We start from the raw sequence: 52,304 nt of genomic DNA, 5'->3' as shown, positions 1-52,304 counted from the left end.
AGCCCGGCGCAGTTCTCGTTCACTCATGGCCACCCAGCCCACCGCCGCCTCCACATCCCAAGCTCACCTTGGCGGAGGCTGACATTTCTGCTTTGCCTAAGGGTGACACTTTAGCTTTGCGCCTACACCCATAAGGTGCATAATGTAGATTATGTAAAATGCAGGCGTCATCAGCCGACCTCCAGCACCATCCCGTCGTACCCGGCCTCGACGCCTCGCGGCAGGTTTTCCCGCATCCAGTCCCAATCCAGGTCAGGTCCCATATGCGTCAGCACGGTCCTCGCCGCGCCGATCCGGCGCGACCAGGCCACCGCCTTCTCGACATGCGCGTGCACGGGATGCGGTGGCCGTTGAAAGCAGCCGACCATCCAATCCCGCACGCCCGCCAGGGCCTCGAACCCGGCCTCCGGCATCTCCACCACATCGGTCGAGTAGCCGAAGCCGCCGATGCGAAGCCCCAGCGTGTCCATCACCTTGTGGTCCTGTCGGAATAGCCGAACCTGGAAGCCGGCCATTTCCACCGTGTCGCCAGGCCGCACCGGTATCGCGTCCAGCGCCGGCCGGAAGAACCCGGGCGTCGCCCCGCGGAAAGCGTAGTCGAACCGCCGGGTCACCTCACCCAGTGTCTCCGCCGTGGCATAAAGCGGCAGTGCCCGGCCCATGATGCGGTTCATGATCCGCAACTCGTCCATACCCAGCACGTGGTCGGCATGGGGATGGGTCAGCAGCACTGCATCCACCCGGCCGATCCCGCTGGCCAGAAGCTGGGCCCGAAGGTCCGGCCCCGCATCGACGAGAAGAGTTGTACCATCAGGCGCCTGCACGGCGATGCTGGAGCGCGTCCTCCGGTTTCGCGGCTCCGCCGGATCACATGCTCCCCAGACGCCGCGGCCGTCCGGCCCACCCAGCAGCGGCACCCCGCTGGACCCACCGCAGCCCAGGACGGTGATTTTCAGCAAAGACAATGCTCTACCGGCATCTGGTGAATAGGCGCTCGAAGTTTGCCGTGGTGATCTCCACCGCCTTCGCCACCTCCCAGCCCCGCAGCTTTGCCAAGACGGCCGCCGTATGCGCCACCCAGGCCGGTTCGTTCCGCTTCCCGCGCTTGGGCACCGGCGCCAGATAGGGGCTGTCCGTCTCGACGAGGAGCCGGTCCTCGGGCAGGTCCGCCACGATGTCGCGCAGCTCCCCGCTCTTCGGGAAAGTCAGGATGCCGGAGAGCGACACGTATCCGCCATACGCCACCACCGTCTCGGCCAACTTCCGGGTGGAGGAAAAGCAGTGCAGCAGCGCCGGGAACCCTCCACCCGCCTCGCGCTCCTCCGTCAGGATCGTTGCGATGTCGTCATCCGCATCCCGCGCGTGGATGGCCAGCGGCAGGCCGGTCCTCTGGCAGGCCCGGATGTGCCGCCGGAAGCTCTCCCGCTGCACGTCGTGCGGCGAGGTGTCGTAGAAGTAGTCGAGGCCCGACTCGCCGATCCCGATGATCCGGGGATGGTCCGCCAGGGTGACGATCTCCTCCACCGTCGGAATCGGCGCCTCGGCGGCGTGCAGCGGATGAACCCCCACCGTCCCCCAGACCTGCGGGAAGCGCTCCGTCAGCGCCTTCACCGCCGTGGCCTGCGCCGCCGTCGTCCCGATCGTCACCAGCCGCCCGACCCCGGCCTCCAGCGCGCGGGCGACGATGCCCTCGATCTCCTCCTCGGAGTAGTAGTCCAGGTGGCAGTGGCTATCGACGAGCATTCACGCCGTCTCTTCGATCTTGCGGAACAGCGGCACGGGCGCCGGCAGCTCAGTTCCCTCGGCGAGCGGAGCCGAGAGGTCGGAGAGGGCCCTGGCCCCCTGCCCCACGCCAAGCTGGTCCAGCATCGCCCCCATCGTCCCGGGCATGAAGGGCTGGAGAACCGTCGCCAGGGTCCGCAGCGCCGTGTGCAGGCTCCGCAGAACCGCCGCCATCCGCTCCGGATCCGTCTTGCGCAGTGCCCAGGGCTTTTGCCCGTCGATCCAGGAATTCCCGAGCCGCACCACGACCCAGATCCGCTCCAGCGCCTCGCCGAAGGCTTGGCGGGAGATGGCCTCGTCCACCTGCCCCGGCAGCGCCTCCACAGGCCCGAGCAGTGCGCGGTCCGCATCGGTCGGCGGCGTCAGCGCGGGTAGCCGCCCCTCGCAATTCTTTACGATCAGCGAGAGGACGCGGTTCGCCAGGTTACCGAGGTCGTTCGCAAGCTCGCTGTTCAGCCGCCCGATCACCGCCCGGCGGGAGAAGTCGCCGTCGTTCCCGAAGGGCACCTCGCGCAGCAGGTAGTAGCGCAGCGGATCCAGCCCGAACTCCTCGGCCAGCAGCAGCGGGTCCAGCCCGTTCCCGAGGGACTTGGACATTTTCTGTCCCTCGATCGTCAGCCAGCCGTTCGCGTAGACACGCTTCGGCGGTTCCAGCCCCGCCGCCATCAGGAAGGCCGGCCAGTACACGCAGTGGAAGCGCGTGATCTCCTTGCCGACCATGTGGACGTTCGCCGGCCAGAAATCCCACTTCGCCAATGAGGTATCAGGATACCCCAGTGCCGTAATGTAGTTCGTCAGCGCGTCCAGCCACACATACATAACATGGGCATCATCCCCCGGCACCGGCACACCCCAGGTGAAGGAGGTGCGGGAAACCGAGAGGTCCTGCAGCCCCGCGCGCACGAACGCTGTGACCTCCCGCTGCGTGCTGATCGGCGCCATGAAGTCGGGATTGGCCTCGTAGAAGGCCAGCAGCCGGTCCGTCCATTCGGAGAGCCGGAAGAAGTAGGAGGGCTCGCGCGTCCACTCCACCGGCGCACCGGAGGCGATGGCCACCTTCTTGCCGTCGCGCTCCTCAATCTCGTCCTCACCGTAGAAGGCCTCATCGCGCACCGCGTACCAGCCCTCGTAATGGCCGAGATAGATCTGCCCGGCATCCGCCAGCTTCTTCCACAGCGCCTGGCAGGCCGCCTTGTGCCGCGCCTCCGTGGTGCGGATGAAGTCGTCGAAGGAGATGCCGATCTTCTCGGCCATGCCCCGGAAATCGGCCGCCAGGTCGTCGGTGAACTGCTGCGGCGAGACGCCCGCGGCGGCGGCGGCCTGCGCCACCTTCTGCCCGTGCTCGTCCGTGCCGGTCAGGAAGAACACCTCGTGCCCCGCCAGCCGCTTCCACCGCGCCAGCACATCGGCCGCGATGGAGGTGTAGGCGTGGCCGATATGCGGCTGGCCGTTCAGGTAGTAGATCGGCGTCGTCAGGAAGAACCGCTTCCCGTCGCCAGCCCAAGCCTCGCTCATCGTCGGATCCCGCGCCTCGATACCTGCCGGCGCGATCCGGCCCCCGCTAAACGGAGAGCCGCGAGAGACCGGTCAGCACCGCCTGCCTGCGGTCCAGGTTGAGCGCGTCGGTCTCGTCGGCCAGCCGGCCGAGCATGTCCCACAGCCCCGCCCACTCGGCAAGGCCGCGCCCGGCCAGCCAGGGCGCCATCTCCTCCCCGCGCGCCGCACGGCGCAGGGCGCCCGCGATCGTGTCCCGCAGCAGGGCGAAGAAGGTGTTGAAGGCACCGCCGTCCCGCCTGGAGGTCAGCCGGTCGGCCAGGGCGTGCAGCTCCCGCGCGTCCGGCCGCGGCAGGCGGGCCAGGAACCCCTCCACTTCCCGCGCCATGGCCAGCCCCTCTCCCTCCACCAGGGAGAGCGCCCGCCCCGGACTCCCTGCCGCTAGCCCGGCCAAGGCAGCCCGGTCATCACCGGACATGTCAGGCAGCCAGCGGGCCAGGACCGTGTCCATTGCCCCGGCCTGCAGCGGGAAGAGGTCCAGGCGGCGGATCCGGCTACGGATGGTCGGCAGCAGGCGGTCCGGCGCCGAGGCTGTCAGAACCAGCACGGCGCGCGGCGGCGGCTCCTCCAGCGTCTTGAGCAGGGCGTTCTGTGCCTGCTCATTCATCGCCTCCATCTCCTCGACCACCACGACTCGCCAACCACCCTCGGCCGGCGTCATGGCAAGGAAGCGCGTCAGCTCCCGCACCTCCTCCACGCGTATGATGACCTTCTTCCCCTTTTCCCCGGTATTCGGCGAAAGAGAGCGCAGGTCGGCATGCGCCCCCGCGGCAACCCGAGCGAAGAGCGGGTCGGCAGGCGGCACGAAGAGTGGCGCCTCCCCCGCCGGCAATCCGGGAGGCATTCCCGCGAGCATCCAACGGGCGTAGCGCCAGGCCAGCGTCGCCTTCCCCACCCCCTGCGGCCCGGTGAACATCCAGCCGTGGTGCATCCGGCCGGAGAGCGCCGACTCGCGCAGCGCCCCGGCGGTGTGGTCGTGCCCGTAAAGCGCGGGATTGGCGCGGGGCTCGGGCGGAAGGCTCAAGCCACCCCTCCCAGCCGTTCGCGCACGGCCTCCAGCGCAGCGGCCAGCACCGCGCCCGGGGGGGCGGCGGCATCCAGCACGGCGCAGCGCCCTGGCTCCTCCCCGGCGATGCCCAGGAACCCCGCCCGCACCCGCGCGTGAAAATCGGCGCCCTGCATCTCGTAGCGGTTGGCGTCGCCCCGGCTCAGGGCCCGCCCCATTCCGCGCTCGGGCGGCAGGTCCAGCACAAGGGTCAGCTCCGGCCGCAACGCCCCGAGGGACAGATCGCAGAGCCGTTCCCAGGTCTCGCGGGAAAGCCCTTGCCCCGCGCCCTGGTAGGCCAGGGTGCTGTCGGCAAAGCGGTCGCAGACCACCCAGATCCCCGCCTCGAGCGCGGGCGCGATGGTGCGCGCCACGTGCTCCCGCCGTGCCGCGAAGTGCAGCATGGCCTCCGCCACGGGATCCCACGGCCCCTGGCCGAGGATCAGCCCGCGCACCGCCTCCGCCCCCGGCGCGCCACCGGGTTCGCGGGTGCGCAGCACGGGCAGCCCGGCCCCGGCCAGCGCGCCCGCAAGAGCGCGGGAGAGGGTGGTCTTCCCCGCCCCCTCGCCGCCCTCCAGCGTGATGAACCGGCCCCGCCCAGGCGGCGCCTCAGGCGCCACTGATCATCCGCCCGAGCACCGCCGGGATGCGGGGGATCAGCCCCAGCTTCGCCACGTCCGCCCCGGCCAGCAGCGGCACCGTCATCGGCGGCACGCCGGCGCCGGAGACCTCCAGCTTGCCCAGTTCCTGCCCCTTGGCGACGGGCGCGGGCACGGGGCTGTCGTAGCGCACCTTCACCTGCAGGTTGCGCCGCCACTGGCGCGGCAGGGTCAGCAGCACGTCGCGCCCGCCCACCAGCGGCACCTTCAGCTGCTCCCCGAGATAGACCGGCGCTTCCTCGATCGTGTCGGAGGCGCGGAAGAGGGAGACGTTCTCGAATTCCCGGAACCCCCATTCCATCAGCCGCTCCGCCTCCTCCCGCCGGGAGGCCATGCTGGGCAGGCCGTTGATGACGAGGATCAGGCGCCGCTCGCCCCGCTTCACCGTGCCGACCAGCCCGTAGCCCGCCTCGTCGGTGTGCCCCGTCTTCATCCCGTCCGCCCCGGCCACGCGGCCGAGGAGCGGGTTGCGGTTCTCCTGGTTGATCTCGTTCCAGCGGAAGCTGCGCTGGCTGTAGATCGGGAAGTATTCCGGGAAGTCCTTGACGATGTGCGCAGCCAGCGACGCCAGGTCGCGGCAGGTCATCTTGTGCTCCGGGTCCGGCCAGCCCGTGGCGTTGCGGAAGGTGCTGTTCGTCAGTTCCAGCCGCTTGGCGTAGTCGTTCATCAGCTCCGCGAACTGGGCCTCGCTGCCCGAGATCCCCTCGGCCAGCACCACGCAGGCGTCGTTGCCGGACTGGATGATCACCCCATGGAGAAGGTCGTCCACCTTCACGGAGGAGTTGATCTGCACGAACATCTTGCTGCCGCCCATGCGCCAGGCGCGCTCGCTGACCGGCAGCTCCTGGTCCATCTTCAGCCGGCCCTGCTTCAGCAGGTCGAAGACGACATAGGCCGTCATCAGCTTGGACATGGAGGACGGCGTCATCCGCTCGTCCGCGCTTTTCTCCAGCAGGGTCGCGCCCGTGTCGGCGTCGATGATCAGCACCTGCCGGCCCAGCGTGTCCACCGGCCCCAGCGGGGTGGTGGCGGGCGTCCCCGCCGGCGCCGCCGGCGCGCGGGAGGCGCGCGAAGGTGCCCGCGCCTGCGCGTGCGCCTCGCTGCCAAAAAGCCCGATCGCGGTCACCGCCCCGATCACGTCCCGACGCTTCGGCATCCCCATGCCCCCCGTTCTCGCGGCGCCCAACCCGGCGCGGCAACCCCTGCTAGACCGCGATTTCCTAGAGGAAAAGCGGCCGGCCCTCATCCATTTTGTTAGGAACCGCCCGCGGGCAGCCTAATCGACCACGATCCGCGCCTCGGTCACGCCGCCCCGCAGCGCCCCGTCCAGCGCCCGATCCGCCTCGGCGGGGCTGGCGAAGGGCCCGAGCCGCACGCGCCACTCCTGCTGCCGCGCGGTGCCGGTGGCCTCCACCTGGGCCCCTCCCATCCGCGCGGCCTGCCGGGAGGCCGCCGTGCGGTTCGTGAAGCTGCTGCCCTGCACGAAGAGCCGGCCCGGCAAGGCCGGCCCCTGCACGACGCGCTCGTCCAGCACCACCGGCTCCGCCGCGCGCTCCGATGCGGCAGCCGCCTGCACCAGGGGCCCGCGCCCCTCGCGGACCCGATCCGCCTGCCGGGCGCCCGCGATTGGCGCCAGGGCTTCCCGTTCCACCGCCGCCGTCGGCGCCGCGGCGATGGCCGGCCGGCTCCCCTCCGGGGCTGGCAGCCCCGAGGCCAGCGCCCGCGAGAGATTCCCATCCACGGCAACCCGCACCTGCGCCGGTCGGCCTGGCGCGATGCCCAGGAGCTCCGCCGCGCGGCGGGAAAGCTCGATCACACGCCCCGGATCCGCCGGGCCGCGGTCGTTCACCCGCACCGCCAAGCTGCGCCCGTTCTCCAGGTTCGTCACGGTGACAATGGCGGGGAGCTGCAGCGTGCGGTGCGCCGCGTTCAGCGCTGCCGGGTCATAGATCTCCCCGTCGGCCGTGCGTCGCCCCGCACGGGCGTCCCCGGCCACGGTCGCCAGCCCTGTCTCCACTAGCCCGAAATCCTCGCGCGGATAGAACCAGAGATTCCCCAGCCGATAGGGCTCGCCCAGGGAATAGCGCGCCTCCGATGCGGGCGGGGAAGGCTCTTCCGGCTTCCAGCACCCGCCGAGGACCAGCAGGGCGAGAAGGGCGCCGGCGCGGGTCACGCCACCCGGTCGGAGAGCATGCCCACCGCCGTCGCGTAGTACACGCTGTTGTTGTAGCGCCGAATCACGCTCCAGTTCCGGTACACCAGGAAGGCCTGCGCATTGCCCTCCTTCGCGCCGGGCACGACGACCGCCGCCGTCATGTCCGAGGGCTGGATGGGGGTTCCGTCCGCATTGGTCAGCCCCTGCCGTGCCCAGTCCCGCAGCGGAAGCGAACGGTCAGGGGTGGCCGAGTAGGGATCGAAGCTCGCTGGCAGCACGACCTCCCGCCCCCAGCGCTCATCCATCCGCCACCCGAAGCGTGAAAGATAGTTGCCGATGGAGCCGAGCGCGTCCGCCTTGCTGTTCCAGATGTCCTTGCGCCCGTCCCCGTCGGCGTCCACGGCGTACTGCTCGTAGCTCTGCGGCATGAATTGCGGGTGCCCCATGGCACCGGACCAGGAGCCGCGCATCCCTTCCGGCGCGATGTTCCCGGCATCGATGATGCGCAGCGCGGCCATCAGCTGCGGCCGCATGGTGCGCTCCCGCCGCCCATCCCAGACGAGGGTGGCCAGGGCGTTCACCACGTTGAAGCTGCCCATGTTCGTGCCATAGCTCGTCTCCATCCCCCAGATGGCGACCATCACCCGGGCGGGCACGCGGAACCGGTCCTCCAGCGACTGCAGCAGCGCCCGGTTCTCGGCGAAGGCCCGGCGCCCGTTGTCGATCCGCGTCTGGGAGACGATCAGCTCCCGGTACCGCTCCCAGGTCATGGTCCCCTCGGGCTGGCGGCGGTCCAGCTCGATCACGCGGTCGATCGGCCGGATGTTGCCCAGCGCCCGCTGGATCGTGTTGTTCGAGATGCCCGCCCGGCGCGCATCCGCGCGCAAGCCATCCAGAAAGGCATCCCAGCCTATCTGCTGAGCCCGGGCCGGCACGGCCAGGGCAAGGAGGGGAAGGGCGAGGACGGACCGGCGGCCGGGGCGGTTCATGCGCGGCTAAGTGGCATTTCCGACCGCCCGGGGCAACGGCGGAGCCGCACTCCCGCGATGACGGAGCCGTGCCCAACGGAACAGGCCGTTCGCCGGCCCGGTTCCCTCCCGGGCCCTCCCGGTGTAACCGGAGGAGCGGCCCGGACAGGTGGCAGAGCGGTCGATTGCTCCGGTCTTGAAAACCGGCGTGGGGGCAACCCCACCGTGGGTTCGAATCCCACCCTGTCCGCCACTCCACATCCCGGGCTGGGCAGCCCCGCAGGGCATGGCGCGTTTCCCGGGGATGCCGAACGCCGTTCCCCACGCAAGAACCCAGCCCGCCCCGGCCCGGGACCGCCCGGAAAAGGCCCCCTTTGACTTCGACGAGGCCTTCCGCCGCCTGCGGATGATGCTCGCCGACCGGCCCAAGGCCGCGATGTTCGACCTGCGGGACCGCGGCCACGGCTCCCCGTTCGAGCAGCTCGTAGCCAGCCTCATCTCCGCCCGAACGCGGGACGAGACGACGATGCAGGTCTGCCTGCGGCTCTTCGAGACCGCCCGCACCCCGGCGACGATGATCGCGCTGGACGAGGATACCCTCATCGGCCTCCTCCACGGCGCAACCTTCCCGGAGCCCAAGGCGCGCGACATCCTCGCCCTGTCCCGCCGCATCCTGGAGGAGCACGGCGGCACCGTGCCGGACACGATGGAGGGCCTGACCGCCTTCCGCGGCGTCGGCCCGAAGATCGCCGCCCTCACCCTCGGCGTGGCCTTCGACCACCCGGTCATCGCCGTGGACATCCATGTCCACCGCATCGCCAACCGCTGGGGCATCATCGCCACCACCACGCCGGAGCGCAGCATGGCGGCGCTGGAGAAGGTCCTCCCCCGCCCCTACTGGATCGAGATCAACGAGCGCCTGGTTCCCTTCGGCAAGTTCGTCTGCACGGGGGAGCGCCCGCACTGCTCGACCTGCCTGCTGCTGGAGATGTGCCGCCAGGTCGGCGTCATGAGCGCGCGGTGAGTCGCTGCACCACGCGCCGTTGCGACATGGGCCGCCGTAACACTGGCCCGGCCCCTGCCCCGCGCGCTAAACACGCCCGGTGAACGCGCTCACCCCGCCCCGTGCCCGGCTGGCCATCGAGGTCGTCTTCGACCTCGTCTGCCCCTGGTGCTTCCTCGGCACGCGCCGCTTGCGCCGGGCCCTTCGCGCCCGGCCGGAGCTGGCGGTGGACCTGATCTGGCGGCCCTTCCTCCTCAACCCGGAGCAGCCGGCCGGCCGCGACCCCTTTGCCCGCCGCCCGGGCGGCGCGGACCGCACCCGCCGCCTTCACGCCACCCTGACCGAGATGGGCCGGGCCGAGGGCGTGCCCTTCCGCTTCGACCTGATCCACCGGACCCCGCCCTCCCTGGACGCGCACCGGCTGGTGCGCCTCGCCGCCCGGCGGGGCGTGGCCGAAGAAGTGGTGGACCGCCTCTTCCTCGCTCACTTCGCGGAGGGCGCGGACATCGCGGACCACGCGACCCTCGCCGGCATCGCCGCGCTGGCCGGGCTGGACCGCGCCGCCACCCGGCGCTTCCTGGCCGGCGATGCGGAGGTGGAGGTGGTGGGGGCGGAGAACCTCCGGGCGCACCGGCTAGGCATCAACGGCGTCCCCTGCTTCGTCATTGCGGGGCGCCACGCCATCGCCGGTGCGCAGGAGCCGGAGGTGCTCCAGCGGCTGCTCGACGTCGCCCTGGCCGAGGCCGCTTGAGCCCGCCCGGCCTCGGGCGCCGCGCCGCCCTGCTGGTCCCGCCCGCCCTCGCCGCCGGGGCCGCCGCCGCGCAGGAAGGCGCGGTGGACCTCCTCCTCGTGCTTGCCGTCGACGCGTCCGGCAGCATCGACGCGGACGAGTTCCGCCTTCAGCGCGAAGGCTGCGCCGAGGCCCTGGCCCATCCGGCCGTCCTCTCCGCTATCTCCTCCGGCCCCCGCGCCGCGATCGGCGTTGCCATGGTGGAATGGGGCGCCCCAGGCGGCGCCGCCACTGTGGTGGGCTGGCATCGCGTCTCCGGCAGCGGCGACGCCAGGGCGCTCGCGCGCGCCGTGATGGACGCGCCGCGTTCCCGCCAGTCCTGGAATGCCATCGGCGACGCGGTGGACCATGCCGCCGCCCTCATCGCCGCCGCGCCCTGGGCGGCGCGGGAGCGGGTCATAGACCTGTCCGGCGACGCCCCGGACATGCGGAGCATCAACCCGATCGAGGTCGCCCGGCAGGCGGCCGCCGCGCAGGGCATCGTGGTGAACGCCCTGGCCATAGAGGGCGGCCGGCCCGGGCTGACCCGGACCTACGATGAAACCGTGATTGCCGGCGACGGCGCCTTCGTCATGACCGCCGACAGCCGAGCCGACTTCGCGCGCGCCCTGCGCGCGAAGCTGGTCCGCGAGATCGCGTAGGGCGCGGCGGGCGCGGGCTTAGGCCGCCTTCGCCTCGCCCGCCACGCGCAGCAGCGCCTGCAGAATCTCGCGCGCCACCTTCACGCGCTGGGGCAGCTGCATCTCCCGCACCACCGCCAGCTTGTGGTCCGGCCGCAGCTTCACTGCCCCCTTCTGCGACACCACCCAGTTCGCCAGCCCGCCGGGGTTCACGAACTGGTTGCGCCGGAACGAGAGCACGATGCCCTTCGGCCCGGCATCTAACTTCTCCACCCCGGCCTCCCGGCACATGCGCTTGATGGAGACGACCTGCAGCAGGTTCTCCACCTCCTCCGGCACCGGGCCGAAGCGGTCGGCCATCTCGGCCGCCATCGCCTCGATCTCCGCCTCGCTCGCCAGCCCGCTGATGCGGCGGTAGAGGCCGAGGCGCACCGGCAGGTCGCGCACGTAGTCCTCGGGGATCAGCACGGGCAGGCCGAGGTTGATGTTCGGCGTCCACTCCCGGTCCGGCGCCTCGCCCTTCTGGCCCTTGCCCCGCTGGCGGTTGCGGATGTCCTGCACCGCGTCCTCCAGCATCTGCTGGTAGAGCTCTATGCCGACCTCCCGTACATGGCCGGACTGCTCGTCGCCCAGCAGGTTGCCGGCGCCGCGGATATCCAGGTCGTGGGAGGCCAGGGTGAAGCCGGCGCCGAGATTATCCAGCGTCTGCATCACCTCCAGCCGCTTCTGCGCGGCCGCCGAAAGGCGGTGCGACTGCGGCCAGGTGAAGTAAGCGTAGCCGCGCAGCTTCCCGCGCCCGACGCGCCCGCGCAGCTGATACAGCCCCGCCAGCCCGAACATATCGGCGCGGTGGATCAGCAGCGTGTTCACCGCCGGCATGTCCAGCCCGCTCTCCACGATATTAGTGGAGAGGAGGATGTCGTACTTGCCGTCGCCGAACTCGGTCATGACCTTCTCGAGCTCGGTGGCGGAGAGACGGCCATGCGCCTGGGCGATCCGCACCTCAGGCACGATCTCCGCGAGTCGGGTCGCGACCTTCGGCAGGTCCTCCAGGCGCGGCACCACGCAGAAAACCTGCCCGCCGCGGAAGCGCTCGCGCTGGATCGCCTCCCTGATCACCACGGAATCCCAGGGCATGATGAAGGTGCGCACCGCCAGGCGGTCCACCGGCGGCGTCGCGATCACGCTCATCTCCCGCACGCCGGAGAGGGCGAGCTGGAGCGTCCGCGGGATCGGCGTGGCCGTCAGCGTCAGCACGTGCACGTCGGCCTTGAGCGACTTCAGCCGCTCCTTGTGGGCCACGCCGAAGTGCTGCTCCTCGTCCACGATCACCAGGCCGAGGTCGGCGAACTCCACCCCCTTGGCCAGCAGGGCATGGGTGCCGACGACGATGTTGACGGTGCCGTCCTTCAGCCCCGCCTTCACCGCCGCCTGCTCCTTCGGCGTCACCATGCGGGAGAGCTGGGCCACCTTCACCGGCAGCCCCTCGAACCGGCGGGAGAAGTTGCGGAAGTGCTGGCGGGAGAGGAGCGTGGTGGGAACCACAACCGCCACCTGCGCGCCCGTCATCGCCACTACGAAGGCCGCGCGCAGCGCCACCTCCGTCTTGCCAAAGCCCACATCGCCGCAGATGAGGCGATCCATCGGCTTGCCGGCGGAAAGGTCCTCCAGGATGTCGGAGATGGCGCGGAGCTGATCCTCCGTCTCGGCGAAGGGGAAGCGCGCGCAGAACTCGTCCCAGGCACCCTCGGGCGGGGTGGCCATCACGCCCTCCCGCGTCTGGCGCTCGGCGGCGGTGCGGATCAGCTGCGCCGCCATGTCCTGGATGCGCGACTTCGCCTTCGCCTTCCGGTTCTGCCAGGAGACGCCGCCGAGCTTGTCGAGCGCGACTCCCGCGGCATCGCTGCCGAAGCGCGTCAGGACCTCGATGTTCTCCACGGGCAAGAAGAGCTTGTCCCCGCCATCGTAGATCAGCCGCAGGCAGTCATGCGGCGCGCCGCCGGCGTCCAGCGTCTGCAGCCCGTCGTAGCGCCCGATGCCGTGGTCGATATGGACGACGAGGTCGCCTTCCTCGATCTCGGTGGCGTCCGCGATGAACTGGTCCGCGCGCTTGCGCCGGCGGGGCGGGCGCGCGATGCGGTCGCCCAGCAGGTCCTGCTCGCCGGTGACGGAGATGCCCGGCTCGCCGTCGGCCCCCGGTGCCCCGATGAAGCCGCGCTCCAGCCCCCAGATCGCCAGCCCGGTCACGCCCGGCGGCAGCTTCTGCACCTCCGGCCAGTGCTCGACGAGTTGGCTGGGGATCTTGTGCTCCCGCAGCAGGTTGCCCAGCCGTTCCCGGGAACCGCGGGTCCAGCCGGCCAGCACCACCCGGCGCCCCTGCCCGGCCATGGCGCGGGCGTGCTCATGGAAGGCCTCGAACACATTGCCCCCGGCCTGCCGCACCTCGGTGAAGAGGCGACCCTGGCGGCCCCCGGCCTCGACCCCTTCCCCGCCCTCCGGCTTGCCGAATGGGTTGAACCGCAGGATCGGCCCGCCGGAGAGCATCCGGTCCCAACCCTTGCGATCCAGGTAGAGGCGGCGCGGCGGCGCGGGGCGGTAGGGCACCTCCCCCTCGCGCGGCGGCAGGCGGCGCGCCTCGTAGTGGTCCTCGATGGTTTCCAGCCGCGCATCCAGCGCGTCCTCCGCCTGGTGGTCCAGGCTGGTGGAGGCCGGGCCGAGATAGTCGATCAGGGTCTCCATGCTCTCGTGGAAGAGCCCGGCCCAGTGCTCCATCCCGGGGTGCCGCTGCCCCGCCGAGATGCTGACATAGAGCGGGTCGTCGCCGGCGGCCGGGCCGAAGAGGTCGCGGTACTCCGTGCGGAAGCGTGTAATCGAGTCCGGGTCGAGGAACACCTCGCCCATCGGCCGCAGCCACAGCTCATTGATGGCTTCACCCGAGCGCTGGGTGCCCGGGTCGAAGCGCCGCAGGCTCTCCACCTCGTCGCCGAACAGGTCCAGGCGCACCGGATCCGGCTCCCCGGCCGGGTAGAGGTCGATGATGCCGCCGCGCACGGCGTACTCACCCGGTTCCATCACCGTACCGGCGCGGCCGTAGCCGTTGGCCTCCAGGAAGGCTGTCAGCTTCTCCGGGTCGCAGCGGCCGCCCTTGGCGATCCGCAGGGTGGCGCCCTGGAACACCGCACGGGGCGGCACCTTCTGGACCAGGGCGTTCACCGTGGTCAGCAGGATGCGCGGGCGGGCTGGCGCCTCCATCAGCCGGGTCAGGGTCGCCACCCGCTCCGCCGTGATCTCCGGGTTCGGGGAGACCCGGTCGTAGGGAAGGCAGTCCCACGCCGGGAAGGTCAGGACCTCCACATCCGGGGCCAGGAAGGCCAGGGCCTCGGCCATGCGCTGCATCCGGGCGTCGTCCCGGCAGACATGCAAGACCCCGCCCGACTCCTCCGCCCGGCGGCGGGCGACGAGCAGGCCATCATAGCCCTCAGGGGCGCCGTAAACCTCGAGACCCGCCATTCAGATGTCCTGAGCCCCCTGATTCCGCATTCCATCCGGCAGCCCGGCGCCCGGGGCGGCGCTGGCCTCCATCAGCCGGAGCATCATGGGCGACTGCAGCTCGGCCGGAACTGGCCGGCGGCCCGTCAGCCAGTCCGTCAGATCCGCGTCCTGCAGCTCCAGCAGCTCCTCAACCTCGTCCAGCTCCTGATCGGAGAAGCTCGCGATGCGGTCGGCCACAAATCCCCCGATCAGCAGGTCCGTCTCCTTCGTCCCGCGGTGGCGGGCACGGAAGAGCAAACGCCGCCGGCGCGGGGAGAGTTCGTCCTGTTCGTGATCCATGGCGGAGGCCCGTTCGGCATTCGTTCGTGGCGTGCCATATAGCCGCCAGCGCGAATCATGCCAGCCCAAGACCCCCTCGCCCCCCTTCTTGCCCCGATCGAGAGCCTGCCCGAGGCCGCCGGGCGCGCGCGCCACCTGGCCGCCGCCGCCGGCCCGCGCGTGCTGGACCTGCTGCTCCATCTGCCCGAGCGCTACACGGACCGCAGCCGCGTCACCCGCTTGGCCGATGCGGCGGACGGCGACATCGCCACCGTCCCCCTCCTGGTCGAGGAGGTGATCGCGCCCCGGAACCCTTCCCAGCCCTGGGTTGTGAAGGCCACCAGCGAGCGTGCCCTGCTCGACCTCGTCTACTTCCTTCGCGCGAAGTGGGTCGGCCCCTGGCTGCACCGTGCCTTCCCGGAGGGCGCGGCCCGCACTGTCTCGGGCCGCGTGCGCCGCTACGGGGCCAAGTGGCAGATGGACGCGCCGGAATTCGTCTCGCCGCCGGATACCATCCCCGCCGTCCAGCCGGTCTGGCCACTGGTGAAGGGGCTGGGTCCGCGGGACGTGGCGAAGGCCATGGGAGGCGCCCTGGCCCGCCTGCCGGAACTGGCGGAATGGCAGGACGCCGCCCATCTCCGCCGGCGGCGTTGGCCCGGCTTCGCGGAAGCGCTGCGACTCCTGCAGGCCCCGGTCGCGGTGCCACCGCCCGAAATTGTCGACCGCTTGGCCTATGATGAGCTCCTGGCGGGCCAGATCGCCATCGGCCTGGTCCGCCGCGCCGTGCTGGAACGCCCGGGCCGCCCCCTGCTGGGCGACGGCACTCTTCGGGAGCGGGCAGTGGCCGCCTTCGGGCACGAGCCGACCGCGGCCCAGGCCCATGCCCTTGCGGAAATCGACGCCGACCTCGCCGCCCCCCGCCGGATGCTGCGCCTGCTTCAGGGCGACGTGGGGAGCGGCAAGACGCTGGTGGCGCTCATGGCCATGGTCCGCGCCGTTGAGGCCGGGGCCCAGGCCGCCATCATGGCGCCGACCGAGATCCTGGCCCGCCAGCACCTCCGCACCTTCCAGCGCCTGGCCGGGGCCGCCGGGGTGGAGTGCGCCCTGCTGGCAGGCAGCGTGAAGGGAAAGGAGCGCAGCCGGGTGCTGCGGCGCCTTGCCGACGGCTCCCTGCCGCTCGTCGTCGGGACCCACGCCCTGTTCCAGGAGGGGGTGCAGTTCCGCGACCTCGCCCTCGTGGTGGTGGACGAGCAGCACCGCTTCGGCGTCGCCCAGCGGCTGATGCTGACGGAGAAGGGCAGCGAGACGGACGTGCTGGTGATGACCGCCACCCCCATCCCGCGCACCCTTCTCCTCACCCAGTGGGGCGAGATGGCCGTCTCCCGCCTGGAGGGGCGCCCCGCCGGGCGCAAGCCCATCGTCACCCGCATCGTCTCCCGCGACCGGCGGGACGAGGTGCTGGCTGCCCTGCGCCGCGCCTTTGAGAAGGGGGACCGCGCCTACTGGGTGGTCCGCGCCATCGAGGAGGGCGAGGCGCACGACAACGTCGCCGCGGAAACCACCTTTGCCGGGCTGAAGGAAGTCTTCGGGGAGAAGGTCCGCCTGGCCCACGGCGCCCAGAGCCTGGAGGTGCGGGAGGCGGCGCTGGGCGACTTCGCCGCCGGCCGCGCGCAGCTCCTCGTGGCCACCACGGTGGTCGAGGTAGGCGTGGACGTGCCCGAGGCGACGATCATGATCATCGAGCAGGCCGAGCGCTTCGGCCTCTCCGCCCTGCATCAGCTCCGCGGCCGGGTCGGGCGGGGCAGCGCGCAGTCCTACTGCCTTCTTCTCCCCTCCGCCGATCTGGCGGAGGGCGAGAAGCGCCGCCTCTCCGTCATCCGCGACACGGAGGACGGCTTCCTCATCGCTGACGCGGACCTCGACCACCGCGGCGGCGGCGATGCGCTGGGTACGCGGCAGGCGGGGCAGATCGGCCGCCGCATCGCGGACCCGCAGCGCCATGGCGGGCTGGTGAGGGTGGCGCACCAGGAGGCGGAGCTGCTGCTGGAGAAGGACCCGGACCTGTCCCGGACGGAGCGGGGCCGAGCCGCGCGGTTGCTGCTGGGCATCTTCGACCACGATCCGAGCCTGAAGCCGCTGGCTGCCGGGTAATCTTCCGTGACGGTCGGGGGTCTTGCGCCCCTTCCCTGCCCGCCGTAACCCGGCCCCGCGGGGGCGTCCCGGTCCCCCGCCTTGGGGGACCTCACCGTGGATGCGCCGCATATCGAGATCGACCGCCTGACCAAGCGCTTCGGCGCCTTCACGGCGGTGGACGACCTCTCCTTCACCGTCCATCCCGGCGAGGTGCTGGGCTTTCTCGGCCCCAACGGCGCCGGCAAGTCCACCACCATGAAGATGCTCGCCGGCTTCGTGACGCCCAGCGCCGGTACCGCCCGCATCATGGGCGACGATGTGGCGGAACGCCCCGTCCAGGCCCGGCGCCACCTCGGCTACTTGCCGGAAGGCGCGCCCACTTATCCGGAGATGACCGTTACCGGCTTCCTCCTCTTCGCCGCCCGGGCCCGCGGCTATCGCGGGACGGAGGCGGGGGATCGCGTCCACAACGCCATGCGGATGACCCAACTGGAGGAGGTCCGCCTCCAGCCCATCGAAACGCTTTCCAAGGGCTTCAAGCGCCGCGTCGGCCTCGCCCAGGCCCTACTGCACGATCCGCCCGTTCTGGTGCTGGACGAGCCCACGGACGGGTTGGACCCCAACCAGAAGCACGAGGTCCGCAACCTCATCGCCCGGATGGCGCCGGAGAAGGCCATCCTCATCTCCACCCATATCCTTGAGGAGGTGGGCGCCATCTGCACCCGGGCCATCGTGATCGCCCGTGGCCGCATCGTGGCGGACGCCACCCCGGCGGCGCTGGCCGCCCGTGGGCCGGACCTCGACACCGTCTTCCGCGAACTCACCCAGGAGGCCGCGTGATGGGCGCCGTGATAACCGTCGCGCGGCGGGAGCTGGCCTCCTATTTCGCCACCCCCGTCGCCTACGTCTTCATCGTAATCTTCCTGGTGATGTCGGGCGCCCTCACCTTCACGCTCGGCAACTTCTTCGCGCGCGGCACGGCGGACCTGCAGCCCTTCTTCGCCTTCGTGCCCTGGCTGTTCCTCTTCCTCGTGCCCGCGATCACCATGCGCCTCTGGGCGGAGGAGAGGCGGCTCGGCACGATCGAGCTGCTGCTGACCCTCCCCATCGCGCAGTGGCAGGCCGTGCTCGGCAAGTTCCTCGCGGCATGGGCCTTCTGCGCCATCGCACTGGTCCTCACCTTCCCGCTGGTGGTCACCGTCAACGTGCTGGGGAACCCGGACAACGGCGTCATCGCCGCGGGCTACCTGGGCTGCCTGCTCGTGGCGGGCGCCTACCTCGCCATCGGCTCCGCCATCTCGGCGCTGACGAAGAACCAGGTCATCGCCTTCGTCCTCGGCGTCGCGGCCTGCTTCCTCTTCGCCGCCGCCGGCTCGCCCATCGTCACGGAGTTCCTCTCGCGCAACCTGCCCTGGATGGCGGAGGCGGCGCGCGGCATCTCCGTGACGGACCGGCTCGGCGCCTTCTCCCGTGGGGTGGTCGCGCTGCGCGACATCCTCTTCTTCGCCAGCTTCATCGGCGTCTGGCTCTTTGCCAACGCCATCGCCGTAGACCTGCGCAAGGCGGACTGATCCCGTGAGCGACCTCTCCACCACCCCCGTGGGCGCCCCGAAGCCGCACGGCCGCGGCACAGCCATCGCTCTCGGCACCCTGGCCGCCGCCGCGGTGCTGGCCATCGGCGTGAACGTGCTGGCGGACCGTTATCTCTCTACGGCCCGCATCGACCTGACGGAGCAGCGCCTCTACACCCTGTCGGACGGCACGCGGCGGGAACTGGCGAACCTCAAGGACCCGATCACTCTCCGCCTCTTCTACTCCCGGCGCCTCGGCGCCGCCGTGCCCGTCTTCGGCGCCTACTCGGACCGCGTCCATGAGATGCTGCGGGAGTACGCCTCGCTCTCCGGCGGCAAGATCCGGCTGGAGATGCTGGACCCCGAGCCCTTCTCCGAGACGGAGGACCGCGCGCTGGCGCTGGGTCTGCAGGCGGCGCCGCTCGATAACGAGGGCGAGCAGGTCTATTTCGGCCTCTCCGGCACCAACCTGCTGGACGACGAGCGCAGCATCCCCTTCTTCCAGCCGGATCGCGAGCGCTTCCTCGAGTACGACCTCACCCGCCTGGTCCACGAGCTGTCGAACCCCACCCGTCCCGTCCTCGGCGTCATCTCCTCCCTGCCGCTGAACGGCGATCCGCGGGCGATGATGATGCGCGTCCCCGGCGCCGGGCAGCCTTTCCAGGTGATGACGCAGCTCCGCCAGTTCTTCACCGTGAAGGATGTGGCGCCCGACGCGCAGTCGATCCCCTCGGACGTGCAGGTCCTGATGGTCGCCCATGCCCAGGACCTGCCGGTCACGGCCCTCTACGCGATCGACCAGTTCGTCATGCGCGGCGGCAAGCTGCTGGCCCTGACGGACCCGCACAGCGAGAGCCAAGCCGCCCGCCCCGATCCCACCGGCCGGCCGATGGGCTCCACCGCCTCCAACCTCGACCGCCTTTTCAACGCCTGGGGCATCGAGGCGCCGTCGGACAAGGTGGTGCTGGACCAGCGCGGCGCCTGGCGCGTCCGCGCCGCACCGACGGACCGGGTCAGCTCCGTGGACTACATCGCCTGGTTCACCGCCCAGGGCGACAGCATGGACCGCGCGGACGTGGCCAGCGCCGAGCTGAACGGCGTGACCTTCGCCAGCGCCGGCGAGGTGCGGAAGCGCGAGGGTGCGTCGGTGGAGCTGACGCCCCTCCTGACCACCTCCCCGCAGTCGCAGATCGTGGACGCCGCGCGGGTCCGGCAGGCCCCCGACCCGGCCCGCATCCTTTCCGAGTTCAAGCCGGACGGGCAGCGCCACATCCTCCTCGCGCGCGTGCGCGGCACCCTCCGCACTGCCTTCCCGGAAGGCCCGCCCGCCCTGCCGGAGGGCGTACAGCGCGCCCCTGGCCTGCCGGCCCACGCCGCGCAGACCAACGGCCCCGCGAACCTCGTGGTCGGCAACGACACGGACATCCTGGAGGACCGCTTCTGGGTCCGCGTGCAGGATTTCTTCGGCCAGCAGGTCGCCACCCCCACGGCCGACAACGGCGCCCTGGTGACGAACCTCGCCGATACCCTTGCCGGCGGCGACAGCCTCATCTCCCTCCGCTCCCGCGGCGAGAGCCTGCGCCCCTTCACCCTGGTGGAATCCATGCGGGCGGAGGCCGATGCCCGCTACCGCCAGACGGAGCGCGGCCTGACCGAGCGCCTGCAGGCCACCGAGCGCCGGCTGCGCGAGCTTCGCCAGGGCCCCGGCAGCGCCAACGCGGCCGGGGGTACGGCCGGCGCCACTGTGATCACCCCGGAGCAGCGCGCGGAGATCGATGCCGCCCGCACGGAGATCCTGAACACCCGGCAGCAGCTGCGCGGCGTTCAGCGGGAGCTTCGCCAGGGGATCGAGGGGCTGGAAACCTGGCTCCGCATCCTCAACATCGCCCTGGTCCCCGCGCTGCTCACCCTCTTCGCCATCGGCCTCGCCGTTATCCGCGCCCGGCGCCGGGCGGAGGCGCGTGGGTGACGCCATGCCGCTGAACCGACGCCACCTTCTCGCCCTCGGCGGCGCCGCGGTCGTGGCCGCCGGCGCCGCCGCCCTCCTCGCCGGGCCGGAGGAGACGCCAACCCCGGCCGAGGCGCCCCTCGCCTTCCCCGCCCTGCCCGGCCGGCTGGCGGCCGCCCAGCGGATCGAGGTCCGGCAGGGGGGGCAGAGCCTCACCCTCCAGCGCGGCCCCGGGGACGTTTGGGTGCTGCCGCAGAAATCGGGCTACCCTGCGCGGGCCGACCGCGTCCGCGCCCTTCTCGTCGCCCTCACGGAACTGCGGTTCGCCGAGCCCCGAACGGCCGACCCCGAGGCCCTTGCCCGCCTTGGCCTGAACGAGCCCGGTCCTAGCTCCAGCGCCCTTCTTCTCCGCGTGCTGGACGGCACGGGCACTCCCCTGGCCGAGCTGGTGGTCGGCCATCGCCGGGTGCGGACCGCCGGTGGTGGTGGCGCGGCAGGCGAGACGGCCTATGTCCGCCGCCCCAGCGAGAACCAGTCCTGGCTGGCCGAGGGCCGCCTGCCCGTGGATGCTGACCCGCAGCTCTGGATCGCGCGCGAGATCGCGAACATTCCGGAGGAGCGCGTCCTGCGCGTCTCCGGCACCCGCGACGGCAAGACGGTCGAGCTGCAGCGGACGGAAGGCCCGGACGGCCGCCTGCGCATCACCCTCCCGGCCGATGCCCCGCCCGCGGACGAGGTCTCGCTCGACGAGGTGGGCCGCGCGCTCGAGGGGCTGGGCCTCATCGACGTCCGGCCCGAGGCCGAGGCGCCCGGCGATGCCGCCGGCGAGGGCCGCTTTACCCTGACCGACAATCTTTCCGTCACGGCGCGGCTACGCCAGGAGAACGGCAATGTCTGGCTCATCCTCTCCGCCAGTGGGGACGAGGAGGCTGCCCGGCTGAACGAGCACTGGCGCGGCTGGGCCTATCAGGTCGGGGCCTGGAAGCTGCCGGCCTTCGCGCCGAGCCTCGACACGCTGAAGAAGCGCGAGGGGTGAGCACGCGGGAATATCCGGACCGCCCGTGGATCGGCATTGGCTGCCTCGCCTTCCGCGGTGAGGACGTGCTGCTGGTCCGCCGCGCCCGCCCGCCGCGCCAGGGCGAGTGGACTGTGCCCGGCGGCGCACAGGACCTGGGCGAGACGGCCGAGGACTGCGCGCGGCGCGAGCTGCGGGAGGAGACGGGGATCGAGGTTGGCCCCCTCTCCCTTGTCGCCTGCGTGGACATCGTTCAGCGCGACGAGATGGGGCTGATCCGCTTCCACTACACTATCATCGACTACGCCGGCCGCTGGATCTCCGGCGAGCCCGTGCCGGGAGACGACGCGACGGAGGTGCGCTTCTTCTCGCCGGCCGAGCTGGACGAGCTGGACCTCTGGGACGAGACGCTGCGCGTCATCGCGGAGGCCAGGCCACGCCTGTCCCGCCCCTAGGGACCTTGGCCGCCCGCTCTTAGGCGTAGAGCCGTTCGCCCTGCAGATTCCTGTACAAGTCGGCGACGAATTCGCCGTACCCGTTGAACAGCTTCGTCGGCACGCGCTCGTTGCTGCCCAGCAGGCGCTCGCTCGCCTGGCTCCAGCGGGGATGCGCCACCTCCGGGTTCACGTTGGCCCAGAAGCCGTACTCGCTGGACTGCAGCTTCTCCCAGTACCCGACCGGCCGCTCCGCCTGGAAGGTCACGCGGACGATCGATTTCGGCGCCTTGAACCCGTACTTCCAGGGCGTGATCGCGCGGATCGGCGCGCCGTTCTGCGGCGGAAGGGGCTTCCCGTACATGCCGGTGGCGATGAAGGCCAGCTCGTTGCGGGCCTCCTCCATCGTGAAGCCGTCGGAATAGGGCCAGGGATACCAGCCCTGCCGCAGCCCGGGCATGGTGTCGCGCTGGGCTGCCGTCTCGAACACCACGTACTTCGCCTCGGGCTTCGGCCCGGCAAGGCGCACCAGCTCCGACATGGGGAAGCCCGTCCAGGGCACCGTCATCGCCCAGGCCTCCACGCAGCGGAAGCGATAGACCCGCTCCTCCAGCCTAACCTGCTTCAGTAGGTCCTCCAGGCCGATCTCGCGGGGGGTCCCCACCAGCCCGTCGAATCGAATGGACCAGGGGCTCACCTTCAGCCGCTGCGCGGCTGAGGCGACGCTCTTCGAGGTGCCGAACTCATAGTAGTTGTTGTAGTTCGACACGTCCTTTTCCGGCGTCATATCGCGCCCGGGCTGGAAGCGGGTGTTCCGCATCGCCGCCGCCTGAGCCATGGCCCCGCCCGGCGCCAGGGCGGCCCCGGCCAGGGCTGCGCCCGCGCCCAGCGCGGCGCGCCGGCCCATCACCAGGGCCTCTGGCGTGGCAGCGCTCTCGGGCAGTTCCCAGCCACGACGGATGCGGATCAACATGCTGGCCTCCAGGCACGGTCCTCCACAACTCGGGTCCCGCGCGCGCGATTCAAGCCCGCCCTACCCGGCCAGCCGCAGCCCGGCCTGCTGCACGATGCCCCGAAACTTCGCCAGCTCGGAAACCAGGAACTCCCGCGTCTGCTCCGGCGTGGTGGGGCGCGATGGATCGACCCCCGCAGCCACGAGGCGCTCCTGCACCGAGGGTTCCGCGAGCGCCCCGTTCACCGCCGCGTTCAGGGCCGCCAGCGCGGGCGCGGGAAGGCCGCGCGGTGCCAGGAGCACGTTCCAGGTCGTCACCTCGAAGCCCGGCGCCACCGTCTCGTCGAGGGTCGGGATATCAGGGAAAAGGGGATGGCGCGCCTTCGAGGTCACTGCCAGCCCGCGCGAGTAGCCATCCCGCAGGTGTGGGGCGGAGGAGGCCAGCACCTCCAGCGAGTAGGCCACCTCGCCCTTCGCGAGCGCCTCCATCACCGCGGAGCCGCCACGGTACGGCACATGCTCGGCCTTGAGCCCGCCGGCGGAGATCTTCAGGAACTCACCGGTCAGGTGGCCGACCCCGCCGACGCCGGACGTGGCCCAGGAGTACTCCCCGGGCTTCGCCCGCACGGCCTCGACCATCGCCTGGATGTTCCGCCAGGGAGAGGCACCAGGCACAACCACGACCAAGGGCCCGCCGCCAACCGCCGCAATCGGGGTGAAGTCCGCCACCGGATCGTAGGGAGTCTGGGAAGGCAGCGCGGCGGGGTTGGTGCCGTGCGAGGAGGCAGTGGCGAGCAGCAGGGTGAAGCCGTCCGCCGGGCGCTGGCGCACCCACTCCCCGCCGACCGCCCCGCCGGCCCCGGCTCGGTTCTCCACGATCACCCGCGCCCCAGGGCCGAGCCGCGGCCCCATGCGCTCCGCCAGCACGCGCGCGGCGATGTCGGCGGAGCCCCCTGCCAGGAAGGGCACGACAAGGCTGATCGGCCGGTCCGCGACCCATCCCGGCGACTGCGCCAGGACAGGGGTGGCGATAGCGGGAGCCGACAGGGCAGCCTTGAGCAGGGTACGGCGATGCATGGAACAATCCTCTCCGACACGGCCCTTCTGCTAACCGGTGGGGCCGCCCGACCGGAGTTTTGCAGCCCGTCTGCCCAGGTGAACAGCCGGCCGGTGCTCGTTCTGGCCAGGTAGACGCCTCGCCGCGTCAGAGATCACGCCGTGTCCTGTCTCCCACCCGAAATCGCCCGGCTGGCAGATCCGCCCGGCGGCGGGATCTCCCACGGACGGGGTGATGTCCTGTCTAGCGCGGCCGCGGCAGCAGGGCGGACGGCTCACGCCCCGGGGGCGTCTCCACCTGGAACAGACGGTAGCGCTCAGCCTCCACGCCGTCCCGCCCGCGCAATACCTCGCCCACCCGCACCGCCCCGGGCCAGAGCGGAGCGCCCTCGCCTCGCCGAAGGCTCCGCAGCATCAGCCCCGTCCGGCCCGGGGGCGGCTCGGGAAGGGTGAAGAGATCCCAGCGATCGCTGATCGCAACCACCGGCACCTCCCGGGGCAGGTGCAGGGCCAGTTCCGCCGCCAGCCCATACTCCTCCGCCGCGACGAAGTCGGCGCCGGCCGCGGCCCGCGCCGCTTCCACCTCGCGCGCCAGTTCCGGCCAGCCCGCCAGCCTGGCCAGGGTGGGATCGGCGGAACGCGGCAGGGGAATGGGCGAGAACGCCGCCTGGAGGAGAATGGCGAGCGTCATTCCGCCCCCGATCCAGGCTCCGATCCTCTGCCACCTGGGCGCCGCGAATGCCGCCGCCGCGATGCAGGCCGCAGGATAGAGCACCGCCGGCCAGTTGCCCTGAACCCGACTCCCCGTTGCCTGCCAGAGGAAGACCAGCGCTGCCGGCAGCATCAGCCCGAGGAGCAAGCCGACACCCCCGCTGCGCCGCCGCGCCCAGTCCGCCACCCCGACTCCGATGCCCAGGGCGCAGATCACGAAGAGGACCGGAGAGGCCAGGGCGAGCTGGCCACCCAGCAGTTCCCACACGTAACGCAGTCCGAATTCTGTGCCCGCTCCGGCGCGGCCGCCCTGCTTCGCGAAGGAAGCCCAGCCGTGAGACGCGTTCCACGCCACAACCGGGAGAAAAAGCAGCACGGCGGCCACTCCGCCCAGGTAGAGCCACGCGCCGCGCCACCAGCGCCGCGCGGAGGGATCCGCGACCAGCCAGAGCAGCAGCCCGGCCCCGAACAGCGCGGCCGTGTACTTGGACAGCAGCGCGCAGCCCGCGAAGCCCCCGACTGCGAGCCAGTACCGGCCATCGCCGGTGGCGTGCAGCCGCGCCGCGGCCCAGAGGGCGAGGCACCAGAAGACGACGAGCGGCGTGTCCGGCGTCATCAGCACCGCGCCCGCATTCGTCAGCGGCATCGCGTTCAGCAGCAACGCGGCCGACTTCCCCGGGCGGCTCTGCGGGAACAGCGCGTCGCCCGCGCGGGCGACGGCGACCGAGGCCAGTGCGAGGCCGAGCGGCCCCAGCAGCCTGATGCCGAGCGGGTTGTCCCCCAGCAGCCCCGTCCCGGCCGCGATCCACAGCCCCACCATGGGCGGGTGGTCCAGGTAGCCGGGCTGCAAGTTCCGGCCCCAGATCCAGTAATAGGCCTCGTCCGGCGCGACAGGCAGCAGGGCGGCCGCCGCCAGGCGCAGCGCCGTGAGGGCCAGCAGGCCGATAAGCCAGGGGTTCACCGCCCGCGCCAGATCAGGGTGGAGGAGACGGCGTAATTCCAAACCACGGTCAGCAGGGCCCCCGCCGCCCCGGCCAAGCCCCAGCCGGCCAGCCTCTCATTCACCAGCAGCCCGGCGATGCCGACATTGGCCACCGCCCCGATGCCACAGACCGCGTAGAACAGCACGAGGCCCCGCACCAGCCGCGGCCCGCGCAGCCGCAGATCCCGGTAAGTGATGCGGTTGTTCAGCAGGAAGTTCGCCGTCATCGCGGCAAAGGTGGCGATCCACTGGGCCCCCTCGAACTCCAGCCCCGAGACGCGGGAAGCGAGGAACAGCACGGCCAGATGCACCAGGAGGCCCACCGCACCGACCGCGGCGAAGGAGATGAAGCGCCAGGGCAGCCAGCCGCCCAGCGCCTTGTCCATGAGCAGCCCCACGAACTCTAGCAGCACGGTAGCGTCGAGCTTCGATTCTCCCGCGACCCGCGGCCGGAAGTGATAGGGCACCTCCGATACCCGTAGCGGCCGCCCGGCCGAGAGCAGGACATCCAGCAGGATCTTGAAGCCGCGGGCGGAAAGGCGCGGCGCGATCGTCTCGAAGAGTGGGCGCGGCATCAGGAAGAAGCCGCTCATTGGATCGCTGACCGGGGTAGGCAGCAGCAGGGCCGCCAGCCGCGTGCCGGCATCGCTCACCCGCGCGCGGCCCGTGGAGAAGCCGCCGCCCGCCTCGCCGCCCTCCGTGTGGCGGCTGCCCACCGCGACATCCGCGCCGCCGTCGCGCACGGCGGCCAGCATGGCCGGCAGGATCGTCTCATCGTGCTGAAGGTCGCCGTCGATCACGGCCACGTGGGCGGCGGAGGAGGAGAGGACCCCCTCCGTCACGGCCGAGGCGAGGCCGCGCCGCCCGATGCGCCGGATACCCCGTACGCGCGGGTCCATAGCGGCCAACTTTCGCACCTGGGCGGCGGTGCCATCCGGGCTGTCGTCGTCCACGAAGACGACCTCCCAGGCGATACCGGACAGGGCCGCGCCGAGCCGCTCCACCATCGGGGCGACGTTCGCCGCCTCGTTGTAGCAGGGCACGACGATCGTGATTTCGGCAGGGAGGGGTTGGGCCGGCACGGCGGCGGCTTAGCCCGCGCGAGCGACAGCCGGAAGGGGGAGGACGAAGAGGACGGACGAGGCCCCCTTCCCGGCGCCGCCCGATGGGCGTAGCGCCGGGCTGATGCCCGAATACCTTCTCTCCGGCCTTCCTTCCCCCGGCGCCCTGGCGATCATCACGCTCATCGTTGCCCTCTGCGCAGTTTTCCGGGGCTTCACGGGGTTCGGCTTCGCCATCATCGCGGTGCCGCTGATGAGCCTCGCCCTGCCGCCCATCCTCGCCGTGGCACTGGCGGCGGGGCTGCAACTCCTGGGAGGGCTGCTGGATTTCCGCTCCGCGGCGCGCGAGTGCCACTGGCCTTCGGTGCGCCAACTCGCCGCGGGCTCCGTCCTGGCCTCGCCGCTGGGTACGCTGATGCTGGCCTGGCTGCCGGCGGACGCGGCCCGGCTGGTACTCGCGGGGGCCTGCGGCATCGCCGTGCTGGCGCTGGGCAGCGGCCACGGCTTCCGCAGCATGCCCGGGCGCGGCACCACCGTCGCGGCCGGGGCACTCTCCGGCCTCTTCAACGGCCTGGCCGCCATGCCCGGCCCGCCGGCAGTCGCCTACTACCTCGCCCTGCCGATGACGCCCGTGCAGGTGCGCGCCTCGCTGCTGGTCTTCTTCCTCTTCTCCGCGCTTCTCTCCACCGCCAGCCTTCTCGCCATCGGCGCGATCGGCCGGGCGGAGGCGCTGCTGATCCTGGCCGGCACCCCGCTGATGCTGGGCGGCTCCCGGATCGGCGCGGCGATGTTCCGGCGGCTCGGCGGGGCGCATCGTCGGATCTCGCTTCTCACCCTCGCCGTGGTGGCGTTCCTCACCGCAGCGCGCGGCCTCGCCGGAATGCTCGGCGGGAACTGATGGGTTCACCAGGGGCTGGGCAAGCCTCAGGGCCACCCCACCAGCCGAAGCGCCACCTCCGGCCCGGCGAGCATCTCGACCAGCCGGAGGCGCTCCACGGGGGAGAGCCCGGCGCCTTCCCCGTTGCGCGCCACCTCCGCCGCCGCCGACTGCAGGGCGGCATCATAGGCCTCGGCGCCGCCCAGGCGCCTTCCGCCGCTCTCGATCCGCCGCAGCAGCCGCGCCGTTCCCTCCAGGGCCGGAACCGCGGCCCGGGTCTCGGCCACGGCCGCGCCGCGCATGGCGGAGAGCTGGCCCAGCAGTTCCCCGGAGAGGAGGGCGGCGAAGCTGTCGCGGCAGGTCTCGTCGGCCGCGCGGCGAATGGCCTGCAGCCGCTCTCGCCGGGCCGGCACGCCGAGCAGGCCGGACGCCTCGAAATCCTCCGCGAGGACGCAGACCGCAAGGGCGTCCTCGGCCGCGCGGCGCGCCTGCCCGCGCCTGTCCGCTGAGGACGGCCTCTCCACCTCCCGCCGGGACAGGTACTCGTCCACCGCCCCCTGCGCGGCCCGGGCTGCCTGTGCCGAACCGGGCGGCGAGAGGCGAACGGCCAGGGTGGCGAGGCTGGCGGGGCGCGAGGCGCGCGCCACGAGGATCCTCAGCACGGTATCCAGTGCCGCGCCGCCCTCGGCCGCAGCGCCTTCCAGCGCCTGGCGGGCCAGATGCTCCGGCGGCCCGTAGGGCGCCGCCTGAAGGGCGGGCCAGCTCGCCACGGCATGGCGCCAGGCGGCGGCGCAGCGATCGCGCAGGGCCGGGTACTCCCGCCCCGGCAGCCCAGCGGCTTCCCACCCGGTCGGCGTGCTCTCGGGCAGGGCCTGGGCCGCCGCCGGCCAGAGATCGCGGCCCAAGGAGAAGACCTTGTCCAGATCCTCGGCGGTCGCGCCGGTGCAGCCGGCCTCGATGCGTGCCGCTTCCAGCCCCAACCCGGCCTGCACGGCGGCGGAGAGCGGCTGGAGTGCCGAGCGCGGCACGGCCGGCCCGCCGGGCTGCCACTCCGCGGGGCGAACAATCCAGGGATCGAGCGGCATGAAAAGCAGCCGGGTGAGGCCGAGTGGGCGCGGCAGGTTCAGCTCCCGCAGGCGCGGCCGCGCCCGGTCCAGCAGTCGATCCGCGCCGCTGCGGTCCGGCAGCTCATCGATGAGTGAGACCACCCGTGCCAGCTGCTCCCGCGTGGCATCGGCGAGGGCACCGCTCAGAAGTCTGAGCTCGGCGAGTGCGGGCGGAGCACAGGCGATCATACGCATTCCCTCACGATCTGCTCGTTCCGCTCCATCAGCTCCAGCAGCCGGCCGGTGCGCCAGTCCGTCATGCGGATCACGAAGCGGCTCCTCATGCTGTGGGTCACGCTGTGCGGCTCGTCAGAGGCCTCGCCGGTCGCCTCGCCCGTCCAGCGAGTGACCTCCCGGGGCATGCTTGGCACCATCATCGCCATCTCGCCGATCGCCGCAGGTCGCCCCAGCCGGTCGGCGCAGCGCCAGAGCCCGGTCATCACGGACCAGCCGTCGAGAAGCCAGGCCAGGCGCGAGGTCTCGCGCAGCACGCCCTCCGCGTCCGCGGTCCAGCGCAGGACCAGTGCGCGGAAGTCCTCCGCGGCCGCGAGGGCCCGCTCGACCAGGATCTGCCCGGCCTCGACCGTCAGGCGCGCGGAGCGGGCAATGAGCGAGGCGCAGCCGGATTGCTGCGGATCCACCGCCAGTTCGCCCCAGCGCGCGACCTCCCCCGCCATCTCCTCAAGCGCGAGGAGTTCCCCCTGGTACCGCGCGCGCGTTGGGTCGCCGCGGAACCCCACGGCCATGTACGCCTCCGTCAGACCCTCCATCGCCGTGACCACGGCCGGGGGGGACAGCCCTGCCGCCTGGGCCAACCGGGCCACGGCGCGCTCCGCGCGGCGCTGAACATTGAGAGGTGCGTCCCGCTCCGGCGGAAGCGCGTGCTCGCCGGGCCATTCCGTCTGCCGGATGAGCAGCAGGAGCAGGCGGTAGTTCGTGACCAACCTCTGGCCCGCCCGGGCCTTGTGCGCCCCGGTTGCCGCCATGGCGGCCTCCTGCCCGGCGAAGCCGTCCTGCGCCACCTGGCGCGTCGCTTCCGTGATGGCGTCGGGCGTCACGGCCGGGGCGCGCTCGATCAGATCCAGTAGGAGACGGTCGTGCAGCGTCGGCGTGCAGATGTCCGAGAGCTCCCGCAACGGCAGCACGTAGAAGCCGCGGATGCCCGCCGGGCTCGGGACCGCGATCTCCAACCCTCTCCGCGCGCCGGGCCGCACCCGGCTGCCGAGCAGCATCGGGGTGGTGAAGGGCACCACCACGCCGCGCTCCAGGAAGGTCGCCGGGCGGGTATCGTCCACTGGGCTCGGCGCGACCGCCTGCTCTGGCCTTATCTGCATGCGGCCAGAATGCTGGAAAATATCGAATGAAACGTAACCGGCAGGGCAGCGGATCGTCACTGCCGGGGACGAGGCCCTCTCGCGCTTACCGAGGCCAGGGCCTGCTTCGACCGCGGTTCTCTGCTGCATCAGGACGCCCTGGGCGCCCTTGCTGCCTACAAGTCCTCCGGCCGCCGTTCCATTGTTGGAAATGGAACGGCTATCGTCCGGCAGACGGTCCACAATCTCGCCGCCGGCTCGGCCGGCCGGACGGCTGCCCCCGCCACCATCCGGCCGGTGAGCCCTTCAGCGCCAGCCCCGGTGCCAACCGTAGCGCGCGTGCCACCAGCCCCAGCCATATCTCGGATGGTAGCGCCAGCCGTAGCCCGGTGCGGGGATGGCGTAGGCCGGAGCAACGTATGCCACGCCCACCGGCGGAGGCGGTGGTTCGGCAACGCACCCAGCCAGCATGGCTGCGAGGGCACTCATGGCGAGGATGCGGAACATTCTTCCTCCTCCTATCGGTCCATCCCAGGGACAGACCCCGGGAACTGCGCGAGACCTCGGAGTGCACTGCCAAAGCGCGGGCCGATCAACCCGAATGAAGAGGCATCGGCCCTGTCGCGACCCTGGAGAAGAACGAAACCCTTGCTCAGGCCGTGGAGGCTGGGCATAGGCCGCCAGCCTTGCCACGCTGACACCATGACTGCCCCCGCCCAGGATCGCCCGTGATGGACGACATCCTCGCTGCCCCTGATCCCGATCCCCGAAAGGTTCTCGGCTGGTTGCCGCCTTACGGGGAATGGCGGGAGCTCTGGTTCACGCATCGGCCGGGCATGGATCCTGTCCCGGACGAGCCGATCCTCGCTGATCTGGAAGCGGCCGTTCTCGCCGGCTGGGCGGAAGGTGGCGAAATGACCTTCGGATTCAACGACGACAACCAGGCGGATGGCGCGCGGACAATGCGCGCCTACTGCACGACGCCGGCGGGGCTTCGGGCTAAAGCGGCAGCCGAGAGGCGGTGGGCCTCCAGCCCTGCGCGGGCCAGTGACGATTTCGGCCGACAGGCCTAGGCAAGATCCGGGACCTGCAGAGAGCCCGGGAAAAACGTGGTGCGCCCGCTGGGGCTCGAACCCAGGACCCCAAGATTAAAAGTCTCGTGCTCTACCGACTGAGCTACAGGCGCGTTCCGCGTCCGGTGCCCGACCTTTGGAAGGCCGGGCACCGGACGTCAAGCGGGAAGGTCAGGCCGCACCCGCCGGACGCATCTTCACGATGCGGTCGGGATTCTGGACCATGCCGCTGCCACCCGCGCCGCGCTTGATCTTGTCCACGTGCTCCATGCCGGAGATCACGCGGCCCCAGATCGTGTACTGGCCATCCAGGCTCGGGTACGGCCCGAACATAATGAAGAACTGGCTGTTCGCGCTGTTCGGGTTCTGGGTGCGGGCCATGCCGCAGGTGCCGCGCTGGAAGCGGGCCTTGGCCGGGGGAGAGAACTCCGCGGGCAGATCGGGCATCTGGCTGCCGCCGGTGCCGGTGCCGGTCGGGTCGCCGCCCTGGGCCATGAAGCCCTCGATCACCCGGTGGAAAGGCGTGTTGTCGTAGAAGCCCTCCGCCGCGAGGGCCTTGATGCGCTCGCAGTGCTTCGGGGCCAGCTCCGGGAGGAGCTGGATGGTCACCGTGCCGTCCTTCAGCTCCAGCACCAGGGTGTTCGCGTCGGCTTCGGCGGCCGGGGCCGCCGGGGTCGTTTCATCACTCATTTCAGCTTCCCGTTCGTTCGGAGCGGCGGCGCAGGGCCGCCGGTCGTGGCTCTAGAGCCGGTGCTCAGGCTGGCACGTCGGCGGCGACCCGCATGCGGACGATGCGGTCGGGGTTCTGGACCATACCGTTGCTGCCCGTGCCGCGCTTGATCTTGTCCACGTTCTCCATGCCGGAAACCACGCGGCCCCAGATGGTGTACTGGCCATCGAGGCCCGGGTTGGGGGCGAACATGATGAAGAACTGGCTGTTCGCGCTGTTCGGGCTCTGCGAGCGGGCCATGCCGCAGACGCCGCGCAGGAACCGCGCCTTGGCCGGGGGCGAGAACTCGGCGGCGAGGTCCGGCATCGGGCTACCGCCCGTGCCGGTGCCGGTCGGGTCGCCACCCTGGGCCATGAAGCCCTCAATCACCCGATGGAAGGGCGTGTTGTCGTAGAACCCCTGCCGCGCGAGGGCCTTGATGCGCTCCACGTGCTTGGGCGCCAGATCCGGCCGCAACTCGATGACAACCCGGCCGTCCTTCAGGTCCAGGTAGAGCGTGTTCTCGCGGTCCGCCTGCGCCAGGGCGGGCGTTGCCAGGGCGGGCACTCCCAGGGCTCCGGCGGCAATACCCACCGCCAGGATGTTCCGTCGCCCCATCCGCTTTCTCCTTCAACCCTGCCCGGCTCGGCGCCAGGCCGTCAGCCGCTCCGGCCCAGGCGCCGGAGCGTGCGCTCCCGCGTCAATTGGGGCACGAAGCCGGAAATGTCTCCTCCCAGCACCGCGATCTCCCGCACGAGGCGCGAGGCGATGAATTGGGTGGACTCCCCGGCCATGAGGAACACCGTCTCGACCCCAGGGTCGAGGCGGCGATTCATCCCGGCCATCGGCGCCTCGTAGTCGAAATCCGCTACCGAGCGGAGGCCGCGAATGATCACATTCGCGCCCACATCCCGCGCCAGGGTCACCAACAGCCCCTCGAAAGGCACGGCCTGGATGACGGTGCCGGTTTCCCGGGCGATGGCCTGGGTCTCCGCCAACACCAGCTCCAGCCGCTCCTCCAGCGGGAAGAGCGGGCCCTTGCCGGCGCTGCGGGCCACCCCGATCACCAGCCGGTCAACCAGCCGGGCCGCCCGCCCGATCACGTCCAGATGGCCGTTCGTGACCGGGTCGAAGGTGCCGGGATAGACGCCGACCCGATCAGGCATCGGGGGCGTCGGGCTCTGCCGCGCTGGCCTCCGGCGCCGAACCGTCATCCACCACGACGAAGCAGGAGGTCACCGCCTCCCCCTTGTCCAGGCGGAAGAGGGTGACGCCGGCGGCCGGCCGGCCCATCACGCGCACCTGGTCGGACGGCATGCGGATCAGGCGGCCATTATCGGTCACCAGCATCACGTCGTCGCCCGGACGCACGGGGAAGGTCGCCACCACCGCGTGGCCCTTGTTGCGGCCCAGCGGGATACTCGCGATCCCCTGCCCGCCCCGGCCGGATCGGCGGTACTCGTAGGCGGAGCTGCGTTTGCCGAAGCCGGTGTCGGTAACGACGAAGAGAATCTCCTCCGCCTCCGTCAACTCCTGGGCCCGCTCGTCCGTCAGCGCGACTTCCTCGGCGGGTTCCGCCCCCTCCTCGGCCGTGGCGTCGGCTGCCGCAGTCGCCTCTGCCGCCTCCTCCGCCGTGGCCTCGCCCTGGGCCCGGCGCCGGGCGGCGGCGAGCTTCAGGTAGGCGGCGCGCTCGCCCGGCGTAGCCGGTACGTTGCGCAGGACCGAGAGCGCGATAACCGCATCATCCTTGCCCACCAAGCGGATGCCGCGCACGCCCGTGGAATCACGCCCCGCAAAGACGCGCAGCACGCCTTCTTCCGCCGTGAAGCGGATGGCACGACCCAGGCGGGTGGCCAGCAGGATGTCGTCGCCCTCCCGGCAGGTCTGCACGCCCACCAGGCTGTCGCCCTCGTCCAGCTTCATCGCGATCAGGCCGGCGGCGCGGACATTGCGGAAGTCCGACAGCTTGTTGCGCCGGACATTGCCCGACACCGTCGCAAAAACGAGGTGCAGGTTCTCCCACAGGCCCTCATCCTGCGGCAGGGGCAGCACGGCCGTGACCGTCTCGCCATCCTGCAACTGGAGAAGCTGGCGGAGCGAGCGGCCGCGAGCCGTCGGCCCGGCCTCCGGCAAGCGCCAGACCTTCTCACGGAAGGCCATGCCTCGGCTGGTGAAGAACAGGACGTGCTGGTGCGTATGCGCGTTAAAGCTGCGGATGACGACATCGTCCTCCCGCGTGCCCGCCGCGCTGCGGCCCCGGCCACCCCGGTTCTGGGCGCGGAAAGTCTCCAGCGGCGTGCGCTTCACGTAGCCGTCGCGGGTCAGGGTGACGACCATCAGCCCCGGCTCGATCAGGCTCTCGTCGTCCTGCTCGGCCAGCCCGTCCACGATCTGCGTCATGCGCGGCACGGCGATCTGGGCGCGCACCTCCGCAAGCTCCTGGGCCATCAGCTCCAGGCGGCGCGGGCGGGAGGAGAGGATCTCCAGCAGCTCGCGGATCTGGGCGGCGATCTCGTCCAGCTCCTGCTGGATCTTCTCGCGCTCCAACCCGGTCAGGCGGCGGAGCGTCAGCTCCAGGATGCCGCGCGCCTGCGCCTCGGTCAGGTGGACGGTGTCGTCCTGCACGATGTTGCCGGCATCATCCACCAGCGCCAGCAGCGCGCCGATGTCGCCGGCCGGCCAGGCCTTCGCCATCAGGGCCGCGCGCGCCTCGGCGGCGTCCGCGCTGGCGCGGATAATGCGGATCACCTCGTCGATGTTCGCCACCGCGATGGCGAGGCCGATCAGGATGTGGCCGCGGTCCCGCGCCTTGTTCAGCCGGAAGCGGCTGCGGCGGGTGATCACCTCCTCGCGGAAGCGGATGAAGACCTGCAGCGCGTCACGCAGGCCCATCTGGCGCGGCGTGCCGTCGTCCAGCGCCAGGAAGTTCACGGCGAAGGAGGTCTGGAGGTTCGTGAAGCGGTAGAGCTGGTTCAGCACCACCTCGGCCGTCGCATCCTTCTTCACCTCGATAACGATCCGCATGCCGTCGCGGTCGCTCTCGTCCCGCAGGTCGGAGATGCCCTCCACCTGCTTGGCGCGGGCCAGCTCGGCGATGCGCTCGATCAGCGTCGCCTTGTTCACCTGGTACGGCACCTCGGAGACGATGATGGCCTGCCGGCCGCCGCGCATCTCCTCGATCTCGCAGCGCGCACGCACGGGGATGGAGCCGCGCCCCGTCTCGAAGGCGGCCTTGATGCCCGCGCGGCCGAGGATGAGGCCGCCCGTCGGGAAGTCCGGGCCGGGCATGATCCCCATCAGCTCCTCGAGCGTGACGTCGGGGTTGGCGATCATCGCCAGCGTCGCGTCGATCACCTCGCCCGGGTTGTGGGTCGGGATGTTCGTCGCCATGCCCACGGCGATGCCGTTTGAGCCGTTGACCAGAAGGTTCGGGTAGGCGGCGGGAAGAACCTTCGGCTCCTCCGCGCTCTCGTCGTAGTTGGGCGAGAAGTCGACGGTGTCCTCGTCGATGCCGGCCAGCAGCGCCGTGGCCGACTTCGCCAGCCGTGCCTCGGTGTAACGCATGGCCGCCGGCGGGTCGCCGTCCATGGAGCCGTAATTGCCCTGGCCGTCGATGAGCGGGACGCGCATGGAGAAGGGCTGCGCCATGCGGACCATGGCGTCGTAGATCGCGCTGTCGCCGTGCGGGTGGTACTTACCCATCACGTCGCCGACCACGCGGGCCGACTTCTTGTAGGGCTTGTCCGCCGTGAACCCGTTCTCGTTCATGGAGAACAGGATGCGCCGGTGCACCGGCTTCAACCCGTCCCGCGCGTCCGGAAGGGCGCGCGCCACGATCACGCTCATCGCGTAATCGAGGTAGCTGCGCCGCATCTCCTCCTCGAGGGTAACGGGCTGCGTCTCGTCGAAGGGCCGCTCGTCCGGCGGTCCGCCTTCCGTCTCGCTCACTTATTGCCTTCCAATCCGGCCGGAACGGCCATCAAGAGCCTGCCGCGATCAGCGCGGCCATCAGAACGGGATATCGTCGTCCAGGTCGGCCTTCGGCGCATCCCAGCCGCCGCCACCGGAGCCGCCGCCGCTGCGGGGCTTGCTGGCACCACCGCCGGAGGAGGAGCGGCCGCCATAGCCGCCACCGCTGGACCCGCCGCGCTCGCCGTAGCCACCGCCGCCCGAAGAGCCGCCGCTGAAGCCACCCTCCTCACCGCCGCCACCGCCCTGGCCGCGGCCGCCGATGAGGGTCAGCTCGCCCCGGAACTGCCGCAGCACGATCTCGGTGGTGTACTTCTCCTGGCCCTGCTGGTCGGTCCACTTCCGAGTCTCCAGCGCACCCTCGATATAGACCTGGTTGCCCTTCTTCAGGTAGCGCTCGGCTATCTCGCCCAGCTTCTCGTTGAAGATGGCGACCGAGTGCCACTCGGTGCGCTCCTGCTGGTTTCCCTCGCGGTCCTTGTAGCGCTCGCTGGTCGCCAGGCGCAGGTTCACCACCCGGCCGCCGTTCTGAAAGTTCCGCACCTCGGGGTCGCGCCCCAGCGTGCCGAGGATGATCACCTTGTTGACGCCGGCCATGCCACCCACATCCCTGCCCGGCCGGGGGCTCCCGGCCAGAACCGTTCACAACCTGTTTCAAGCGGCACCGCCCCATTCGGGGCCGGGGACCGCGAATCGCTGCCGCCCGCCCACGAATCCCTTTCAGGGAAACCTAGGCGGGTCGCGGAAGCTACCCCCCGGGAGGCGGCAAGGCCACCCCCCGGGGGGAAGGGACGAGGCGCCCCCCGGCGACCTCTTCCCGCCGCCATTATATGGTGGCAAACACCCCTGAACACAATGCGAACAAAAGGGTCGGATCGCCCGTGCCTGACAGCCTTCCCGAGACCACCGGACGCCTCGCCAACCGGGGCGGGCTCGAGATCGGCAGCGGCGGCCATATCCGCATCCGCGGGGCCCGCCAGCACAACCTCAAGAACATCGACCTGGACATCCCCAAGGGGACGCTGACGGTCATCACCGGCCTGTCCGGCTCCGGGAAGTCGTCCCTCGCCTTCGATACCATCTACGCGGAGGGCCAGCGGCGGTACGTGGAGAGCCTCTCCGCCTATGCCCGGCAGTTCCTGGAGCTGCAGCAGAAGCCGGACGTGGACAGCATCGAGGGCCTCTCCCCGGCCATCTCGATCGAGCAGAAGACCACTTCCCACAACCCCCGCTCCACCGTCGGCACGGTCACGGAGATCGCCGACTACATGCGCCTGCTCTGGGCGCGGGCGGGCATCCCCTATTCCCCGGCCACCGGCCTGCCGATCGAGGCGCAGACCGTCTCCCAGATGGTGGACCGGACCCTGGCCATGCCGGAGGGGACCCGGCTGCTCGTCCTGGCCCCCATCGCCCGCGGCAAGAAGGGCGAGTGGAAGAAGGAACTGGCCGAACTTCAGCGCCGGGGCTTCGAGCGGGTGAAGGTGAACGGCACCCTCTACCGGATCGAGGAGGTGCCCGCCCTCAACAAGAAGCTGAAGCACGATATCGAGGCGGTGGTGGACCGCGTGGTGGTGCGGGAAGGCGCCCAGCAGCGCCTGGCCGACAGCTTCGAGACGGCGCTCGGCCTCTCCGACGGCGTGATCTACCTGGAAGGGGCGGATGACGGGGCGCGGACCGTCTTCTCCTCCCGTTTCGCCTGCCCGGAGTGCGGTTTCACGATCGAGGAGATCGAGCCCCGCCTCTTCTCCTTCAACTCGCCCCAGGGCGCCTGCCCGGAATGCGACGGGCTGGGGGTGGAGAGCTTCTTCGACCCCGCCCTGGTGGTGCCGGACGACGCCAAGAGCATCGCGGATGGCGCCGTGGCCGCTTGGGCGGGTGGCTCCTCCTCGCCCTATTACGACCAGACGCTGGAAAGCCTGGCGCGGCACTTCAAGGTCGCCACCAGCACGCCCTGGGCCGACCTGCCCAAGGCGGTGCGGCAGGCCATCCTGCACGGCACCTCGGACGTCGTGACCCTGAAGTACAAGGACGGGCTGCGCGCCTACGAGGTGAAGAAGGCCTTCGAGGGGGTGATCCCGAACCTCGAACGCCGCCTGCGCGAGACGGATAACCCCTGGGTCCGGGAGGACCTTCAGCGCTACCAGTCCGAGCGTCCGTGCCATGTCTGCCAGGGCGCCCGGCTGAAGCCTGAGGCGCTGGCTGTCCGGGTGGCCGACCTGAACATTGCCCAGGCCAGCGACCTCTCCATTCGCAAGGCCATGGAGTGGTTCGCGGAGGTCTATGACCAGCTCACCCCGCAGCGGCAGGAGATCGCCCGACGCATCCTGCGGGAGATCAACGACCGGCTGCGCTTCCTTGTGGACGTGGGACTGGACTACCTGTCCCTCGCCCGCGGCTCCGCCAGCCTCTCGGGCGGCGAGAGCCAGCGCATCCGCCTGGCCTCCCAGATCGGTTCCGGCCTGACGGGCGTTCTCTACGTGCTGGACGAGCCCTCCATCGGCCTCCACCAGCGGGACAACGAGCGCCTTCTCGTCACGCTCCGGCGCCTGCGAGACATCGGCAACACCGTGCTGGTAGTGGAGCACGACGAGGACGCAATCCGCGCCGCCGACTACCTCGTGGACATCGGCCCCGCGGCCGGCGCCGGGGGTGGACGCATCATCGCCCAGGGCACGCCCGAGGAGGTGATCGCCAACCCCGACAGCGTGACCGGTGCCTACCTCTCCGGCCGGCGCAGCGTGCCCGTGCCGGCGCAGCGGCGTCCCCTCGACCCCAAGCGGCAGCTGAAGGTCGTGGGCGCCACGGGCAACAACCTGAAGTCCGTCACGGCGAGCCTGCCCCTGGGCACCTTCACCTGCGTCACCGGCGTCTCCGGCGGCGGCAAGTCGACCCTGGTGATCGAGACCCTCTACAAGGCCGCCGCCCGGCGCCTGATGGGCGCGGGCACCGTCCCCTCCCCGCACGAGCGGATCGAGGGGCTGGAGCTGCTGGACAAGATCATCGACATCGACCAGTCGCCGATCGGCCGTACCCCGCGCTCCAACCCCGCGACCTATACCGGCCTCTTCGCCCCCATCCGGGACTGGTTCGCGGAACTGCCCGACTCCCGGGCGCGCGGCTACAAGGCCGGCCGCTTCTCCTTCAACGTGAAGGGCGGCCGCTGCGAGGCCTGCCAGGGCGACGGCCTGATCAAGATCGAGATGCACTTCCTGCCGGACGTGTACGTCACCTGCGACACCTGCAAGGGCAAGCGCTACAACCGCGAGACGCTGGAGGTGAAGTTCCGCGGCAAGTCCATCTCTGACGTGCTGGAGATGACGGTGGATGAGGGACTGGAGTTCTTCTCCGCCGTGCCCGCCATCCGGGACAAGCTGAAGGTGCTGAGCGAGGTGGGGCTGGGCTACATCCACCTGGGCCAGCAAGCCACCACTCTTTCGGGCGGCGAGGCGCAGCGCATCAAGCTGGCGAAGGAGCTGGCCCGCCGCGCCACCGGCCGCACCCTCTACATCCTCGACGAGCCGACCACCGGCCTGCACTTCGAGGATGTACGCAAGCTGCTGGAGGTGCTGCACGCGCTGGTGAACCAGGGCAACACGGTGCTGGTGATCGAGCACAACCTGGAGGTCATCAAGACCGCTGACTGGATCCTGGACATGGGCCCGGAGGGCGGCGATGGCGGCGGGCGCGTGGTGGCTGAGGGCACGCCGGAGGAAGTGGCCGCCAGCCCGGAGAGCCATACGGGCCGGTTCCTGGCTCCCCTCCTCACGGCCCGTGAGGCGGCACCCCCGGTAAAGAAGCGCAAGCGGGCCTGATTCCCGGTCAGGCCCGGCCGCGCAGCCCCGCCCAGGTCACGGCCAGCCGGTCCCCGGCCCCGCGCGGGGCCGCGGGTGCGCCGGGCTGCCAATCCGGCCGCAGGACCCGCTGAAGGTCCCGCCGCGCCAGCACGCCCGGCAGCGCGGCAGCGACGGCGCGGGAGGGCAGGCTGGCCAGGAGCTTCCGGCCGGATTCCAGAACTTCCAGTCCCTTCCGCGCCAGCGCCTGCCCGGCCCGGACCGGGTCCTCGCCCTCGGGCAGCGGGTCCCGCCCCTGCGCGGCCAGGGCCGGGAGGCTGCGGAGCGTGCCCGCCACTCCGTAGGCCGTGCCAATCTGCCGAAGCCCCTCCGATGAGGTATCGGGGGCGCCGAGCAGCCGGCCAGTCGCCGCGGCCAGGCCGCCGGCCGTGCCGCGTAGCCGTTCCAGCAGCGGCACCGCTTCCTCCCCGGTCTCATCCGCCTCCCGCGCCTCAATCAGGGCGAGGAGCGCCGCGGGATCAAGGCTCCCGGCGCCGATCGCGCGGGAGAGCGGCCCGGCCACCTCGTGCCGGCGCGCGGGCTTGCCCGCCACCGCTTCCTCCACCGCGTCCCGCCACCACTGCAGGCGGATCAGCACCATCATGGGCTCCCGCGCCGCCTCCCGCGCGCGCGCCAACTCGTGGTTGAAGGCGATGAGGGTGAAGATCGCCTCCCTCGACCCGGCGGGCGCAAAAAGGGCGCAGAGGAAGCGGTCCGGATCGTGCCGGCGAGCGAATTCGGCGAGGGATGTTGGGTCGGGCGTTTCGGCCATGCCGCGCCCCCTTGGCCCGGCCCCGGCCTCCTGTCCAGCGGCTCTCGCGCCGGATTGAGGCGCCCCGCCCTTGGCCGGGGCGCCTATCGGCGCGACATTGCGCGCCGAATCACCCGCAAGGAGATGTCACATGGCCTTCAGCCTGCCCCCCCTGCCCTATGACGTGAACGCCCTCGCCGCCCGTGGCATGCAGCAGGAGACGCTGGAGCTGCACCACGGCAAGCACCACCAGGCCTATGTCACCGCCCTCAACGGTCTGGTGGAGAGCAAGGGCCTCTCGGGCAAGACCCTGGAGCAGATCGTGGCCGAGGCCGGCAAGGGCGGCGCGGACTCCCTGCCCGTGCTGAACCAGGCCGGCCAGCACTGGAACCACCTGCTGTTCTGGCAGTGCATGTCCCCCAATGGCGGCGACGACAAGATCCCGGACGCGCTGAAGTCCCGGATCGAGAGCGATCTCGGTGGGTTGCAGAAGTTCAAGGATGACTTCAAGGCCGCCGGCGTGGGCCAGTTCGGCTCCGGCTGGGCCTGGCTGATCGAGGACGCCTCCGGCAAGCTGAAGATCACCAAGACCCCGAACGGCGCGAACCCCATCTCCACCGGCGAGGGCACGCCGCTCCTCGGCGTGGACGTGTGGGAGCACTCCTACTACCTGGACTTCCGCAACCGCCGCCCGGACTACCTGTCCAACTTCCTCGATAAGCTGGTGAACTGGGAGTACGTCGCCTCCCTGCTCGGCAAGGGCATGCAGTCCGGCCAGTCTGCCTGATCGATTTCCGCCCGATCCATAGGCGCTGAAACGAGGAAGGGCGCCGCGGGGAGACCCGCGGCGCCCTTCGCGCATCCGGCGCCCGCCGAAGCGGGCCTCCGGCTCAGGCCTTGGTGCCCGCCGTGTCGTTCGCCGGGGTCGGGCGGATCACGCTGCCGATCGTGGTGCGAACGATGGTCACGCGCACGTTCGGGGCGATCTCGGCCTCGATCTCGTCCGAGCCCTCCTTCACCTTCGTGATGGTCGCCACCATCCCGCCGCCCGTCACCACCCGGTCACCGCGCTTGAGCTGGCCGAGCATGTCCCGGTGTTCCTTCATCTTCTTCTGCTGGGGGCGGATCAGGATGAAGTAGAAGACGATGAAGATCAGGATCAGCGGCGCGAACTGCATGATCATGCCGGCCGCGCCGCCTGCGGCCGCGTCCTGGGCGTAGGCCGGGGAAATGAACATAGGGCTGGGCTTCCGTCCGGTGTGAGGGGGTGCGAAGAGGGGCGGAAACTAGCTGCCCACCCCCCCGCGTCAAGCGCGCGGGGCCGCGTTCCGGGAAACGATCATGGAAACCGCCCTTCTGACCCGAATTGCCGAGGCGCTGGAGCGCCTGGCGCCGCCCCCGCCCGCCCCGCCGCGGCTGGACGGGGCCGATGCCTTCATCTGGCACCCCGGTCCCACGCCGCGCCTCTCGCCCGTGCGGCGCGTCGCGGCGGTGGACATCGCGCTTCTCCAGGGGGTGGAGGCGCAGAAGGCGCTGCTGCTGGAGAACACGCTGCGCTTCGCCCGCGGCCTTCCGGCTAACAATGCCATGCTCTGGGGCGCGCGGGGCATGGGCAAGTCCTCGCTGGTGAAGGCGGCCCATGCCCGGGCGAATGCCGAGCGGCCGGGCAGCCTGGCGCTGATCGAGATCGCGCGGGAGGACATCGTCACCCTGCCCGAGTTGCTGGAAATCCTGCGGGACAGCCCCCGCCGCACGCTCGTCTTCTGCGACGACCTCTCCTTCGAGCGGGAGGACGCCGACTACAAGGCGCTGAAGTCCGTGCTGGATGGCGGCATCGCCGGCCGCCCGCAGAACGTCATCTTCTACGCCACCTCGAACCGCCGGCACCTGATGCCGCGGGACATGATCGAGAACGAGCAGCAGCGAGCCATCCACGCCAGCGAGGCAGTGGAGGAGAAGGTATCCCTCTCCGACCGCTTCGGGCTGTGGATCGGCTTCCACAACTGCGACCAGCCCACCTATTTCGCCATGGTGGAGGGTTACGCGAAGGCACTGGGCCTGCCGATCGAGCGCGATGCCCTGCTGGCGCGGGCGAAGGAGTGGACGATCACCCGCGGTTCCCGTTCCGGCCGCGTCGCCTGGCAGTTCGCGCTGGACATGGCCGGGGAGTTGGGCGTGAAGGTGGACGCCTGATGCGGCAGGGCGCCCGGCGGGGGCCGGACGGGCGGTTCCTGAACCCGGACGGCAGCACGGCGGGCAACCCGCTTCGCGAGGTGTGGCGGATGATGCGGGAGGGGGCGGGCACGCCCTGGCCCCGGCAGGTCACGGACCCGGCCGAGGACCCGCCCGCGGAGCCCCCGCCCGGCCATGCCGCCGTCACCTTCATCGGCCACGCGACCTTTCTTATCCGCCTGCACGGCGGCCCGACGCTGCTGACCGACCCGATCTGGTCCGAGCGGTGCAGCCCCTTCTCCTTCGCCGGGCCGCGCCGGGCCCGAGCCCCGGGCCTTAGTCTGGACGCGCTGCCGCCGCTGGACGCGGTGCTTCTCTCCCACAACCACTACGACCACCTGGACGTCCCGACGCTGCGGGCGCTGAAGGCACCGCGGGTCATCACGGGGCTGGGCAACTCCCGCATCCTCACCCGCAACCGCCTGCCGGCGGCGGCGGAGCTGGACTGGTGGGGCGAGACCTCCATCGGCCGGGCTACCGTCACCTACCTGCCGGCGCGCCACTTCTCCGCGCGGGCCATCGGCGATCGTGGCCGGTCCCTCTGGGGCGGATTCGCCGTGCGGGTGGCGGAGGGATCGCTTCTCTTCGCCGGCGACACCGCTTACGGCGGGCACCTCCACGAGATCGGGACGGAGGCCGGGCCATTCGGCGTCGGGCTGATCCCCATCGGCGCCTATGAGCCGAACTGGTTCATGCGCGCCGTCCACATGAACCCTGAGGAGGCGGTGCGGGCGCGCGCGGAAACCCGGACCCGAACCGCCGTGGCCATGCATTTCGGGACCTTCAAGCTCACCCAGGAGGGCATCGACGAGCCCGCCCGCGCCCTGGCCGAGGCGTGCTCCTCGGCCGGGCTGGCCGGGGACGACTTCATCGTCCCGCGATTCGGGCAGACCCTGGTGCTGCCGCTCGGCGCCTGAGCCCTCAGAGGATCGCGGCCAAGCGATCGAACATCACGCCCCAGTCGCCTTCCGTCTCGTCCGTCAGATCGGGTGGCAGCCCCTCCTTCGTCAGGGAAAGCAGGCTGCCTCCGGCCTCGGGCGTGATCTCCACGACGAAGCGGTCCACGCCATGCCGCAGGGCCGGCACGCCGAAGGCGAGCACGATCCGGCGCGGCGGCTCCAGCTCGATGAACTCGCCATATCCCTCGTGGAGGGCGCCGCGAAGGCGGAACACGCCCCCGGGGCGTGCGTCCATTGCCAGCTCCGCTATCTCACCGACCAGCCCCGTGAAGAGCCACTGGGCAGCGAGCTCCGGGTCCGTCCAGGCCTGGAACAGGCGCGCCGGCGGCGCGGCGAAGCGGTGCCGGACGAAAAGCCCTTCGGTGGTGGGATCGATAGCCATGCGCAACCTCCGGTTGGGAGGCTAACGCGCGGTCCCGAAGATTCGCTGCTCCACCTTGTCGCCCACGCGAATGCCCAGCCGCTCCGCCGTGCCCGCCGCGAGTTCCAGCGTGGCCCGCACCGGGCCGTTGGAACTGACGGTAGCGAGGCTGTGCGGCACCGTCCGCTCCGCGATCCGCAGCACCGTGCCGTTGGCGGTGATGAACACCATGTCCAGGGAGGTGATGGTGTTCCGCATCCACATGCTGCTCTCCCGGGGCTGCCCCCAGTCGAACAGCATGCCCTCGTTCGGCGCGACGGAAGGGCGGAACATCAGCCCGGTCATCTGCTGCTCCGGCTGGATCGCCATCTCAACCTGGAACTCGTGCCGCTTGCCGTCGCGGGTGATGATGACCAGGGGTTCCGTCGGCAGCTTCGGCTGCGGCCCGTCCTGCGCGAGGGCAGGCGCGGCCGGCAGCGCCGCCAGGAAGCCGAGGAAGAAGCGGCGGTTCATCGTCACTGCGCCGCCCCCGGGAAACGCTGCGGCATACCTTCGGGGACGACCGTCTTCACGAGGGTGGAATCCAGCGCCTCGTATTCGTGGTAGCCGATCGTCTCGTAGAGCTGCGCCCGGGTCTGCATCCGCCCCACCATGCCCTGCGTCCCGCCGTCCCGGTTGATGGCGGCGTAGAGCTCCTCCATGGCACGGTTCGCCACCCGCAGGTGGGAGACGGGCCAGATTACCATGGCGTAGCCCATCTCCTCGAACTCCTTGTCCGTGAAGAAGGGGGTGCGGCCGAACTCCGTCATGTTCGCCAGCAGCTTCACTCCGGGCATGCGGCGGGCGAACTCCCGGAACATCTCGGCGGTGTTCAGCGCCTCCGGGAAGATCGCGTCCGCGCCGGCCTCCATGAAGAGCTTCGCGCGGCCGACGGCGCCATCCATCCCCTCGCTCGCCGCCGCGTCCGTGCGGGCGATGATGTAGAGGTGCTTCCGGGCCCGCCGGGCGGCGGCAATCTTCGCCGCGAAGTCGTGCGGGTCGGCCAGCTTCTTGTCGTTCAGGTGGCCGCACTTCTTCGGCAGCAGCTGGTCCTCCAGCTGCACCGCCGCCGCCCCCGCATCCTCGAAGGAGCGGACCATGTTCATGACGTTCAGCGCCTCGCCATAACCCGTGTCGCCATCGACGAGCGCGGGGAGCGAGGAGGCGCGCGAGACCTGGCGGACGTGCCAGCACACGTCCTCCACCGTGATCATGCCGAGATCGGGCAGGCCCATATTGGCCGACATGGCGGCGCCGGAGACGTAGAGCGCCTCGAACCCCGCCCGCTTCGCCAGCAGCGCCGCCATGCCCGTATGCGCGCCGGGCATGCGCAGGATTCCCGGGCGGTCCAGCAGCGCACGGAAGCGCTGGCCGGCCGGGACATCCGGCAGGTCGTCACCGATCACGTAGGGCATGCAGAACCTCCCGGGCGTGGCGCGGGGCAAGGGGCGGCCCCGTCGGGGCGCCGGGTCGGCCGGCGTCTTCAGTCCGGCGGCAGGCTACACCCGGCCTCACGGGGCGGCCAGATGGGGGAATCTTGGGAGGAACTAGGCAGGGACGCCCCTTCCCACCTCCCTTCCCCTCCCCTAGCTTGCGCCGCGGGACGAAACACTGCCGGGGAGAGACGGGCATGGACATGACGGGGAGCCGCCGCATCGAGGCGCCGCGCGAGCGGGTCTGGGATGCGCTGAACGACCCCGCCGTGCTCCAGGCCAGCATTCCCGGTTGCGAATCGGTGGAGCGCACCGGGCCGGACAGCTTCGCCGCCAAGGTGGCCGTGCGGATCGGCCCGATGTCGGCCAAGTTTGGCGGCAAGGTGACGCTGACCAACATCAACCCGCCCGAGGGCTACACGATCACCGGCGAGGGCCAGGGCGGCGCCATGGGCTTTGCCCGCGGCGGAGCGGACGTGGCCCTGGTCGCCGAAGGTCCGTCCACCACGACGCTCAACTACAATGTGAAGGCGCAGGTGGGCGGCAAGATGGCCCAGCTCGGCGCGCGGCTGGTGGACAGCACCGCCCGCCAGATGGCCGACCAGTTCTTCGACCGCTTCGCCGCCCAGGTCGCCGCCGCTGAGACGGTGCCGGCCTCGGCCACCGGGCCGGCCACCGCCGCGCCGGCGGCGCCGGACATGGTGCCCACCACCGGCCCGTCCGTCGCCAGCACCGGGCAGCCGATCGAGCCGCGGCAGACCGCGGTGGCCGCGCTGCGCCCCGGCGCCGCCACAGGGAACATGGCCGCCATCCTGGCCGCGATCCCGCGCGAGCCCTTCGGCCTGCCGATCAACCTTTGGATCGGCGGCGCGCTCTTCGTGGTGATCCTCGGGCTGCTCTTCGTCATTGGCTGACTTCCCGCCCAGGGACGTCGCCGCGACCCAGGCGCTGCTTGAGGCGGGCGGCTACGTCGCCGATGCGGCCCTGGCCACCACCGTCCACCTCGCCCTGGCCATGGGCCGCCCCCTGCTGCTGGAAGGCGAGCCCGGCACGGGGAAGACGGAGATCGCGAAGGTGCTCGCGGCGCAGCTGCCGCGGCGACTGGTCCGGCTGCAGTGCCACGACGGCATGGACCTCGCCTCCGCCGCCTATGAGTGGAACCACGCCCGCCAGCTCATGGCCATCCGCCTGGCCGAGACGGCGCACGAGGCCGACCGTTCGGCGCTGGAGCGCGGCCTCTACGACCGCCGCTTCCTGGAGCCGCGCCCCCTCCTCCAGGCCATCGAGGGCAGCCCGGCGCTGCTGCTGATCGACGAGCTGGACCGTGCGGACGAGCCTTTCGAGGCCTTCTTGCTGGAGGTTCTGGCCGACTTCCAGATCACCGTGCCGGAACTGGGCACGATCCGGGCGCAGACCCCGCCCGTGGTCGTCGTCACCTCCAACCGCACGCGGGAGGTGCACGACGCCATCCGCCGCCGCTGCCTGTACCACTGGGTGGACTATCCGAACGCAGCGCGGGAGCGCGCCATCCTCGCCCGGCGCGCCCCGGAGGTGCCGGCCGCCCTTTCCGCCCAGGTCGTCGCCTTCGCGCAGGAGCTGCGGAACGGCGACGCCTTCTTCAAGCCGCCCGGCGTGGCGGAAACCGTGGATTGGGCGCGTGCCCTGACCGCGCTGGACCGGCGGGAGCTGGAGCCGGCCGCGGCCGAGGCCACGCTCGGCGTGCTGCTGAAGTACCAGGACGACATCGCGCGCCTGCGCGGGGCCGAGCTGGCCCGGCGGGTGGAGGAGGCGCGGGAGGCGGCTGGGTGAGTGCCCTCGCCCCGAACCTCCTCGCCTTCGGGCGGGTCCTGCGCCGCGCCGGGCTGCCCGTGGGCTCTGCCGAATCCCTGTCCGCCGCCGAAGCCCTCTCCCACGTCCCCCTCACGGACCGCGCTGCCTTCCGCGCGGCCCTGCGGGCGACGATGATCCATCGGCGCGATCATTTCGAAGTCTTCGACGCCGCCTTCGACCTCTTCTGGCGCAATCCCGATACCCCTGTCCGCGCAGCCGGCCCGGAGGACGCGCCGCCCGAAGCCGCGCCCCCCGCCGCCCGCCGCGCGGCGGAGGCCATGCCCGGCGCGAACCCGCCCGCGACGCCGGCCGGAGAACCGGAGCGGCGGGAGGATGCCGCCCTCACCGTCTCTGACCGCGAGAGGCTGAACCGGCTTGATTTTGAAGCAATGTCCGCTGAAGAACTGGCAGAGGCGAAGCGCGAAATACGCCGGCTGACCCTGCCCCTGGCCGAGCGCCCGACCCGCCGCTTCCGCCCGGACCCGTCCGGCCCGCGCGCCGACCTCCGCGCCACCATCCGCGCCTCCATGCGCCTGGGTGGGGAGATCGCGCGGATCGAGCGGCGGCGCCGGGTCACCCGCCCCCCGCCGCTGGTTCTTCTCTGCGATGTCTCGGGAAGTATGGCCCGTTACGCTCAGATTTTGCTGCATTTCATGCACGCGGTGGAGAATGATCGCGCCCGGGTCCACAGCTTCGTCTTCGGCACGCGGCTCACCAATGTCACCCGCGCCCTGCGGAACCGAGACCCGGAGGTAGCCTTCCAGGCGGTGTCCCACATCCTGCCGGACTGGTCCGGCGGCACCCGGATCGGGGAGGCACTGGACCGCTTCAACCGCCGCTGGGCGCGGCGGGTGCTGGGGCAGGGCGCGGTGGTGCTGCTGATCACGGACGGGCTGGACCGCGGCGGGGCCGAGGGGCTGTCCGAGGCGGCGGAGCGGCTGCGCCATTCCTGCCGGCGGCTGATCTGGCTGAACCCGCTCCTGCGGTATCAGGGGTTCCAGCCCCGCGCGGCCGGCATACGTGCCCTCCTCCCCCATGTGCACGAGCATCGCCAAGTGCATAACCTGAACAGCCTGCGCGCCCTGGTCGCCACCCTCTCGGGTGCCAAGATCAAAGACACGGGGCGGCGCGACGGGAGGCCTGCATGAGCGGCACCGAGGACATTCTGGAGACCGCCCGCGCCTGGCGCGCGGAGGGAGAGCGCGTGGCCCTGGCCACGGTGGTGGAGACCTGGGGCTCCTCGCCCCGCCCGGCCGGGTCCAGGCTGGCGGTGACGGGAAGCGGGCGGCTTGCCGGCTCCGTCTCGGGCGGCTGCATCGAGGGCGCGGTGGCCGACGTGGCCCAGCAGGTGATGAAGTCCGGCACTCCGCAGCTCCTGGATTTCGGCATCACCGACGAGCGCGCCTGGGAGGTGGGGCTGGCCTGCGGAGGCAAGCTGAAGGTCTTCGTGGAACCGCTGGCGTGACCCCCGAGACGCTGGAGGTACTCCAGGCCGCCCGGGCGGCGCGGCGGCCCGTGGCCCTGCTGACGCGCCTGCCCGACGGCGCGCAGCACCTTCACCCCCAGGAAGCCCTGCCCCCCGCACTGGCTGCGGCGGCCGAGGCGGCGCTGCTCTCCGACAAGGCCGGGCCTGTTACAGTTGGGGAGGAGACCTGGTTCGTCCAGCCGCAGACTCCGCCGCCCCGGATGATCGTCGTAGGCGCCGTCCACGTGGCCCAGGCTCTGGTGCCGATGGCCGCCGCCGCCGGCTTCGCCGTCACCATCGTCGATCCCCGCCGGGCCTTCGCCACGGAAGAGCGCTTCGCGGCCGATGCCGAGCTGGTGACGGAATGGCCGGACGAGGCGCTGGAGGCGCTGCGGCCGGACAACCGCACGGCGATCGTCACCCTCACCCACGACCCGAAGCTGGACGACCCGGCGCTGGACGTCGCGCTGAGGTCGGACGCTTTCTATGTCGGCGCCCTCGGTAGCCGGCGCACCCACGCCAAGCGCGTGGCCAGGCTGGAGGAGGCTGGGCATGGCGCCGGGGCGATCGCCCGCATCCAGGCCCCGGTCGGACTGGACATCGGCGCCGTGACCGCGCCGGAGATCGCCCTCTCCATCGTTGCCCAGGTGGTAGCGGCCCGCCGCGGCAAGCTGCGGAGCGGGGAACGCGGATGATCTTCGGCCCCACCCCGCTGGAGGAGGCGCGCGGCGCCGTCCTCGCCCACACGCTGCGGCTGCCGGACCGGGTGCTGAAGAAGGGCACGGTGCTGGACGCAGGCGCCATCGAGGCGCTGCGCGCTGCCCGGCACGCGGAGGTCGTCGCCGCGCGCCTCGAACCCGGCGATGTGCCGGAGGACGAGGCGGCGGACCGCATGGCGAATGCCATGCTGCGCCCGCTCGTCGCCCGCAGCCGGGCCGCAACCGGCCGCGTGAATCTTCTGGCGGAAACTGCCGGCCTGCTGCGGGTGGACACGGCGCTGGTGGATCGGCTGAACGCGCTGGACGAGAGCCTCACCCTCGCGACGCTGCCCGATTTCAGCGTGGTGCAGCCGAAGGACATGCTGGCGACGGTGAAGGTGATCCCCTTCGCCGTGCCCGGCGATGCCCTGCACGTGGCGGAGGCCATGCTGCGCGGCGGCGCGGCCCTTTCCCTGCACCCGTTCCGGCCGGTGAAGGTCGGCCTGGTCAGCTCCGAACTGCCGGGCATGAAGGAGGCGATCTTCGAGAACGGGATCGAGGCGACCCGGACCCGGATCGAGGCCCTGGCGGGCTCGCTGCTGCCGCCGGAGCGCTGCGCGCACGAAACGGGCGCCATCGCCGAGGCGCTGGGGCGGCTGCGGAAGGCGGGGGCCGAGATGCTGCTGGTCCTCGGCGCCTCCGCCGTGGTGGACCGGCGCGACGTTGCCCCGGCGGCAATCCTACGCGCGGGCGGCTCGATCGAGCATTTCGGGATGCCGGTAGATCCGGGGAACCTCCTCTGCCTCGGCCGGATCGGGGAGGTCCCGGCCATGGTCCTGCCGGGCTGCGCGCGCAGCCCGAAGGTGAACGGCTTCGACTGGGTGCTGGAGCGGCTTTTCGCTGGCGTTCCCGTCACACCGAAGTCGCTGATGCGGATGGGTGTCGGCGGGCTGTTGAAGGAGATCGAGACGCGCCCCCTGCCCCGCGGCGATGCCCCGCGCAGCGCCCCCGTTGCCGCGCCCCGGCGCCCCCGCCGCGTTGCCGCCCTGGTGATGGCGGCCGGGCGCTCCCGCCGCATGGCGCCGCTGAACAAGCTGATGGTGGCGGACCGCGAGGGCCGGCCCATGGTGGCGCGGGTGGTGGAGAACGCGCTGGCCAGCCGGGCCCGCCCCGTCCTCGTCGTCACCGGCCACGAGCACGAGCGGGTGGAGGAAGCGCTGACCGGCCGCCCCGTGCTGATGACCCATGCCGAGGACTATTCAGAGGGTCTCTCCGCCTCCCTCAAGGCCGGCATCGCCGCCCTGCCGCCGGATGTCGAGGGCGTGCTGGTGATGCTCGGGGACATGCCCCTCGTCTCCCCGGCCGTGCTGGACCGGCTCCTCTCGGCCTTCGATCCGGAGGAGGGCCGCGCGATCGTGCAGCCGACCTTCCGGGGCAAGCAGGGCAACCCCGTGCTTTGGGGGCGTGAGTTCTTCGGCGCGATCCTCGGCATCACCGGCGACGTGGGGGCCCGCCACCTGACGGGGCTGCACGCCGACCGCTTGTTCAACGTGGAGGTGTCGGATGACGGCGTGCTCAGGGATTTCGACACGGCGGACACGCTGAAGGGGCTCTGACCCGTCAAGCCCTGACCTTCCGGCCGGCGCACCCCATCTGTTCCCTGTGCCGACCGCCTGCGCCATCCCGTTCACGCCCGAAGCCACGCCCGCCATCCAGCCCCGCGCCCTGCTGCGTGCCTGGGATATGGCACGGGACGCGGCCACCGCCGCGCTGGAGGGGCCACCGCGCGCCTTTCGCTTCCGGGGCCGCGCGAAGGATGCGCCCGCCCTGGACTTGCTCCTGGAGGACCGGGACGCCTGCTGCTGGGCAGAGGCGCTGGACCGTCGCGTCGGGCTGGACCACGCGGAAGGGATCGCGACGCTGCTGCGCCTTCTCGCGCTGCTGGAGGTCATGGGGCGGGCGCCCTGGCTGCGCGGCCACTTCGACATCGGGCGCGAGGGAACGGTGCTGCACCCCGAGCTTCTGCGCGCCGCCGCCACGCAACCTCTGGACGCCGCCGCCCGCTTCGATGAAGAGGGTCTTCGGCAGCGCCTCGCGCGGCCCCGCCTGCCCCAAGACTCGACCGGAGCGTTGCCCCCATGAAGCCCCTGTTCCCGACGACCCGCCCGGCCCTGGCCCTGCTCCTGGCGGCACCGTTGGGGCTTGCCGCCTGCGCCGCGCCGCCCGCGCCAGTCGCCCAGCGCGCCGGTGTGCCGAATGCCGGAGCTCAGGCCGCCCGCTCCGACCGCGCCGCGGCCTGCCTGGCCGATGCAGAGCGCGTGGTCCGCTTCCGCGACCGCGGCCAGCTTATGCGCCAGGATGACTACAACGCCCGGATCGGCACCACCTCCTATCTCGGGCCGCAGGTGATTTCCGACCAGTTCGCCCAGGTTTACGACCGCGACCGCATGGCCGCGGAGTGCGTGCGTGGCGCGAACGCCCCCGCGCCGGCCGCTGCCCCGGCCCCGACCCCTGCCCCGGGGGCCGCGCCGAGGCGCTGAGGCGCCTTGCCCTCCACGCCCATCTCCCGCCTCGTCGCCGGCCCGCTCGGGCGCGCGCTCGCCAGCCGGAACGCGCGGATCTTCTTCGGCGCGAGCCTCGGTGCCTGGACCGGGCTGTGGATGCACCGGATCGGGGTGGCCTGGCTGGCCTGGGAACTCACCCGCAGTGCGGCCTGGGTGGGGCTGATCGCCTTCGCCGATCTTGCCCCCGCCGTGCTTGTCAGCCCGGTGGCGGGCGCCCTGGCGGACCGGCTGGACCGGGTCCGCCTCACCATGGCCTCTCAGGGCGTGATCGCGCTGGAGGCGCTGACGGTGGCATCCCTGACCGCCACCGGCCACATCTCCATCGGCCTGCTCTTCGCGCTGGAGATGATCAGCGGCACGGCGGCCTGCTTCTCCCAGCCCGCGCGCCAGACCCTCATCCCCGCCCTGGTTCGGCGGGAAGACCTGCCGGCGGCGGTGGCGGCCAACAGCCTTCTCTTCAACGTGGCCCGCTTCGTCGGGCCGGGACTCGCGGGCTTCATCATCGCGGCCTGGGGCGTTGCCCCCGCCATCCTCTGCAACGCCCTGGGCCACGGCTTCGCCACGGTATCGATGCCCTGGCTGCGGGTCGATCCGGAGCAGCGGCGCGGCCACCCCGCGACGAACTCCCTCTTCGCCGAGACGCTGGAGGGCTTCCGATACGCGGCGCGCCACCCTGGCCTTGGGCCGATCGTGGCCTTCTCCGCCCTGTCGTCCGTCCTGCTCCGCGGGGTGCAGGAGATCCTGCCGCCCTATGTGGAGCGGCTCTTCGGCCGGGGTGCCGAGTCGCTCGCCATGCTGACCGCCTCCTTCGCCGTCGGTGCCCTTATTTCGGGGCTGACCGTCGCC

50 protein-coding genes and 2 tRNA genes (1 of these 52 only partly in view) are annotated in these 52,304 nt (G+C 71.4%); 25 read left to right on the top strand and 27 right to left on the bottom strand.

The features are described from left to right. Window positions 1–170: 170 nt before the first annotated feature. From NRP21_RS05120 to NRP21_RS05085, 8 genes are all read right to left on the bottom strand, one after another. Window positions 171–956: an MBL fold metallo-hydrolase gene (locus tag NRP21_RS05120; protein ID WP_257715107.1), complete on the bottom strand. Its 786-nt coding sequence runs from the start codon at window positions 954–956 to the stop codon at window positions 171–173. A gap of 13 nt (window positions 957–969) precedes the next feature. Next, window positions 970–1,743, bottom strand: a complete 774-nt coding sequence (locus NRP21_RS05115) for a TatD family hydrolase (protein ID WP_257715093.1) — start codon at window positions 1,741–1,743, stop codon at window positions 970–972. Then, window positions 1,744–3,297: a methionine--tRNA ligase gene (metG, locus tag NRP21_RS05110; protein WP_257715092.1), complete on the bottom strand. Its 1,554-nt coding sequence runs from the start codon at window positions 3,295–3,297 to the stop codon at window positions 1,744–1,746. It lies immediately after the preceding gene. A gap of 46 nt (window positions 3,298–3,343) precedes the next feature. Then, entirely contained in the window at window positions 3,344–4,360 is a 1,017-nt protein-coding gene (locus tag NRP21_RS05105; protein WP_257715091.1) for a DNA polymerase III subunit delta', read from the bottom strand. After that, window positions 4,357–5,001: a dTMP kinase gene (tmk, locus tag NRP21_RS05100; RefSeq protein WP_257715090.1), complete on the bottom strand. Its 645-nt coding sequence runs from the start codon at window positions 4,999–5,001 to the stop codon at window positions 4,357–4,359. The genes NRP21_RS05105 and tmk overlap by 4 nt, the downstream gene beginning before the upstream one ends. After that, a complete protein-coding gene (locus NRP21_RS05095; protein WP_257715089.1) occupies window positions 4,991–6,196 on the bottom strand; it encodes a D-alanyl-D-alanine carboxypeptidase family protein in 1,206 nt (401 codons plus the stop codon). Before NRP21_RS05095 ends, tmk begins: the two co-directional genes overlap by 11 nt. Before the next feature lie 120 nt (window positions 6,197–6,316). Further along, window positions 6,317–7,213: a septal ring lytic transglycosylase RlpA family protein gene (locus NRP21_RS05090; RefSeq protein ID WP_257715088.1), complete on the bottom strand. Its 897-nt coding sequence runs from the start codon at window positions 7,211–7,213 to the stop codon at window positions 6,317–6,319. Next, the gene (locus NRP21_RS05085) at window positions 7,210–8,184 is read right to left on the bottom strand and encodes a lytic murein transglycosylase (protein ID WP_257715087.1); all 975 of its coding nucleotides are present in this window, start codon (window positions 8,182–8,184) and stop codon (window positions 7,210–7,212) included. Before NRP21_RS05085 ends, NRP21_RS05090 begins: the two co-directional genes overlap by 4 nt. Before the next feature lie 142 nt (window positions 8,185–8,326). Here NRP21_RS05085 and NRP21_RS05080 point away from each other — a divergent pair. The 4 genes from NRP21_RS05080 to NRP21_RS05065 all read left to right on the top strand — a co-directional run bounded on the left by NRP21_RS05080 (window position 8,327) and on the right by NRP21_RS05065 (window position 10,597). Continuing rightward, window positions 8,327–8,416, top strand: a tRNA-Ser gene (locus tag NRP21_RS05080). Between the two features lie 33 nt (window positions 8,417–8,449). Next, window positions 8,450–9,187, top strand: coding sequence for an endonuclease III domain-containing protein (locus NRP21_RS05075; RefSeq protein WP_257715086.1), 738 nt, complete (start codon window positions 8,450–8,452; stop codon window positions 9,185–9,187). 79 nt (window positions 9,188–9,266) lie between these two features. Beyond that, complete coding sequence (locus NRP21_RS05070) at window positions 9,267–9,917, top strand: DsbA family oxidoreductase (protein WP_257715085.1); 651 nt, start codon at window positions 9,267–9,269, stop codon at window positions 9,915–9,917. Further along, window positions 9,914–10,597, top strand: coding sequence for a DUF1194 domain-containing protein (locus NRP21_RS05065; protein WP_257715084.1), 684 nt, complete (start codon window positions 9,914–9,916; stop codon window positions 10,595–10,597). Before NRP21_RS05070 ends, NRP21_RS05065 begins: the two co-directional genes overlap by 4 nt. 18 nt (window positions 10,598–10,615) lie before the next feature. Here NRP21_RS05065 and mfd read toward each other — a convergent pair whose 3' ends face one another. Then, the gene (gene mfd / locus NRP21_RS05060) at window positions 10,616–14,086 is read right to left on the bottom strand and encodes a transcription-repair coupling factor (RefSeq protein WP_257715083.1); all 3,471 of its coding nucleotides are present in this window, start codon (window positions 14,084–14,086) and stop codon (window positions 10,616–10,618) included. Beyond that, window positions 14,087–14,407: an FAD assembly factor SdhE gene (locus NRP21_RS05055; protein ID WP_257715082.1), complete on the bottom strand. Its 321-nt coding sequence runs from the start codon at window positions 14,405–14,407 to the stop codon at window positions 14,087–14,089. A gap of 57 nt (window positions 14,408–14,464) precedes the next feature. On the opposite strand from NRP21_RS05055, the gene recG reads away from it, so the two are divergent. From recG to NRP21_RS05025, 6 genes are all read left to right on the top strand, one after another. Further along, window positions 14,465–16,537 carry an ATP-dependent DNA helicase RecG gene (recG, locus tag NRP21_RS05050; protein ID WP_257715081.1) on the top strand — a complete coding sequence of 691 codons (2,073 nt, stop codon included), beginning with the start codon at window positions 14,465–14,467 and terminating at the stop codon, window positions 16,535–16,537. Between the two features lie 81 nt (window positions 16,538–16,618). Beyond that, a complete protein-coding gene (locus NRP21_RS05045) occupies window positions 16,619–17,359 on the top strand; it encodes an ABC transporter ATP-binding protein (RefSeq protein WP_257715080.1) in 741 nt (246 codons plus the stop codon). After that, window positions 17,359–18,090, top strand: a complete 732-nt coding sequence (locus NRP21_RS05040) for an ABC transporter permease (protein WP_257715079.1) — start codon at window positions 17,359–17,361, stop codon at window positions 18,088–18,090. Before NRP21_RS05045 ends, NRP21_RS05040 begins: the two co-directional genes overlap by 1 nt. 4 nt (window positions 18,091–18,094) lie before the next feature. Next, window positions 18,095–20,059, top strand: coding sequence for a Gldg family protein (locus NRP21_RS05035; RefSeq protein ID WP_257715078.1), 1,965 nt, complete (start codon window positions 18,095–18,097; stop codon window positions 20,057–20,059). 4 nt (window positions 20,060–20,063) lie between these two features. Further along, window positions 20,064–21,074, top strand: a complete 1,011-nt coding sequence (locus NRP21_RS05030; RefSeq protein WP_257715077.1) for a DUF4340 domain-containing protein — start codon at window positions 20,064–20,066, stop codon at window positions 21,072–21,074. Then, a complete protein-coding gene (locus NRP21_RS05025) occupies window positions 21,071–21,508 on the top strand; it encodes an NUDIX hydrolase (RefSeq protein ID WP_257715076.1) in 438 nt (145 codons plus the stop codon). Before NRP21_RS05030 ends, NRP21_RS05025 begins: the two co-directional genes overlap by 4 nt. Window positions 21,509–21,527: 19 nt before the next feature. Here the strand turns inward: NRP21_RS05025 and msrP are convergent, their stop codons facing one another. The 4 genes from msrP to NRP21_RS05005 form a co-directional block, all read right to left on the bottom strand. Beyond that, window positions 21,528–22,460, bottom strand: coding sequence for a protein-methionine-sulfoxide reductase catalytic subunit MsrP (msrP, locus tag NRP21_RS05020; RefSeq protein ID WP_257715075.1), 933 nt, complete (start codon window positions 22,458–22,460; stop codon window positions 21,528–21,530). Between the two features lie 60 nt (window positions 22,461–22,520). Then, window positions 22,521–23,516, bottom strand: coding sequence for a Bug family tripartite tricarboxylate transporter substrate binding protein (locus NRP21_RS05015; protein WP_257715074.1), 996 nt, complete (start codon window positions 23,514–23,516; stop codon window positions 22,521–22,523). 223 nt (window positions 23,517–23,739) lie between these two features. Next, window positions 23,740–25,167, bottom strand: a complete 1,428-nt coding sequence (locus tag NRP21_RS05010) for a glycosyltransferase family 39 protein (protein ID WP_257715073.1) — start codon at window positions 25,165–25,167, stop codon at window positions 23,740–23,742. Next, a complete protein-coding gene (locus NRP21_RS05005) occupies window positions 25,164–26,270 on the bottom strand; it encodes a glycosyltransferase (RefSeq protein WP_257715072.1) in 1,107 nt (368 codons plus the stop codon). Before NRP21_RS05005 ends, NRP21_RS05010 begins: the two co-directional genes overlap by 4 nt. Before the next feature lie 103 nt (window positions 26,271–26,373). Here NRP21_RS05005 and NRP21_RS05000 point away from each other — a divergent pair, with 103 nt between their 5' ends. Next, window positions 26,374–27,147, top strand: a complete 774-nt coding sequence (locus tag NRP21_RS05000; protein ID WP_257715071.1) for a sulfite exporter TauE/SafE family protein — start codon at window positions 26,374–26,376, stop codon at window positions 27,145–27,147. Window positions 27,148–27,173: 26 nt separating this feature from the next. On the opposite strand, the gene NRP21_RS04995 is transcribed toward NRP21_RS05000, so the two are convergent. Both NRP21_RS04995 and NRP21_RS04990 read right to left on the bottom strand, forming a co-directional pair. After that, on the bottom strand, window positions 27,174–28,421 hold the full coding sequence (locus NRP21_RS04995; protein ID WP_257715070.1) for a hypothetical protein: 1,248 nt from the start codon (window positions 28,419–28,421) through the stop codon (window positions 27,174–27,176). Beyond that, window positions 28,418–29,527, bottom strand: a complete 1,110-nt coding sequence (locus tag NRP21_RS04990; RefSeq protein WP_257715069.1) for a hypothetical protein — start codon at window positions 29,525–29,527, stop codon at window positions 28,418–28,420. The genes NRP21_RS04995 and NRP21_RS04990 overlap by 4 nt, the downstream gene beginning before the upstream one ends. A gap of 749 nt (window positions 29,528–30,276) precedes the next feature. Between NRP21_RS04990 and NRP21_RS04985 the strand changes: the two genes are divergently transcribed. Then, complete coding sequence (locus tag NRP21_RS04985) at window positions 30,277–30,618, top strand: hypothetical protein (RefSeq protein ID WP_257715068.1); 342 nt, start codon at window positions 30,277–30,279, stop codon at window positions 30,616–30,618. Window positions 30,619–30,655: 37 nt separating this feature from the next. On the opposite strand, the gene NRP21_RS04980 is transcribed toward NRP21_RS04985, so the two are convergent. From NRP21_RS04980 to ssb, 6 genes are all read right to left on the bottom strand, one after another. Continuing rightward, window positions 30,656–30,731, bottom strand: a tRNA-Lys gene (locus NRP21_RS04980). 58 nt (window positions 30,732–30,789) lie between these two features. Continuing rightward, complete coding sequence (locus tag NRP21_RS04975; RefSeq protein ID WP_257715067.1) at window positions 30,790–31,308, bottom strand: peptidylprolyl isomerase; 519 nt, start codon at window positions 31,306–31,308, stop codon at window positions 30,790–30,792. 64 nt (window positions 31,309–31,372) lie between these two features. Continuing rightward, complete coding sequence (locus tag NRP21_RS04970; protein ID WP_257715066.1) at window positions 31,373–31,945, bottom strand: peptidylprolyl isomerase; 573 nt, start codon at window positions 31,943–31,945, stop codon at window positions 31,373–31,375. A gap of 41 nt (window positions 31,946–31,986) precedes the next feature. Next, entirely contained in the window at window positions 31,987–32,493 is a 507-nt protein-coding gene (coaD, locus tag NRP21_RS04965; RefSeq protein WP_257715065.1) for a pantetheine-phosphate adenylyltransferase, read from the bottom strand. After that, window positions 32,486–35,275 (bottom strand): DNA gyrase subunit A, encoded by a 2,790-nt coding sequence (gyrA, locus tag NRP21_RS04960; protein ID WP_257715064.1) that lies wholly within the window; start codon window positions 35,273–35,275, stop codon window positions 32,486–32,488. The genes coaD and gyrA overlap by 8 nt, the downstream gene beginning before the upstream one ends. Window positions 35,276–35,335: 60 nt before the next feature. Further along, complete coding sequence (ssb, locus tag NRP21_RS04955) at window positions 35,336–35,893, bottom strand: single-stranded DNA-binding protein (protein ID WP_257715063.1); 558 nt, start codon at window positions 35,891–35,893, stop codon at window positions 35,336–35,338. Between the two features lie 341 nt (window positions 35,894–36,234). Between ssb and uvrA the strand changes: the two genes are divergently transcribed. Then, window positions 36,235–39,108, top strand: coding sequence for an excinuclease ABC subunit UvrA (gene uvrA / locus NRP21_RS04950; protein ID WP_257715106.1), 2,874 nt, complete (start codon window positions 36,235–36,237; stop codon window positions 39,106–39,108). Window positions 39,109–39,115: 7 nt separating this feature from the next. Here the strand turns inward: uvrA and NRP21_RS04945 are convergent, their stop codons facing one another. Continuing rightward, entirely contained in the window at window positions 39,116–39,898 is a 783-nt protein-coding gene (locus tag NRP21_RS04945) for a phytoene/squalene synthase family protein (protein WP_257715062.1), read from the bottom strand. Window positions 39,899–40,028: 130 nt separating this feature from the next. Here NRP21_RS04945 and NRP21_RS04940 point away from each other — a divergent pair, with 130 nt between their 5' ends. Next, window positions 40,029–40,664, top strand: coding sequence for a superoxide dismutase (locus tag NRP21_RS04940; protein ID WP_257715061.1), 636 nt, complete (start codon window positions 40,029–40,031; stop codon window positions 40,662–40,664). A gap of 103 nt (window positions 40,665–40,767) precedes the next feature. On the opposite strand, the gene yajC is transcribed toward NRP21_RS04940, so the two are convergent. Next, on the bottom strand, window positions 40,768–41,115 hold the full coding sequence (yajC, locus tag NRP21_RS04935) for a preprotein translocase subunit YajC (RefSeq protein ID WP_257715060.1): 348 nt from the start codon (window positions 41,113–41,115) through the stop codon (window positions 40,768–40,770). 103 nt (window positions 41,116–41,218) lie between these two features. On the opposite strand from yajC, the gene NRP21_RS04930 reads away from it, so the two are divergent. Together NRP21_RS04930 and NRP21_RS04925 are read left to right on the top strand one after the other, a co-directional pair. Beyond that, window positions 41,219–42,070 carry an ATP-binding protein gene (locus NRP21_RS04930; RefSeq protein WP_257715059.1) on the top strand — a complete coding sequence of 284 codons (852 nt, stop codon included), beginning with the start codon at window positions 41,219–41,221 and terminating at the stop codon, window positions 42,068–42,070. Continuing rightward, window positions 42,070–43,026 carry an MBL fold metallo-hydrolase gene (locus NRP21_RS04925; protein ID WP_257715058.1) on the top strand — a complete coding sequence of 319 codons (957 nt, stop codon included), beginning with the start codon at window positions 42,070–42,072 and terminating at the stop codon, window positions 43,024–43,026. Before NRP21_RS04930 ends, NRP21_RS04925 begins: the two co-directional genes overlap by 1 nt. A 4-nt stretch (window positions 43,027–43,030) precedes the next feature. On the opposite strand, the gene NRP21_RS04920 is transcribed toward NRP21_RS04925, so the two are convergent. Genes NRP21_RS04920 through prpB form a run of 3 tightly spaced genes read right to left on the bottom strand, consistent with a single transcriptional unit; the run spans window position 43,031 to window position 44,883 of the window. Beyond that, the gene (locus NRP21_RS04920) at window positions 43,031–43,450 is read right to left on the bottom strand and encodes an SRPBCC family protein (RefSeq protein ID WP_257715057.1); all 420 of its coding nucleotides are present in this window, start codon (window positions 43,448–43,450) and stop codon (window positions 43,031–43,033) included. Between the two features lie 21 nt (window positions 43,451–43,471). Continuing rightward, complete coding sequence (locus tag NRP21_RS04915) at window positions 43,472–43,942, bottom strand: DUF192 domain-containing protein (RefSeq protein ID WP_257715056.1); 471 nt, start codon at window positions 43,940–43,942, stop codon at window positions 43,472–43,474. A gap of 2 nt (window positions 43,943–43,944) precedes the next feature. Further along, window positions 43,945–44,883: a methylisocitrate lyase gene (prpB, locus tag NRP21_RS04910; protein WP_257715055.1), complete on the bottom strand. Its 939-nt coding sequence runs from the start codon at window positions 44,881–44,883 to the stop codon at window positions 43,945–43,947. A 215-nt stretch (window positions 44,884–45,098) separates the two neighbouring features. Between prpB and NRP21_RS04905 the strand changes: the two genes are divergently transcribed. The 9 genes in view from NRP21_RS04905 to NRP21_RS04865 are tightly spaced (at most 46 nt apart) and all read left to right on the top strand, a layout consistent with a single transcriptional unit that may run on beyond the window. After that, complete coding sequence (locus NRP21_RS04905) at window positions 45,099–45,815, top strand: CoxG family protein (RefSeq protein ID WP_257715054.1); 717 nt, start codon at window positions 45,099–45,101, stop codon at window positions 45,813–45,815. After that, complete coding sequence (locus NRP21_RS04900; protein ID WP_257715053.1) at window positions 45,808–46,710, top strand: AAA family ATPase; 903 nt, start codon at window positions 45,808–45,810, stop codon at window positions 46,708–46,710. Before NRP21_RS04905 ends, NRP21_RS04900 begins: the two co-directional genes overlap by 8 nt. Then, window positions 46,707–47,879: a vWA domain-containing protein gene (locus tag NRP21_RS04895; RefSeq protein ID WP_257715052.1), complete on the top strand. Its 1,173-nt coding sequence runs from the start codon at window positions 46,707–46,709 to the stop codon at window positions 47,877–47,879. Before NRP21_RS04900 ends, NRP21_RS04895 begins: the two co-directional genes overlap by 4 nt. Beyond that, window positions 47,876–48,196: an XdhC family protein gene (locus tag NRP21_RS04890; RefSeq protein ID WP_257715051.1), complete on the top strand. Its 321-nt coding sequence runs from the start codon at window positions 47,876–47,878 to the stop codon at window positions 48,194–48,196. Before NRP21_RS04895 ends, NRP21_RS04890 begins: the two co-directional genes overlap by 4 nt. After that, complete coding sequence (locus NRP21_RS04885; RefSeq protein ID WP_257715050.1) at window positions 48,193–48,891, top strand: XdhC family protein; 699 nt, start codon at window positions 48,193–48,195, stop codon at window positions 48,889–48,891. Before NRP21_RS04890 ends, NRP21_RS04885 begins: the two co-directional genes overlap by 4 nt. Further along, complete coding sequence (locus NRP21_RS04880) at window positions 48,888–50,510, top strand: molybdopterin-binding/glycosyltransferase family 2 protein (protein WP_257715049.1); 1,623 nt, start codon at window positions 48,888–48,890, stop codon at window positions 50,508–50,510. The genes NRP21_RS04885 and NRP21_RS04880 overlap by 4 nt, the downstream gene beginning before the upstream one ends. Window positions 50,511–50,556: 46 nt before the next feature. After that, the gene (locus tag NRP21_RS04875; RefSeq protein ID WP_257715048.1) at window positions 50,557–51,036 is read left to right on the top strand and encodes a hypothetical protein; all 480 of its coding nucleotides are present in this window, start codon (window positions 50,557–50,559) and stop codon (window positions 51,034–51,036) included. Beyond that, window positions 51,033–51,434, top strand: coding sequence for a hypothetical protein (locus NRP21_RS04870; protein ID WP_257715047.1), 402 nt, complete (start codon window positions 51,033–51,035; stop codon window positions 51,432–51,434). The genes NRP21_RS04875 and NRP21_RS04870 overlap by 4 nt, the downstream gene beginning before the upstream one ends. A gap of 6 nt (window positions 51,435–51,440) precedes the next feature. Further along, window positions 51,441–52,304 carry the 5' portion of an MFS transporter gene (locus NRP21_RS04865; protein WP_257715046.1) on the top strand. 408 nt of this gene lie beyond the right edge of the window, so 864 of the gene's 1,272 nt are visible here — the first part of the coding sequence; its start codon is at window positions 51,441–51,443; its stop codon lies beyond the right edge, outside the window.

The organism is Roseomonas populi (assembly GCF_024594815.1).
Classification (GTDB): Bacteria; Pseudomonadota; Alphaproteobacteria; order Acetobacterales; family Acetobacteraceae; genus Roseomonas; species Roseomonas populi.
Note: the sequence above shows the minus strand (reverse complement) of the source record. Positions and strands in the feature narration are given on the sequence as shown.

Coding starts and splice junctions, on each gene's coding strand:
- NRP21_RS05115 (WP_257715093.1), bottom strand. CDS start 1,743: ATGCTCGTCGATAGCCACTGCCACCTGGACTACTACTCCGAGGAGGAG.
- metG (WP_257715092.1), bottom strand. CDS start 3,297: ATGAGCGAGGCTTGGGCTGGCGACGGGAAGCGGTTCTTCCTGACGACG.
- NRP21_RS05095 (WP_257715089.1), bottom strand. CDS start 6,196: ATGCCGAAGCGTCGGGACGTGATCGGGGCGGTGACCGCGATCGGGCTT.
- NRP21_RS05085 (WP_257715087.1), bottom strand. CDS start 8,184: ATGAACCGCCCCGGCCGCCGGTCCGTCCTCGCCCTTCCCCTCCTTGCC.
- NRP21_RS05075 (WP_257715086.1), top strand. CDS start 8,450: ATGGCGCGTTTCCCGGGGATGCCGAACGCCGTTCCCCACGCAAGAACC.
- mfd (WP_257715083.1), bottom strand. CDS start 14,086: ATGGCGGGTCTCGAGGTTTACGGCGCCCCTGAGGGCTATGATGGCCTG.
- NRP21_RS05055 (WP_257715082.1), bottom strand. CDS start 14,407: ATGGATCACGAACAGGACGAACTCTCCCCGCGCCGGCGGCGTTTGCTC.
- recG (WP_257715081.1), top strand. CDS start 14,465: ATGCCAGCCCAAGACCCCCTCGCCCCCCTTCTTGCCCCGATCGAGAGC.
- NRP21_RS05040 (WP_257715079.1), top strand. CDS start 17,359: ATGGGCGCCGTGATAACCGTCGCGCGGCGGGAGCTGGCCTCCTATTTC.
- NRP21_RS05030 (WP_257715077.1), top strand. CDS start 20,064: ATGCCGCTGAACCGACGCCACCTTCTCGCCCTCGGCGGCGCCGCGGTC.
- msrP (WP_257715075.1), bottom strand. CDS start 22,460: ATGTTGATCCGCATCCGTCGTGGCTGGGAACTGCCCGAGAGCGCTGCC.
- NRP21_RS05015 (WP_257715074.1), bottom strand. CDS start 23,516: ATGCATCGCCGTACCCTGCTCAAGGCTGCCCTGTCGGCTCCCGCTATC.
- NRP21_RS05000 (WP_257715071.1), top strand. CDS start 26,374: ATGCCCGAATACCTTCTCTCCGGCCTTCCTTCCCCCGGCGCCCTGGCG.
- NRP21_RS04995 (WP_257715070.1), bottom strand. CDS start 28,421: ATGATCGCCTGTGCTCCGCCCGCACTCGCCGAGCTCAGACTTCTGAGC.
- NRP21_RS04985 (WP_257715068.1), top strand. CDS start 30,277: ATGGACGACATCCTCGCTGCCCCTGATCCCGATCCCCGAAAGGTTCTC.
- NRP21_RS04975 (WP_257715067.1), bottom strand. CDS start 31,308: ATGAGTGATGAAACGACCCCGGCGGCCCCGGCCGCCGAAGCCGACGCG.
- NRP21_RS04970 (WP_257715066.1), bottom strand. CDS start 31,945: ATGGGGCGACGGAACATCCTGGCGGTGGGTATTGCCGCCGGAGCCCTG.
- coaD (WP_257715065.1), bottom strand. CDS start 32,493: ATGCCTGATCGGGTCGGCGTCTATCCCGGCACCTTCGACCCGGTCACG.
- ssb (WP_257715063.1), bottom strand. CDS start 35,893: ATGGCCGGCGTCAACAAGGTGATCATCCTCGGCACGCTGGGGCGCGAC.
- NRP21_RS04945 (WP_257715062.1), bottom strand. CDS start 39,898: ATGGCCGAAACGCCCGACCCAACATCCCTCGCCGAATTCGCTCGCCGG.
- NRP21_RS04940 (WP_257715061.1), top strand. CDS start 40,029: ATGGCCTTCAGCCTGCCCCCCCTGCCCTATGACGTGAACGCCCTCGCC.
- yajC (WP_257715060.1), bottom strand. CDS start 41,115: ATGTTCATTTCCCCGGCCTACGCCCAGGACGCGGCCGCAGGCGGCGCG.
- NRP21_RS04930 (WP_257715059.1), top strand. CDS start 41,219: ATGGAAACCGCCCTTCTGACCCGAATTGCCGAGGCGCTGGAGCGCCTG.
- NRP21_RS04925 (WP_257715058.1), top strand. CDS start 42,070: ATGCGGCAGGGCGCCCGGCGGGGGCCGGACGGGCGGTTCCTGAACCCG.
- NRP21_RS04920 (WP_257715057.1), bottom strand. CDS start 43,450: ATGGCTATCGATCCCACCACCGAAGGGCTTTTCGTCCGGCACCGCTTC.
- NRP21_RS04915 (WP_257715056.1), bottom strand. CDS start 43,942: ATGAACCGCCGCTTCTTCCTCGGCTTCCTGGCGGCGCTGCCGGCCGCG.
- prpB (WP_257715055.1), bottom strand. CDS start 44,883: ATGCCCTACGTGATCGGTGACGACCTGCCGGATGTCCCGGCCGGCCAG.
- NRP21_RS04905 (WP_257715054.1), top strand. CDS start 45,099: ATGGACATGACGGGGAGCCGCCGCATCGAGGCGCCGCGCGAGCGGGTC.
- NRP21_RS04890 (WP_257715051.1), top strand. CDS start 47,876: ATGAGCGGCACCGAGGACATTCTGGAGACCGCCCGCGCCTGGCGCGCG.
- NRP21_RS04880 (WP_257715049.1), top strand. CDS start 48,888: ATGATCTTCGGCCCCACCCCGCTGGAGGAGGCGCGCGGCGCCGTCCTC.
- NRP21_RS04870 (WP_257715047.1), top strand. CDS start 51,033: ATGAAGCCCCTGTTCCCGACGACCCGCCCGGCCCTGGCCCTGCTCCTG.